At 68.4% G+C, this 57671-nt stretch carries 49 protein-coding genes, 1 tRNA gene, 1 rRNA gene and 1 pseudogene (1 of these 52 running past the window's edge); 40 read left to right on the forward strand and 12 right to left on the reverse strand.

Annotated features, from left to right (window positions below; genetic code table 11):
* The first annotated feature begins 257 nt into the window (after positions 1-257).
* Positions 258-374: ribosomal RNA gene (gene rrf / locus AC5RWG_RS00005) — 5S ribosomal RNA — on the forward strand.
* A 421-nt stretch (positions 375-795) separates the two neighbouring features.
* Here the strand turns inward: rrf and AC5RWG_RS00010 are convergent.
* On the reverse strand, positions 796-1560 hold the full coding sequence (locus tag AC5RWG_RS00010) for a hypothetical protein (protein WP_494166192.1): 765 nt from the start codon (positions 1558-1560) through the stop codon (positions 796-798).
* 162 nt (positions 1561-1722) lie between these two features.
* Here AC5RWG_RS00010 and AC5RWG_RS00015 point away from each other — a divergent pair, with 162 nt between their 5' ends.
* From AC5RWG_RS00015 to AC5RWG_RS00060, 10 genes are all read left to right on the forward strand, one after another.
* Positions 1723-2568, forward strand: coding sequence for a hypothetical protein (locus AC5RWG_RS00015; protein WP_494166193.1), 846 nt, complete (start codon positions 1723-1725; stop codon positions 2566-2568).
* Positions 2558-3538, forward strand: coding sequence for an HAD-IIA family hydrolase (locus tag AC5RWG_RS00020; RefSeq protein WP_494166194.1), 981 nt, complete (start codon positions 2558-2560; stop codon positions 3536-3538). The genes AC5RWG_RS00015 and AC5RWG_RS00020 overlap by 11 nt, the downstream gene beginning before the upstream one ends.
* Before the next feature lie 60 nt (positions 3539-3598).
* Positions 3599-3802, forward strand: coding sequence for a hypothetical protein (locus AC5RWG_RS00025; RefSeq protein ID WP_493999427.1), 204 nt, complete (start codon positions 3599-3601; stop codon positions 3800-3802).
* 5 nt (positions 3803-3807) lie between these two features.
* Positions 3808-4680 (forward strand): TlyA family RNA methyltransferase, encoded by an 873-nt coding sequence (locus AC5RWG_RS00030; protein WP_494166195.1) that lies wholly within the window; start codon positions 3808-3810, stop codon positions 4678-4680.
* The gene (locus AC5RWG_RS00035; RefSeq protein WP_493999429.1) at positions 4677-5672 is read left to right on the forward strand and encodes an NAD kinase; all 996 of its coding nucleotides are present in this window, start codon (positions 4677-4679) and stop codon (positions 5670-5672) included. Before AC5RWG_RS00030 ends, AC5RWG_RS00035 begins: the two co-directional genes overlap by 4 nt.
* Positions 5669-7381: a DNA repair protein RecN gene (gene recN, locus AC5RWG_RS00040; protein ID WP_494166196.1), complete on the forward strand. Its 1713-nt coding sequence runs from the start codon at positions 5669-5671 to the stop codon at positions 7379-7381. The genes AC5RWG_RS00035 and recN overlap by 4 nt, the downstream gene beginning before the upstream one ends.
* Before the next feature lie 118 nt (positions 7382-7499).
* Positions 7500-9221 carry a CTP synthase gene (gene pyrG / locus AC5RWG_RS00045; protein ID WP_494166197.1) on the forward strand — a complete coding sequence of 574 codons (1722 nt, stop codon included), beginning with the start codon at positions 7500-7502 and terminating at the stop codon, positions 9219-9221.
* Complete coding sequence (locus AC5RWG_RS00050; protein WP_494166198.1) at positions 9222-9899, forward strand: NUDIX domain-containing protein; 678 nt, start codon at positions 9222-9224, stop codon at positions 9897-9899.
* Between the two features lie 15 nt (positions 9900-9914).
* Positions 9915-10886, forward strand: coding sequence for a site-specific tyrosine recombinase XerD (xerD, locus tag AC5RWG_RS00055; protein WP_494166199.1), 972 nt, complete (start codon positions 9915-9917; stop codon positions 10884-10886).
* 130 nt (positions 10887-11016) lie between these two features.
* Positions 11017-11520 carry an 8-oxo-dGTP diphosphatase gene (locus AC5RWG_RS00060; protein WP_494128975.1) on the forward strand — a complete coding sequence of 168 codons (504 nt, stop codon included), beginning with the start codon at positions 11017-11019 and terminating at the stop codon, positions 11518-11520.
* Here the strand turns inward: AC5RWG_RS00060 and AC5RWG_RS00065 are convergent.
* The 4 genes from AC5RWG_RS00065 to AC5RWG_RS00080 are packed head-to-tail and all read right to left on the reverse strand — an operon-like array spanning position 11517 to position 15797.
* Positions 11517-12677, reverse strand: a complete 1161-nt coding sequence (locus AC5RWG_RS00065) for a bifunctional 2-methylcitrate synthase/citrate synthase (RefSeq protein ID WP_494013790.1) — start codon at positions 12675-12677, stop codon at positions 11517-11519. The two genes, AC5RWG_RS00060 and AC5RWG_RS00065, sit on opposite strands and share 4 nt — an antisense overlap.
* Positions 12678-12698: 21 nt before the next feature.
* Complete coding sequence (gene prpB, locus AC5RWG_RS00070; RefSeq protein ID WP_494128976.1) at positions 12699-13604, reverse strand: methylisocitrate lyase; 906 nt, start codon at positions 13602-13604, stop codon at positions 12699-12701.
* Entirely contained in the window at positions 13605-15125 is a 1521-nt protein-coding gene (locus AC5RWG_RS00075; RefSeq protein ID WP_494128977.1) for an MmgE/PrpD family protein, read from the reverse strand.
* Complete coding sequence (locus AC5RWG_RS00080) at positions 15126-15797, reverse strand: GntR family transcriptional regulator (RefSeq protein WP_494001237.1); 672 nt, start codon at positions 15795-15797, stop codon at positions 15126-15128.
* A 264-nt stretch (positions 15798-16061) separates the two neighbouring features.
* Here AC5RWG_RS00080 and AC5RWG_RS00085 point away from each other — a divergent pair, with 264 nt between their 5' ends.
* The 13 genes from AC5RWG_RS00085 (at position 16062) to AC5RWG_RS00145 (ending at position 26899) form a co-directional block, all read left to right on the forward strand.
* On the forward strand, positions 16062-16952 hold the full coding sequence (locus tag AC5RWG_RS00085; RefSeq protein WP_493999437.1) for a ParA family protein: 891 nt from the start codon (positions 16062-16064) through the stop codon (positions 16950-16952).
* Positions 16952-17890: a segregation and condensation protein A gene (locus AC5RWG_RS00090; protein WP_494166200.1), complete on the forward strand. Its 939-nt coding sequence runs from the start codon at positions 16952-16954 to the stop codon at positions 17888-17890. The genes AC5RWG_RS00085 and AC5RWG_RS00090 overlap by 1 nt, the downstream gene beginning before the upstream one ends.
* Entirely contained in the window at positions 17883-18515 is a 633-nt protein-coding gene (gene scpB, locus AC5RWG_RS00095) for an SMC-Scp complex subunit ScpB (RefSeq protein ID WP_493999439.1), read from the forward strand. Before AC5RWG_RS00090 ends, scpB begins: the two co-directional genes overlap by 8 nt.
* 59 nt (positions 18516-18574) lie before the next feature.
* Positions 18575-19831 (forward strand): pseudouridine synthase, encoded by a 1257-nt coding sequence (locus tag AC5RWG_RS00100; RefSeq protein WP_494166201.1) that lies wholly within the window; start codon positions 18575-18577, stop codon positions 19829-19831.
* Between the two features lie 54 nt (positions 19832-19885).
* Positions 19886-20953: a prephenate dehydrogenase gene (locus AC5RWG_RS00105; RefSeq protein ID WP_494167079.1), complete on the forward strand. Its 1068-nt coding sequence runs from the start codon at positions 19886-19888 to the stop codon at positions 20951-20953.
* The gene (gene cmk, locus AC5RWG_RS00110; RefSeq protein ID WP_493999441.1) at positions 20950-21654 is read left to right on the forward strand and encodes a (d)CMP kinase; all 705 of its coding nucleotides are present in this window, start codon (positions 20950-20952) and stop codon (positions 21652-21654) included. Before AC5RWG_RS00105 ends, cmk begins: the two co-directional genes overlap by 4 nt.
* Before the next feature lie 339 nt (positions 21655-21993).
* A complete protein-coding gene (gene der / locus AC5RWG_RS00115) occupies positions 21994-23547 on the forward strand; it encodes a ribosome biogenesis GTPase Der (protein ID WP_494023258.1) in 1554 nt (517 codons plus the stop codon).
* A 101-nt stretch (positions 23548-23648) separates the two neighbouring features.
* Positions 23649-23722: transfer RNA gene (locus AC5RWG_RS00120), tRNA-Pro, on the forward strand.
* A gap of 141 nt (positions 23723-23863) precedes the next feature.
* Positions 23864-24250 carry a glycine cleavage system protein GcvH gene (gene gcvH / locus AC5RWG_RS00125; RefSeq protein WP_493999443.1) on the forward strand — a complete coding sequence of 129 codons (387 nt, stop codon included), beginning with the start codon at positions 23864-23866 and terminating at the stop codon, positions 24248-24250.
* A gap of 75 nt (positions 24251-24325) precedes the next feature.
* Positions 24326-24805, forward strand: coding sequence for an FHA domain-containing protein (locus AC5RWG_RS00130; protein WP_493999444.1), 480 nt, complete (start codon positions 24326-24328; stop codon positions 24803-24805).
* A 3-nt stretch (positions 24806-24808) separates the two neighbouring features.
* The gene (gene ftsR / locus AC5RWG_RS00135; RefSeq protein WP_494166202.1) at positions 24809-25558 is read left to right on the forward strand and encodes a transcriptional regulator FtsR; all 750 of its coding nucleotides are present in this window, start codon (positions 24809-24811) and stop codon (positions 25556-25558) included.
* Positions 25559-25569: 11 nt separating this feature from the next.
* On the forward strand, positions 25570-26073 hold the full coding sequence (locus tag AC5RWG_RS00140) for a bifunctional nuclease family protein (RefSeq protein WP_493977982.1): 504 nt from the start codon (positions 25570-25572) through the stop codon (positions 26071-26073).
* 229 nt (positions 26074-26302) lie between these two features.
* On the forward strand, positions 26303-26899 hold the full coding sequence (locus AC5RWG_RS00145; protein ID WP_493999446.1) for a MerR family transcriptional regulator: 597 nt from the start codon (positions 26303-26305) through the stop codon (positions 26897-26899).
* 140 nt (positions 26900-27039) lie between these two features.
* On the opposite strand, the gene AC5RWG_RS00150 is transcribed toward AC5RWG_RS00145, so the two are convergent.
* Positions 27040-27879, reverse strand: a complete 840-nt coding sequence (locus AC5RWG_RS00150; protein ID WP_493999447.1) for a ParA family protein — start codon at positions 27877-27879, stop codon at positions 27040-27042.
* Positions 27880-28184: 305 nt separating this feature from the next.
* Between AC5RWG_RS00150 and AC5RWG_RS00155 the strand changes: the two genes are divergently transcribed.
* Positions 28185-31616, forward strand: a complete 3432-nt coding sequence (locus tag AC5RWG_RS00155; protein WP_494166203.1) for a pyruvate carboxylase — start codon at positions 28185-28187, stop codon at positions 31614-31616.
* Positions 31617-31690: 74 nt separating this feature from the next.
* On the opposite strand, the gene AC5RWG_RS00160 is transcribed toward AC5RWG_RS00155, so the two are convergent.
* Positions 31691-33499, reverse strand: coding sequence for an AMP-dependent synthetase/ligase (locus tag AC5RWG_RS00160; protein ID WP_493999449.1), 1809 nt, complete (start codon positions 33497-33499; stop codon positions 31691-31693).
* A 175-nt stretch (positions 33500-33674) separates the two neighbouring features.
* Here AC5RWG_RS00160 and AC5RWG_RS00165 point away from each other — a divergent pair, with 175 nt between their 5' ends.
* Positions 33675-34634, forward strand: a complete 960-nt coding sequence (locus tag AC5RWG_RS00165; RefSeq protein WP_494109141.1) for an ROK family glucokinase — start codon at positions 33675-33677, stop codon at positions 34632-34634.
* A gap of 14 nt (positions 34635-34648) precedes the next feature.
* Here the strand turns inward: AC5RWG_RS00165 and AC5RWG_RS00170 are convergent, their stop codons facing one another.
* Positions 34649-35119, reverse strand: a complete 471-nt coding sequence (locus AC5RWG_RS00170; protein WP_493999451.1) for a hypothetical protein — start codon at positions 35117-35119, stop codon at positions 34649-34651.
* Complete coding sequence (locus AC5RWG_RS00175) at positions 35106-35894, reverse strand: alpha/beta hydrolase (RefSeq protein WP_493999452.1); 789 nt, start codon at positions 35892-35894, stop codon at positions 35106-35108. The genes AC5RWG_RS00170 and AC5RWG_RS00175 overlap by 14 nt, the downstream gene beginning before the upstream one ends.
* 160 nt (positions 35895-36054) lie before the next feature.
* On the opposite strand from AC5RWG_RS00175, the pseudogene AC5RWG_RS00180 reads away from it, so the two are divergent.
* A pseudogene (locus AC5RWG_RS00180) lies at positions 36055-36741 on the forward strand (lysophospholipid acyltransferase family protein); the annotation flags it as partial.
* A 488-nt stretch (positions 36742-37229) separates the two neighbouring features.
* On the forward strand, positions 37230-38615 hold the full coding sequence (locus AC5RWG_RS00185; protein ID WP_493999453.1) for a class II 3-deoxy-7-phosphoheptulonate synthase: 1386 nt from the start codon (positions 37230-37232) through the stop codon (positions 38613-38615).
* A 155-nt stretch (positions 38616-38770) separates the two neighbouring features.
* On the opposite strand, the gene pknB is transcribed toward AC5RWG_RS00185, so the two are convergent.
* Entirely contained in the window at positions 38771-40753 is a 1983-nt protein-coding gene (gene pknB, locus AC5RWG_RS00190) for a Stk1 family PASTA domain-containing Ser/Thr kinase (protein ID WP_494166204.1), read from the reverse strand.
* 81 nt (positions 40754-40834) lie between these two features.
* The gene (locus AC5RWG_RS00195) at positions 40835-42604 is read right to left on the reverse strand and encodes a LysM peptidoglycan-binding domain-containing protein (protein ID WP_494155796.1); all 1770 of its coding nucleotides are present in this window, start codon (positions 42602-42604) and stop codon (positions 40835-40837) included.
* A 181-nt stretch (positions 42605-42785) separates the two neighbouring features.
* Here AC5RWG_RS00195 and AC5RWG_RS00200 point away from each other — a divergent pair, with 181 nt between their 5' ends.
* Positions 42786-43175: an Rv2175c family DNA-binding protein gene (locus tag AC5RWG_RS00200; RefSeq protein ID WP_494166205.1), complete on the forward strand. Its 390-nt coding sequence runs from the start codon at positions 42786-42788 to the stop codon at positions 43173-43175.
* 59 nt (positions 43176-43234) lie between these two features.
* Here AC5RWG_RS00200 and AC5RWG_RS00205 read toward each other — a convergent pair whose 3' ends face one another.
* A complete protein-coding gene (locus tag AC5RWG_RS00205) occupies positions 43235-44335 on the reverse strand; it encodes a polyprenyl synthetase family protein (RefSeq protein WP_493999457.1) in 1101 nt (366 codons plus the stop codon).
* A gap of 179 nt (positions 44336-44514) precedes the next feature.
* Here AC5RWG_RS00205 and dinB point away from each other — a divergent pair, with 179 nt between their 5' ends.
* From dinB to ftsW, 11 genes are all read left to right on the forward strand, one after another.
* Positions 44515-45759 (forward strand): DNA polymerase IV, encoded by a 1245-nt coding sequence (gene dinB, locus AC5RWG_RS00210; protein ID WP_494013800.1) that lies wholly within the window; start codon positions 44515-44517, stop codon positions 45757-45759.
* Positions 45760-45931: 172 nt separating this feature from the next.
* The gene (locus AC5RWG_RS00215) at positions 45932-46306 is read left to right on the forward strand and encodes an SCO2097 family morphological protein (RefSeq protein WP_493999458.1); all 375 of its coding nucleotides are present in this window, start codon (positions 45932-45934) and stop codon (positions 46304-46306) included.
* 414 nt (positions 46307-46720) lie between these two features.
* Positions 46721-47152, forward strand: a complete 432-nt coding sequence (mraZ, locus tag AC5RWG_RS00220; protein ID WP_493987551.1) for a division/cell wall cluster transcriptional repressor MraZ — start codon at positions 46721-46723, stop codon at positions 47150-47152.
* A 202-nt stretch (positions 47153-47354) separates the two neighbouring features.
* Positions 47355-48344 carry a 16S rRNA (cytosine(1402)-N(4))-methyltransferase RsmH gene (rsmH, locus tag AC5RWG_RS00225; RefSeq protein ID WP_493999459.1) on the forward strand — a complete coding sequence of 330 codons (990 nt, stop codon included), beginning with the start codon at positions 47355-47357 and terminating at the stop codon, positions 48342-48344.
* Positions 48341-49006 (forward strand): cell division protein FtsL, encoded by a 666-nt coding sequence (ftsL, locus tag AC5RWG_RS00230; protein WP_494013801.1) that lies wholly within the window; start codon positions 48341-48343, stop codon positions 49004-49006. Before rsmH ends, ftsL begins: the two co-directional genes overlap by 4 nt.
* Positions 49007-49033: 27 nt before the next feature.
* Positions 49034-50812: a peptidoglycan D,D-transpeptidase FtsI family protein gene (locus AC5RWG_RS00235; RefSeq protein ID WP_494013802.1), complete on the forward strand. Its 1779-nt coding sequence runs from the start codon at positions 49034-49036 to the stop codon at positions 50810-50812.
* Positions 50809-52467: a UDP-N-acetylmuramoyl-L-alanyl-D-glutamate--2,6-diaminopimelate ligase gene (locus tag AC5RWG_RS00240; protein ID WP_494166206.1), complete on the forward strand. Its 1659-nt coding sequence runs from the start codon at positions 50809-50811 to the stop codon at positions 52465-52467. The genes AC5RWG_RS00235 and AC5RWG_RS00240 overlap by 4 nt, the downstream gene beginning before the upstream one ends.
* A gap of 6 nt (positions 52468-52473) precedes the next feature.
* Positions 52474-53997, forward strand: a complete 1524-nt coding sequence (locus AC5RWG_RS00245; protein WP_494013804.1) for a UDP-N-acetylmuramoyl-tripeptide--D-alanyl-D-alanine ligase — start codon at positions 52474-52476, stop codon at positions 53995-53997.
* Entirely contained in the window at positions 53994-55106 is a 1113-nt protein-coding gene (mraY, locus tag AC5RWG_RS00250; protein ID WP_494013805.1) for a phospho-N-acetylmuramoyl-pentapeptide-transferase, read from the forward strand. The genes AC5RWG_RS00245 and mraY overlap by 4 nt, the downstream gene beginning before the upstream one ends.
* The gene (gene murD, locus AC5RWG_RS00255; protein WP_494013806.1) at positions 55088-56635 is read left to right on the forward strand and encodes a UDP-N-acetylmuramoyl-L-alanine--D-glutamate ligase; all 1548 of its coding nucleotides are present in this window, start codon (positions 55088-55090) and stop codon (positions 56633-56635) included. The genes mraY and murD overlap by 19 nt, the downstream gene beginning before the upstream one ends.
* Positions 56635-57671 carry the 5' portion of a putative lipid II flippase FtsW gene (gene ftsW, locus AC5RWG_RS00260; protein ID WP_494013807.1) on the forward strand. The gene runs 280 nt beyond the window's last position, so the window shows 1037 of its 1317 coding nt (coding positions 1-1037); its start codon is at positions 56635-56637; the stop codon falls past the right edge of the window. Before murD ends, ftsW begins: the two co-directional genes overlap by 1 nt.

A 57671-nucleotide genomic window follows, 5' to 3' on the forward strand; every position in this document is an offset into this window, starting at 1 on the left:
GACCACTGGGTTGATAGGCCGGATGTGGAAGCGAGGACGAAAGACTCGTGAAGCTGACCGGTACTAATAGTCCGACAACTTACACCACACCACCCCCTGGGGGTGGGTGATCAAAACATGCTACGCGTCCGCTATGTGGTTCCCAGACAACAACCGTTGTCGCACAGGGAACAAACAATTGAATACAGTTCCAAGCACAAGCTTGTAACCAACAGGTTTGCCGCCAACCCCCACCGGGGCGGGCGCGCACGAAGGGTTACGGCGGTCATAGCGTGGGGGAAACGCCCGGTCCCATTCCGAACCCGGAAGCTAAGGCCCACAGCGCCGATGGTACTGCACTCGGGAGGGTGTGGGAGAGTAGGTCGCCGCCGGACATTCTTTGAACACGGGAAGGCCCCGCCAACGATGGCGGGGCCTTCCCGCGTTTAACCACGATGCCGGTTCGTTAGTGGAGTCACAGTCCTACGGCGGTTGTCTGCAACTGGCAGAACAGTCGGCTGGACTAGAATGGATCGATGGTACGGGCGCGCCACAGATGATTGCGCCCACAACAAGACACGCATTTCATAGAGATTTTGACGGCTGTGGTTGGCTGGTTCGACCTTGGCCCGCACTGAGAGGAGTTCCGGCATGGCTGATTTCCGGGGTCGTGAAGGACGAGACGACAGGGGTGCAGGCAGAGGCAACTTTGGCAACCGGTCGGGAGCCGAGCGCTCCACCGAGGGCGGCGATAGAAAGCGCCCCGACAACCAGGACCGGCGCAGCGGCGGTTCCGGTGGCGCGGGTGGTTTCCGTTCACGCGAGGATCGGCCGCGTCAGGATCGTGGTGAGCGTCGGGACTTTGGTGATCGTCCTCGTCAGGATCGTGGCAGCGCGTCCGGCGGCGGTTTCCGTTCGCGGGATGATCGGCCGGGTCAGGATCGTGGTGAGCGTCGGGACTTTGGTGATCGGCCGCGTCAGGATCGTGGCAGCGCGTCCGGCGGTGGTTTCCGTTCGCGGGATGATCGGCCGGGTCAGGATCGTGGTGAGCGTCGGGACTTTGGTGATCGGCCGCGTCAGGATCGTGGCAGCGCGTCTGGTGGTGCGGGTGGTTTCCGTTCGCGGGATGACCGTCCTCGTCAGGATCGTGGCAGCGCGTCTGGTGGTGCGGGTGGTTTCCGTTCGCGGGATGATCGGCCGCGTCAGGATCGTGGTGAGCGTCGGGACTTTGGTGACCGTCCGCGTCAGGATCGTGGTGAGCGTCGGGACTTTGGTGATCGGCAGGGTCAGGATCGTGGCGGCAGCTCGTCCGGCGGCGGTTTCCGTTCGCGCGATGATCGTCCCCGCCAAGATCGTGAGCGTCGGGACTTTGGTGATCGTCCTCGTCAGGATCGTGGCAGCGCGTCTGGCGGTGCCGGTGGTTTCCGTTCGCGCGATGACAGGCCGCGTCAGGATCGTGGCAGCGCGTCTGGCGGTGCCGGTGGTTTCCGCTCGCGCGATGACCGGCCGCGTCAGGATCGTGGAGAGCGTCGGGACTTCGGAGACCGCCCCCGCCAGGACCGCGGCGACCGTCCCCGCCACGACGGCGGTGGCAGGTCGTTCGACCGCGCCGGCGGAGCACCTGATCACAATGCCGGAGACCTGCGCAGTTCCAACCGGGTCGACCGCCCGCGTTCACCCGAGATTGACCCCGACGTCACGGGTGCCGAGCTGGACCGCGTCACGCGCGCGCAGCTGCGGACCTTGGAATCCAAGAACGCTGAGTGGGTCGCCAAGCACCTGGTGATGGCCGGACGACTGCTGGACGAGGAACCGGAACTTGCCTTCCAGCACGCCCTGGCGGCCAGCCGCAGGGGCGGGCGCATGGCTCCGGTGCGAGAGGCCGTCGGCCTGACCGCATACGCGGCCGGTCACTACGGTGAAGCCCTCAGGGAGTTCCGCACCTTCCGTCGCATCAGCGGCTCCAATGAGCACCTGCCGATCATGGCCGACTGCGAACGTGGCCTCGGGCGGCCGGACAGGGCGCTGGAGCTGACGCGGTCAGAAGACGCCGCAACACTGGATACGGCGGGCAAGGTGGAACTGGCGATTGTGGCCTCCGGCGCCCGCTCCGACCTGGAGCAGTACGACGCGGCGGTTGCGGCCTTGGAGATTCCGCAACTGGACCGAAACAGGGCCTTCTCCTACAGCCCGCGGCTCTTCCGGGCGTACGCGGACGCCTTGGATGCCGCTAACCGCGGCGAGGAAGCACAGCAATGGAGGCGCCAGGCGATGGTGGCCGAAAACGCCCTGGGCGTGGGAGATTTTGCCGAGCCTGAGATTGTCGACTTGGTCGGCGATGAGATGGAACCGGATGACGGCCGCCGCGAAGCTGGCCCCGTTACCGATGTGCGGGGTCTCATCAACGACGCCGACACGGCCGGGCCGGGCGAATCTGAAGAGTCAGCGCCGGACGACGATGAAAGTGAACCTGCGGCTGACTCTCCGGCCGGCTCCGATGAAGCGGCTGCTCCAGCTGCGACGGAGGTCGAAGACACCGGCGCTCCCGGCACCGCGTCCGCCCAGGCCAGCAGGGACGATGACGGGTAAGCCCCTGATCTCCGGCTACGACGCCGTGCTGTCCGACCTGGACGGCGTCGTCTACGCCGGGCACCAGGCTATCCCCGGAGCCGTCGAGGCACTGAGGGGCCTCGCGGAGACCCGGACGGCGCTGGGCTACATCACCAACAATGCGTCGCGGTCAGCGGCGCAGGTGGCCGCTCATTTGCGCGAGCTCGGTGCCCCGGCCACCCCCGACCAGGTCTTCGGGTCGGCACGCGCCGGTGCGCTGATGCTTGCCCGACATGTTCCGGCGGGCTCAAAGGTCTTGGTCACGGGTAGCCGGACCCTGGCGGACGAAACAGCCGCCCAGGGCTTCGTACCGGTCCGTTCCGCCCTCGATGCCCCGGTCGCCGTGATCCAGGGGTTCGACCCGGAGCTGGGCTGGAAAGACCTGGCGGAGGCATCATTCGCCGTCGCCGCGGGCGCCCTCTGGATCGCCACCAACACCGACCTGACCATTCCCCGAGAGCGTGGCATCGCCCCCGGAAACGGGTCGTTGGTGGCGGCCGTACAGGCAGCCACCGGCGCGGTGCCCCTGGTTGCAGGAAAGCCGGAAGCGGGCATTTTTACGACGGCGGCTGCGGCGTTGGGGGCTCGCCGGCCGCTGGTAGTGGGGGACCGGCTCGATACGGACATCCTGGGCGGCAACAACGCGGGCATGGACACGGCAGTCGTCTTGACCGGCATCGACGGGGTCGAAACGATCCTCGCCGCGCGCACGGCGGAACGGCCACGGTATCTGCTGGGCAGCCTGACCGAACTGTACCGGCCCTATCCTGCCGTTACCCCTGACGGCTCGGGGTTCCGCTGCGGTGCTGCGGTGGCCGCCGTCGAAAACGGGAAGCTGAATGTCTCCGGCAGCCGGGAGGATGTGGACACCTGGCGCGCTGCCTGCGCGGCCTGGTGGGATGCCCATCCGCACCAGGCGTCCGCGGCCGCGCCTGACCTTGCCGGTTGAAGGCCGATATTAGACTGGCTCATGCGGTTGGGTACAGCCGCCGACGCGAGGGAGGATAGCTTGGACCTGCCAGAATCAGGGGAAAGCGGCGGCCGGATGCAGCCGCAGTGGCCGGTTCCCGGCGACTCCACGGCCGACGAGCCGGTCGACGCGATCATCTCCGGCCTCGCCGGGATTCCAAACCTTCCGGTACGCGGGCACCAACAGGTGTACCAGCAGATCCACGACGATTTGTTGGCCGAGCTGGAGACCGAGGCTGATTGAGCCCTATGCCCAGACTGGACCAGGAGCTCGTATCCCGCGGATTGGCACGGTCCCGTACCCACGCAGCCAAGCTCATAGCGGCCGGGCGGGTCAGCCGTGCCGGAACTGTTCTGACCAAGGCGGCGGCCGCCGTCGGCCCGGACGACCAGCTGGCCGTGGCCGCAGACGGAGGCCCCGACTACGTCAGCAGGGCCGGACACAAACTTGCCGGTGCACTGGCGGCCTTCCCCGCAGTCGATCCGGCGGGCCTGCGCTGCCTCGATGCCGGAGCTTCTACCGGCGGCTTCACCGATGTACTGCTGCGTGCCGGCGCGCAGGAGGTCGTCGCCGTGGACGTCGGACACGGCCAGCTCGTCGACGCGATTCGTACGGACAGCAGGGTCCGGGTATTCGAAGGCCTGAACGTCCGGTATCTCGACCCGGCAGCGATCGGCGGCCCGGTGGACCTGACCGTCGCGGATCTGTCGTTCATCTCCCTCACCCTGGTCATCGGACCGTTGGCCGATGCGACCCGTCCGGCCGGGAATCTGCTGCTGATGGTCAAGCCGCAGTTCGAGGTTGGCCGCGAGCGGCTGGCGCGCAGCGGCGTCGTCAGTTCCAACACCGAACGGTACCGGGCGGTTCGCAACGTTGTCGCCGCAGCGTTGGAACGGGGGCTGGACATCCGCGGATTGGCGGCCAGCCCGCTTCCCGGCCAGGACGGGAACGTCGAATATTTCCTGTGGATAAGTGTTCCCCCGGGGGCCACTGAGCGCAGAACGGGTAGTGTGCTGCAGGAGGCAGTGGACGCGGCCATGGCCGGTTTCCCGCCGGAGCGGGAAGCGAGGCCGGACCAGTTGGAAGAACCGAGAGGGCAGGAACCGGGAGTGGAGCGATGAGCCGGCGGATATTGGTGCTCGCGCACACCGGGCGCGCAGACGCCCTGGCGGCCGCCCAGGAAACCTGCGCCCAACTCCACTCGTCCGGCCTGGTGCCGGTCATGCGACGGGAAGAGGTCGGACACCTCCAGGAGACCTACGGCGAGCTGGCCGTTCCCACCGAAATACTGGACGAGGACATCGGCCTGGACGGCGTTGATCTGGGCATGGTCCTCGGCGGCGACGGCACCATCCTGCGCTCGGCTGAACTGGTCCGGGAATCGGACGTCCCCCTGCTGGGTGTCAACCTCGGACACGTCGGCTTTTTGGCCGAGAGCGAGCGGGCGGATCTGGCCCAGACGGTCCACTGGGTGGTAAACCGCGAATACACGGTCGAGGAGCGCCTGACCATTGACGTCCAGGTGTGGCTGGACAAGCGCAAGATCGGCCATACCTGGGCGCTGAACGAGGCGGCGGTGGAAAAAGGCGACCGGCAGCGGATGCTGGAAGTAGTGGTCGAGGTCGACGCCCTGCCCATCAGCTCGTTCGGCTGCGACGGCGTGGTCATGGCCACCCCCACGGGGTCCACTGCCTACGCCTTCTCCGCGGGCGGCCCGGTAGTTTGGCCCCAGGTGGAAGCCCTGCTGATGACCCCGATCAGCGCCCACGCGCTGTTCGCCAAACCGCTGGTGGTTGCCCCGGATTCGATCATGGCGGTGGAAGTGCTCAGCCGCAGCGACGCCAACGGCGTCCTGTGGTGCGACGGCCGCCGAAGCCTGGAGCTGCCGCCCGGTTCCCGGATCGAAGTGACGCGCTCCAACAAACCCGTGCGGCTGGCCCGGACCCGGAGGACGCCGTTCTCGGAGCGTTTGGTCCGCAAGTTCGAACTACCGACGTCGGGATGGCGCGGGCCCGTCAGCCCCTCGGAAGAACAGCCGCCGACTTCGTCCCTGCCTACGGTGCGGACAGTGGAACCTCGATACGCCCAGCCAAGCCAGGAGGCGCCGAAGTGATCGAAGAAATCCGGATCCGCAACCTCGGTGTGATCACCGAGGCTACGCTTCCGCTGGGGCCCGGCCTGTCGGTGGTGACGGGCGAGACCGGAGCCGGCAAGACCATGGTGGTCACCGCGCTCGGCCTGCTGCTGGGAGCCCGCGCGGACGCCGGGGCGGTGCGGACCGGGGCACGCAACGCCGTGACCGAGGCCGTGGTTCGGCTCGCCGCGGGAAGCCCTGCCCTGGCCCGCGCGGGCGAGGCGGGCGCTGACATCGACGAGTTCGACGGCGGAGCCGAACTCATGCTCGCCCGGACGGTGAACGCCGATGGCCGCAGCCGCGCGCACGTCGGCGGCCGGGGAGCGCCGGTGGGAACGCTGGCCGAGATCGGCGGCCACCTGGTGGCCGTCCACGGCCAAACAGACCAGCTGCGGCTCAAGAGCCAGCAGGCGCAGCGGGAAGCGCTGGACAAGTTTGCCGGTGAAGCCCTCACCACGGCGCTGTCCGGTTATGCAGCATCATTCGCGCGTTGGAAGGAAGCCAGCACCGAACTGGAGACCCTGCGTACCGAGGCCCGCGAACGCCTGCGCGAAGCCGAGGCGCTGCAGCAGGCCCTGGAGGAAATCGACGGGCTGGACCCCCAGCCCGGTGAAGACGACGCGTTGAAGGCCGAAGCCGTGAAGCTGGCCAACGTCGAGGAACTGCGCGCTGCTGCCACCTTGGCGCACCAGGCACTCGTGGCCGAGGAATACACCGACTCCCCGGACGCGACGGCCCTGGTCGACGCGGCGAAGCGGTCCCTGGAGCAGGTCCAGGACGAAGACGCCGAATTGGGCCGCGCCGCGGCCCGGCTGGCCGAGGTCGGCATCATCCTCGCCGACGTCGCCGCGGAGCTGGCGAGCTACGGCGCATCGCTGGACAGCGAGGGGCCGGGCCGGCTGGAGGAGGTCGAAGCGCGCCGGGCCGACCTGGCACGGCTCGTGCGCAAATACGCGCCGAGCATCGACGAAGTGCTCGAGTGGGCCGTTCAGGCCCGCACCCGCTTGGAAGACCTGACCGACGACTCCAGCCGGATCGAGCGGTTGGAGGCGGAAATCGCCGAACTGGACTCCGCCCTGGCCATCCAGTCAGCCGCGGTGACGGCGCTGCGGCGTGAAGCCGCAACCGAACTCGGCCGCCGGGTCGGCGCAGAACTGTCGGCGCTGGCCATGGCCGAGGCCGAACTGCTGATCGATATCGAACCGGCGCCCGCCCTGACGGTGCACGGCGCCGACGTCATCACGTTCTTGCTCAAGCCGCACCGGGGCGCCCCGCCGCGTCCGCTGGGCAAGGGAGCCTCCGGCGGTGAACTGTCCCGCGTGATGCTTGCCATCGAAGTGGTGCTGGCGGAAGTCGATCCCGTGCCCACCTTCGTCTTCGACGAGGTGGATGCCGGCGTCGGCGGCAAGGCGGCCGTCGAGATCGGCCGCCGCCTGGCCATGCTGGGCCGCTACGTGCAGGTCATAGTGGTGACCCACCTGCCGCAGGTGGCGGCCTTCGCGGACCAGCACATCCGGGTGATCAAGACGGCCGGCGGGGACGACGGCGGGATGACCGCCAGTGACGTCCGGTTGCTCGACGACGAAGAGCGGGTGACCGAACTGGCCCGCATGCTCGCCGGCCAGGAAGAATCCCATTCCGCCCGCGCCCACGCCCAGGAACTCATCGACGGAGCGAGGGCGCTGTAGCATCGGCTACAGGCACGACCAGCCCCGCCGCCGGCGGGGGAGCAGTTGACCGGCGGGTGTGTGTTCGCACACCCGGCAGCGGTCGGAACGGCCTTGAGATCCGAGGGCGTCCAGAAAGGTGATAGGCTCGAATTCCGTGGTGCAGCGAACTAATTCCCGGTTTTCCAAGTCGTCCAAGACGACCAAACATATCTTTGTCACCGGCGGCGTGGCGTCCTCGCTCGGGAAGGGACTGACGGCTTCAAGCCTCGGCCACCTGCTCCGTGCCCGCGGCCTCTCCGTGACGATGCAAAAGCTCGATCCCTACCTGAACGTGGATCCGGGCACGATGAATCCCTTCCAGCACGGTGAAGTCTTCGTCACGGACGACGGCGCTGAAACCGATCTGGATATCGGACACTACGAGCGGTTCCTGGACGAGAATCTGGACGGTTCGGCAAACGTGACCACCGGCCAGGTGTACTCCACCGTGATCGCGAAGGAACGCCGCGGCGAATACCTCGGCGACACCGTTCAGGTCATCCCGCACATCACCGACGAGATCAAGCGCCGCATGCGCCTGCCCGCCGAGCCTGTCGCGGGCAAGAAGGTTCCGGACGTGATCATCACCGAGATCGGCGGCACCGTCGGCGATATCGAATCGCAGCCGTTCCTCGAATCCGCCCGCCAGGTCCGGCAGGATGTCGGGCGCAACAACGTCTTCTTCCTGCATGTGTCGCTGGTGCCGTACATCGGCCCGTCCCATGAGCTGAAGACCAAACCGACACAGCATTCCGTCGCAGCGCTTCGCTCCATCGGCATCCAGCCGGACGCCATCGTGATCCGGTCCGACCGGGAAGTCCCTGCGGCGATGCGGGAAAAGATCGGCCGCATGTGCGATGTGGACATCGACGCGGTCATCGGCTGCCCGGATGCGCCGAGCATCTACGACATCCCCAAGACCCTGCACTCGCAGAACCTGGACGCGTACATCGTGCAGCACCTTGACCTGAAGTTCAAGGATGTCAATTGGACCAAGTGGGACCGGCTGCTGTCGGCGGTCCACAACCCGAAGCACCACGTCGAGGTGGCGCTGGTCGGCAAATACATCGACCTGCCCGACGCCTACCTGTCGGTGACCGAAGCGCTCCGCGCCGGCGGCTTCGCCAACCAGACCAAGGTCAAGATCCGTTGGGTTCCCTCCGACGACTGCGCCACCGAAGAAGGCGCAGCCGCCGCCCTCCACGGCGTGCACGCCATCTGCGTGCCCGGCGGCTTCGGCATCCGCGGCCTGGAGGGCAAACTCGGCGCACTCAGGTACGCCCGCGAACACAAGCTGCCCACCCTGGGCCTATGCCTCGGCCTGCAGTCGATGGTGATGGAGTACGCCCGCAACATCGTGGGACTGGAAGACGCTTCGTCCACCGAGTTTGATCCGGACACCAAGCACCCGGTGATCGCCACCATGGCCGAGCAGCTGGACATCGTCGACGGCAAGGGCGATCTGGGCGGCACCATGCGCCTTGGCCTGTACGAGGCAGCCCTGCAGTCCGGTTCCGTTGTCGCGGAGACCTACGGCAGCACCAAGGTCAGCGAACGTCACCGCCACCGTTACGAGGTCAACAACGAATACCGCGACCAGCTGGCCGCGGCGGGCCTGGTTTTCTCCGGCACCTCCCCGGACGGCAAGCTCGTGGAGTTCGTCGAACTGCCCCGCGACGTGCACCCGTACTACGTCTCCACCCAGGCGCATCCGGAACTCAGTTCGCGCCCCACACGGCCGCACCCGCTGTTCGCCGGCCTCGTCGCCGCCGCACTGGAGCATGGCAAGGCCAAGGCCACGGCAAAGTCCGGAGCCTGAGTGTCGGCGCACTCCGCGGCCTTTGCCGACATCCCCGACCCGCGTCCGCTGGTCGACAGGCGAACCGTTTACCGCGGACGCATTTGGGACGTGGTCAGCGACACCTTCACGCTGGGCCCGGACACGGGCGAGACGTTGGTGCGCGACTACATCGCACATCCGGGGGCGGTGGCCATCCTGGCGATGGACACAGAGGGCCGGGTCCTGCTGCTGAGGCAGTACCGGCAGCCCACCAGGATGTCGCTGTGGGAAATCCCGGCGGGCCTGCTGGACGTGGACGGCGAGGACTTCGTCGATGCCGCGGTGCGGGAACTGGCCGAGGAAGCCGACCTGGTGGCCGGGCGCTGGAACGTGCTGGTGGATTTTTTCAATTCGCCCGGCTCTTCCAGTGAGGCGATCCGGATCTACCTGGCCCGCGACCTCTCCGAGGTGCCTGAGGCGCAGCGGCACCAGCGCACCGACGAGGAGGCCGAAATCGAGCACCTCTGGGTAGATCTGGACGATGCGGTGGACGCGGTCATGGCCGGACGGCTGCACAATCCGTCGGCCGTGACCGGGGTGCTTGCCGCCGCACGCGCTGCCGCCACCGGCTTCGAGGACCTGCGACCGGCCGACGCGCCGTGGCCGGAGCATCCCAGCCAGCGCCCGGACGGTGCCGCCGGAACCGGCCGGGACTGATTCGTCATCGCGCCCGTGCAGGCCCCGTCCGCCAAAGGAGACGAGTTCACCGTCACGCCGCTGGGCCGCGCCGCGGGCGACTACCTGCAGCACATGGCGGTGGAACGCGGGCTGGCCGCCAACACCGTGGCGGCCTACCGCAGGGACCTGGGCCGCTACCTGCGGTTCCTGCAGGCGCGCGCGGTCGAGGAGCCGGCCGCGGTGACCCGGCACGATGTCACGGCCTTCGCCCAGGCCATCACCGAGGGGTCCGACGGCGCCGCCGCCCTGAGCGTCAGGTCCGCGGCGCGTACCATCGTGGCCGTTCGGGGGCTGCATAAGTTCTGGACGCTCGAAGGGGTCACGGAGACCGACCCCGCTACTGACGTGCACCCGCCGATGCCCGGCAAACGCCTGCCGAAAGCGATTTCCGTGGCCGCTGTGACGCGGATCCTGGAGTCTGCGGGGGCAGACACCCCCACCGGGCTGCGCGACCGGGCGCTCTTGGAGTTCCTGTATGCGACCGGCGCCCGGATCAGTGAAGCCGTCGGCCTGGACGTGGACGATGTCAGCGTCGAACCGCAGAGCGACGGCCCCGCCGTCGTCCGCCTGTTCGGCAAGGGATCCAAGGAGCGGCTGGTGCCGCTGGGCTCCTTCGCCGCGCAGGCGGCGGACGCGTACCTGGTCCGTGGACGTCCGGCTCTGGCCGCGAAGGGGCACGGCACACCGGCCTTGTTCCTGAACGTCCGCGGCGGCCGGCTGAGCCGCCAAAGCGCCTGGACTATTTTGAAGACCGCCGCGGAGAAGGCCGGGATCACCCAGCCCGTGTCCCCGCACACCCTGCGGCACTCCTTCGCCACCCACCTGCTGGAGGGCGGCGCGGACGTCCGGGTGGTGCAGGAGCTGCTGGGCCACGCGTCCGTCACCACGACGCAGATCTACACCCTGGTCACCGCCGATACCCTCCGCGAAGTTTACGCGGCGGCGCATCCGCGGGCCCGGGGCTGACGCGTCTCCCGGGGGCCCGGAGCTAAGGCGGCTCCGCGCGCGCCCGCGCCCGCCGGCGTCTCTCTCGGGCACCGGCCGGTTGCACCGGACCGCACCGTCGGCGCCGTCGCGCCGGGCTAGACTCGCTGCCATGACTGTCGCCGTTGCCCTGTGTTTCCTGCTCCGGGAGGAAGCCGGGCGCCGTTACGTCCTGCTCGGCCGGAAGAAGACCGGGTTCGGCACCGGAAAGGTCGTGGGGGTCGGCGGCAAAGTGGAGCCGGGGGAGGGCGACGACGACGCGGCCTGCCGTGAGATGCAGGAAGAGACCGGAGTCCGCGTGGGGCCGGAGGCGCTGGAGCAGGCCGGACGGATCTTCTTCGATTTTCCGGCCCTTCCCGCGTGGAACATGGACACCGCGCTCTTCGTGGCCCGGCGGTGGGAAGGCGTCCCGGTAGAGTCCGCGGAAATCGCGCCGGCCTGGTACCGGGTGGACCGGCTGCCGCTGGCGCAGATGTGGCAGGACGCCGGCCACTGGCTGCCGCTGGCGTTGTCGGGGCAGCGGCCGCGGCTGCGGGTGCTGATGCAGCCGGATAACGAAACGGTGGCCGGCGTCGAAAATCTCGACACCGGCCACCGCGTGGCCTGGCAGCTTTAGCGGCCCAGCTCCCGCTGGGCGGGCCCGTTGTATTCACTGAGCGGCCGGATCAGCGAGTTCGACTCCAACTGCTCCATGATGTGCGCGGTCCAGCCGGTGATGCGGCTGGCCACGAACAGCGGGGTGAACATCTCGGTGTCGAACCCCATCAGGTGGTAGGTGGGGCCGGCGGGGTAATCCAGGTTCGGCTTGATGTCCTTCGCCTCGGCCATCGCGTGCTCCAGGCCATCATAGAGGCCGAGTATTTCGGGCCGCCCATAGTGTTCGATCATCTTGTCCAGCGCGGCCTTCATGGTCGGCACCCGGGAGTCGCCGTGCTTGTAGACCCGGTGGCCGAAGCCCATCACCTTCTGCTTCCGGGCCAGCGCCTGTTCCATCCAGGTCCGGGCGCGTGCGGCGGCTTCCTCGCGGGGCTCGTCAGGGCGGATCCCGATCTGCTCGAAGGTGTGCATGACCGCCTCATTGGCTCCGCCGTGCAGCGGGCCCTTCAGGGCGCCGATCGCACCGGTCACGGCCGAGTGCAGGTCGGAGAGCGTGGAGGTGATCACCCGCGCCGCGAACGTGGACGCGTTGAACGAGTGCTCCGCGTACAGGATCATCGACACGTTGAAGGCGTCCACGACTTCCGGCGCGGCCTCTTCACCGAAGGACATCCACAGGAAGTTCGCCGCGTAGCCCAGGTCCGCGCGCGGTTCCACCAGGTCCTGGCCGCGGCGCCGGCGCTGGTCGTAGGCGACGACCGCCGGGAAGGCCGCCAGCAGCTCCACGGCCTTGGACATGTTCGCCGCCGGAGAGGAATCCCCGGCCAGCGGGTGCCGGGCCCCGATCACGCTGGCGGCGGTCCGGCAGACATCCATCGGGTGGGCCTCGGCCGGCAGGGCATCGATGACCGATTTCACCACCGGGTCCAGCGCGCGTCCGCCGCGTTCGGCCGCGGTGAACTCCCGCAACTGGTCGCCGTCCGGCAGCTCCGAGTTCCACAGCAGGTAGGCCACTTCTTCGAAGCTGCAGTGCGCGGCCAGATCCTGGACCGGGTAGCCGCGGTACAGCAGCGAGTTCGTCTCCGCGTTGACCTTGGAAATCTTCGTGGTGTCGACGACGACGCCGGCCAGCCCCTTGCGGATCTGCGGTGCTTCGGTTGATGCATCGGTGCTCATGGCGACTCCTATGTCTTGTGGTCAGTGCCGGCCGGGCACGTGGAAATTGAATACAGAGGTGTCGAATTGGTTATACGCCTCATAATCCACCAATTCGTACAAACGCGCACGGGTGAGCATGTCGCCTACCTGTGCCTGCTGGGTCCCGTCGGCCTTGATGGCGTCGAGGGTCCGTTCGGCCGCGCCCATCGCGCTGCGCAGCAGGGTCACCGGATAGATCACCATGTTCACACCCACGGAGGACAGTTGGTCCGCGGTGAACAGGTCGCTCTTGCCGAACTCGGTCATGTTGGCCAGCACCGGCACGTCGACGGCTTCGCGGATGGCGGCGAATTCTTCCAGGGTCCTCATGGCTTCGGGGAAGATGGCGTCCGCGCCGGCGTCGACCAGGGCGCGGGCACGGTCCTGGGCAGCGGCCAGGCCGTCCACGGCCCGAATGTCGGTGCGCGCCATGATCAGGAAGTTGGGGTCCCGGCGGGCGTCGGCGGCGGCGCGGATCCGCTTGCTGGCGGTCTCCAGGTCCACCACGTTTTTGCCGTCCAGGTGGCCGCAGCGCTTGGGGTTGAACTGGTCCTCGATGTGGCAGCCGGCCAGGCCGGCGTTCTCCAGTTCCTGCACCGTGCGGGCCACGTTCATCGGCTCGCCGAAGCCGGTGTCGGCGTCCACCAGGGCCGGCAGGTCGGTCATCCGCGCGACCTGCCCGGCCCGGGTGGCGACCTCGGTCAGCGTGGTCAGCCCGATGTCCGGCAGCCCCAGGTCGTTGGCCAGCACGGCGCCGGAGATGTACACGCCGTCGAACCCCTTCTCCTGGATCAGCCGGGCCGAGAGGGGATTGAACGCTCCGGGGAACTGCTGCAGCTTCCCGGAGGCCAGCCCCTCGCGCAGCGTGCGGCGCTTCTGCTCGGGTGTTGTCGCGGAGTAGAGCATTTAGAACAGCCCCTTCGGCCCGGCGGAGAGGTCGATGACGCCGTCGGCCGCCCGGAGGTTCAGCTGGTCCAGCTCGCCGGCGGCCAGTTCGGGCAACCGCTCGACGGCGGCCAGGAACCGGTCGATTTCGGCATCGTCGACGATGCCCTTGGCCAGGGTCCGCAGCTTGTTCACGTACTGCTCCCGGGCGAACGGGCGGGCGCCCAGCGGGTGGGCATCGGCCACGGCGATCTCGTCGGCGATGACCGTTCCGTCGGCCAGGGTGATCTCCACCGAGCCGCCGAACGCCTTCTCGGCGATGTCCAGCGAATGGTAGCGGCGGGTCCACTCCGGGTCTTCCTCGGTGCTGACCTTCTGCCACAGCGCCACGGTGTCCGGCCGGGCCGCCCGTTCGGGGGCGTACGAATCAACGTGGTGCCAGGCACCGTCCTGCAGGGCCACGGCGAAGATATACGGGATCGAGTGGTCCAGCGTCTCGCGGGACGCCGTGGGGCTGTACTTCTGCGGATCGTTCGCGCCGGAGCCGATCACGTAGTGCGTGTGGTGGCTGGTCCTGATCAGGACGGACTTCACGTTCTCCGCGTCGGTGGCTTCCGGATGCTCACGGTGCAGCTTGCGGGCCAGGTCGATCCAGGCCTGGGCCTGGTACTCGGCGGAGTGTTCCTTGGTGTAGGTGTCCAGGATGGCGCGCTTGGACTCGCCCGGGGCCGGCAGCGGCACGTCGTAGGAGGCGTCCGGCCCGTCCAGCAGCCAGGCGATGACGCCGTCCTCGCCCTCGTAGATCGGCACGGGTGAGGTCTGGCCGCGCATCGCCCGGTCCACTGCCTCCACCGCCATCTTGCCCGCGAAGGCCGGTGCGTGCGCCTTCCAGGTGGAGATCTCGCCCTTGCGCGACTGGCGCGTCGCCGTCGTCGTATGCAGCGCCTGGCCCACGGCCTGGAAGATGGTCTCCGTATCCAGGCCCAGCAGCGTGCCGATGCCCGCCGCGGCCGACGGGCCCAAATGGGCCACGTGATCGATCTTGTGCTTGTGCAGGCAGATGGCCTTGACCAGGTCCACCTGGATTTCGTAGCCGGTGGCGATGCCGCGGAGCAGGTCGCGGCCATTCGCGCCCACGTGCTGGGCCACCGCGAGGATGGGCGGGATGTTGTCGCCCGGGTGCGAGTAGTCGGCGGCCAGGAACGTGTCGTGGTAATCCAGTTCGCGCACTGCCACGCCGTTGGCCCAGGCCGCCCATTCCGGGGAGGTCTTCCCAGCGATGCCGAAGACCCCGGCACCGGCCCCGCCGCCGGAGACCGGGTGGCTTAGCGCCTGCGCACGCGCGGCGACAATGGGGGAGCGGTTCAGCGACGCAATGGCCACCGAAGCGTTGTCGATGATCCGGTTGATCACCATCTCGGCCACGTCGGCGGAAACCTCCACCGGGTCGGTGGCCACGCGGGCGATTTTGTAGGCGAGCTGGTCCTCGCGGGGCAGGTTCTCTTCGCTGCGGTAGACGCGCACATGATGGTTGACGGTCATTCAGAATGTCCTCTCGGCTGGCAGGTCGGTCCGGTGTTTCGGATCGGTGGTCTTGAAGTGTTCCAGGCTCTGGTGAAGATGGATGCGGGTGGCGGCGGCCGCCACCTGGCTGTCGCCGTCGGCGATGGCGCCGGCGATGTTGGCGTGTTCGGCCGCCGAGGCCAGCAGGCGGGCCGGGTTGTCCCGTGCTAGCCGCCGGATCCTCACCAAGTGGACGCGCAGGTTGGCCATCGCCTGGCGGAGGTAGGTGTTGGCGGCGGCGTGGTCCACCGCGGCGTCCAGCCGGCCGACCAGCCGGTAGTAGGCCTGCGGGTCCGGAACGGCGCCGCGCATGGCCTCGGCCGCCGCGAGGAATTCCTGCTGCAGCCGCCGGAATTCGGCCGGTTCCCCGCGCCTGGCGGCCAAGGCCGTCGCCTGGCACTCCAGTGCCGTGCGCAGTTCGAAGAGCTCGGTGACGTTCTCCAGTGAAACGTCGGCGACGACGACGCCGCGTCCGGTGTGGGGCGTGGCCAGCCCTTCGGCGGTCAGCCGGCCCAGCGCCTCGCGGAGCGGCGTGCGGGAGATGCCCAGCCGGGCGGCCTGCTCAACCTCGGCCAGGACCGTGCCCGGGGGCAACCGCCATTCCACAATGTCCTCGCGCAGCGTCCAGTACGCCCGTTCGCCGGCACGCAAGTTCTGCTTCATGGCGCTAGTGTATACACAGCTGCGGGAAAAGCAGCACACATCGCGGAAAATGCTCGCTTCTGTATACATGCCACTTCCTCGCCGCCGTCGGCCGTGCCCTTATTCCCCGACGGCGAAGGATGAACCTTAGACCTCTACTTGAAGCTAAAGGCTCGCCGATCATCAGCGGCCTGTCGATCGATAACGGGGCGGTCACTGTAACCTTGTCAGGAAGAAGAACGGCAGCGAAACGATGGAAGCTGGGTTAGATACGTGAGCAGCGAACAAGGTTCGACAACCACTCTGCGGCAAGCGGACGAGGATGTCCTGGGCCCGACCGGGCGGCCGCTGACCGAGTTCCCTGAACCGCCCGTCCTGACGTCCCACGGCCCCGCGCGCATCGTGGCAATGGTCAACCAAAAGGGCGGCGTCGGCAAGACCACGTCCACCATCAACCTCGGCGCCGCCTTGGCCGAGGTCGGCCGCAAGGTCCTGCTGGTCGACTTCGACCCGCAGGGCGCCCTGTCGGCCGGGCTTGGCACCAATCCGCATGAGCTGGACCTGACCGTCTACAACGTGCTGATGGACCGCAAGACCGACATCCGCGAGGCCATCCAGCCCACGGACGTGGAAAACATCGACCTGCTGCCGGCCAACATTGACCTCTCGGCCGCGGAAGTGCAGCTGGTCAACGAGGTGGCGCGCGAACAGGTCCTGGCCCACGCGCTGCGCAAGGTCGAGGACGACTACGACGTGATCCTGATTGACTGCCAGCCCTCGCTGGGCCTGCTGACCGTCAACGCGCTCACGGCGGCCCACGGCGTGATCATTCCCCTTATCTGCGAGTTCTTCGCGCTGCGCGCAGTGGCGCTGTTGGTGGAGACCATCGAGAAGGTCCAAGACCGGCTGAACCCGCGCCTGCAGATCGACGGCGTGTTGGCCACCATGTACGACGCCCGCACCCTGCACAGCCGCGAGGTCATCGGCCGGCTGCTGGAAGCCTTCGGCGACAAGGTCTTCGAAACCGTGATCAAGCGCACCATCAAGTTCGCCGACGCCACCGTCGCCGCGGAACCGATCACCAGCTACGCGGGCAACCACGCCGGCGCGACCGCCTACCGCGACCTGGCCAAGGAGCTCATCGCCCGCGGCGGCGCCCCCTGATGACGCCGGCGCCGGCGGGGACGGTGCCGGCAGGCGGCCTCCCGGCAGGGCAGGACACCGTGCCCGACGTCCCGGACCAGGAGGGCGACCGGAAGCCGGCAGGCTTCGCCGTCACGCTGGACAACTTCAGCGGACCTTTTGATTTGTTGCTGGGACTGATTTCCAAGCACGAACTGGACATCACCGAAGTGGCGCTTGCCCGCGTCACGGACGAGTTCATCTCCTACATCCGCCGCCTCCAGGCCGACGGCAACGACAAGGCCCTGGACGAAGCCAGCGAGTTCCTCGTCATCGCGGCGACCCTGCTGGACCTCAAGGCCGCCCGGCTGCTGCCCACCGGCGAGGTGGAGGACGACGAGGACATCGCCCTGCTCGAGGCCCGGGACCTGCTCTTCGCCCGGCTGCTGCAGTACAAGGCCTTCAAGGAAATCGCGGCCCTGCTCGGCCAGCGCCTGGCCCGGGAGGCCGAACGATTCCCGCGGCAGGTCGCGCTGGAGCCGCAGTTCGCCGCGCTGCTGCCCGAGCTTGTCTGGCGCACGCCCCTGGCAAACTTTGCCGCCCTTGCGGCCAAAGCCCTGGAGCCCAAGGAGCCCGCGCCGACCCGGGTCGGGCTCTCGCACCTGCACGCGCCGCCGGTCAGCGTGAAGGAGCAGGCGGCGATCCTTGGTGCGCGACTGCAGGCGGGCCCGCCCCTGACGTTCCGGGCGCTCACCGACGACGCGGACGGCGCGCTGGTGGTGGTTGCCCGCTTCCTGGCGCTGTTGGAGATGTTCCGCGACGGCGTCATCGCCTTCGACCAGGTTGCGCCGCTCGGCGAGTTGACGGTCCATTGGACCGGGCCGGACGCGGAATGGACCGGCGCCAACCTCAGCGAGGAATATGACAACGCCCCGGCCGCCGACACGGCCGCGGACACAACGGAGGGACGCGATGACTGATCCGCAGGAGGAGACGGCGGGGCCCGAGGTCGATGTGGAACGGTTGCCGGGCGGTGCCCGGGCCGCGTTGGAAGCGGTCCTGATGGTTATCGACGAACCGGCCACCGATGTGGAATTGGCCACAGCGCTGGCCCTTCCGGTGGGCACCGTCCAGGCGCTGCTGCTGGATCTGCAGCGCGATTACGACGGCGGAGTCCCCTCCGAAGGGCGGCCCGCCGCGGAGCCGCGGGGCTTTGAGTTGCGCCACATCGCCGGCGGCTGGCGGATCTTCTCGCGCAGCGATTTCGCGCCGCTGGTGTCCCGTTTCGTGCTGGAAGGCCAGACGGCCCGGTTGACCCAGGCCGCATTGGAGACGCTGGCCGTCATCGCCTACCGGCAGCCGGTCTCGCGGGCCCGGGTTTCGGCGATCCGAGGGGTCAATGTTGATTCCGTGGTGCGCACGCTCACCCAGCGCGGCCTCATCGAGGATTCCGGCACCGATCCGGAGACCGGAGCCGTCCTGTACCGGACCACCTCTTATTTTCTGGAAAGATTGGGGATAGGAAGCATCGGCGAACTGCCGGAGATCGCCCCGCATCTGCCGGGACTGGAAAACCTGTCCGAGTACGACGACGCTTCGCTCTAGGCTGCCGGCCTCCGGCAGCAGCAGACCATTGCAGTAGTTTCCACGGGTAAGGATCCACCATGACACAACCGCCTCGTTCCGGCTCCGGACGGAACAACCCCCGCGGCGGAAAACGTCCCGGCGACGGCCGCCGTCCGGACGATGCCGAGCGCCGTCCCCAGGGCGGTTCCGCCCAGGGACGTGGCCGGCCCGGTCAGGGGACCGGCGGCGCCGGCCGGACCGGTGCCGGCAAGCCGGGCGGCGGCCGCTCCGGGGCGGCCGGACGGGACCAGGGCCGCAACGAGTTCGGCACGGGTCAGCCCGGTGCCCGCCGCGGCCCGGCCGAGCCCGGTGCGGCCAAGCACGGGAGCCGCAAGCCGTCGACGGCCGGCCCGGGCCAAGGAAAGCCGGCCAAACCGGCCGGCGGCAAGACCGGCGGCAAGGCTGCGGGCAAGGCCGGTGCCGGCAAGTCACGCGGCGGGCAGCCGCAGCGTCCCGCCGGGCCGCGGCCCTTCGGACGGGAGCGGTTCGGCCAGAACCTCGGACCGGTCAGGCGCCCGGACCGTCCCTCGCGGGCGGGAGCGGGGGCGGCCTCCGAGCTGCACGATCCCGAGGGCGTGCGCCTGCAGAAGGTGCTCGCCGGCGCGGGCGTGGCCTCCCGGCGGGTGTGCGAGGAATTGATCCAGGCCGGCCGGGTCGAGGTGGACGGCGTGATCGTGCGCGAACTTGGCGTGCGCGTCGACCCGTCCCGCGCGGTCATCCATGTGGACGGCATCCGCGTCCAGATGGATGAAACGCTGACGTACCTGGTCTTCAACAAGCCAAAGGGTGTTGTCTCCACCATGGAGGATCCGGAGGGACGCCCCTGCATCAGCGACTACCTCAAGCCGCAGCAGGGCCAGCGGCTGTTCCATGTGGGGCGGCTGGATCAGGCCACCGAAGGCCTGCTGCTGTTGACCAACGACGGCGAACTCGCCAACCGCCTCACCCATCCGTCCTACGAGGTCCCCAAGACGTATCTGGTGCAGGTCCGCGGGCCGATGCCGCACGGCGTCGGGGCGCGGATGAAATCCGGGATCGAACTGGAAGACGGCGTGTCCTCGGTCGATTCGTTCAAGCTGGTCGACTCGACGCCGGGACACGTCCTGGTGGAAGTCGTGCTGCATTCGGGCAAGAACCGCGTTGTGCGGCGGTTGTTTGACGCCGTCGGCCACCCCGTGGAACGGCTCGTCCGGGTCCAGTTCGGCCCCATCCGGCTGGGCGACCAGCGACAGGGCAGCATCCGCGCCCTCGGCCGCCAGGAAGCAGGGCACCTGCTGGCCCTGGTGGGGATGTAGCCGGTGAACCCGGCACACGCGCAGGCAACCCACCTGTCCGGACCGGTCCTGGTGATGGGAACCGGGCTGCTCGGAGCCAGCATCGGGCTCGGCCTGCGTGCCCGCGGCATCGACGTGCTGCTCTCGGACCCCTCGCCGTCGGCGCAGGCCGTGGCGCAGGATATCGGTGCCGGCCGGATCCTGCCTGCCGGCGAGAGGGTGGAGCCCCAGTTGGTCGTCGTCGCGGCGCCCCCGGACGTCACCGCCGCCGTCGTGTCGCGCGCGCTGCGCGACTACCCGGACGCCGTCGTCGTGGATATCGCGAGCGTCAAGACGGCCGTCTTCGAGGCGCTGGCCAAGGACCCGGACCTGGCGGAGGCGGACCTGGGCCGCTACGTGGGTACCCACCCGATGGCTGGGCGGGAAAAATCCGGCCCCGTCGCCGCCCGCGGCGAGCTCTTCACGTCGATGCCGTGGGTCCTGTGCCCGTCGGAGTTGTCCTCGCCGGGGGCGGTGAAGACGGCGCACGCGCTGGCGATCGACCTGGGCGCGGTGGTCTCCCACATGTCGGCCGACGAACATGATGCCGCCGTGGCGTTGATCTCGCACCTGCCGCAAGTGATGTCCTCGCTGCTGGCCAGCCGGCTGCAGGACACCCCGGCGCATGCCTTGTCCCTTTCCGGCCAGGGCCTGCGCGACGTCACCCGGATTGCGGCCAGCGACCCGGCGTTGTGGGTGCAGATCCTCGGCGCGAACGCGTCCCGGCTCGTGGACATCCTGTATGGCGTCCGCGAAGACCTGGAACGGCTGATCAGGACGCTTGAGCACCCCGAGGCCGACGGCGCCCGGTTGGACATGGCCAAGCTGATCAGCGAAGGCAACGCCGGCCAGGCGCGGATTCCCGGCAAGCACGGCGCTCCGCCGCAGGCGTTCGCGTGGCTGACCGTCCTGGTCGACGACACTCCGGGCCAAATCGCCCGCCTGCTGACCGAGATCGGCGAGGTGGGCATCAACCTGGAAGACCTGCGCCTAGAGCACTCGGCGGGCCAGCCGGTGGGGCTGGCGGAGCTTGCCGTGCTGCCCAGCAAGCGGCACGAATTAATTGATTACTTGACCTCACGTGGATGGAAGGTTGTGCAATGAGCGCGGCGGAAGTGGATATGGCTCGTTACCGGCAGGGCAAGGCGCTGGTGGTTGCCATCGACGGGCCGTCCGGCTCCGGCAAGTCGTCCGTCAGCAAGGAAACCGCACGGCGGCTGCACGCGTCCTACCTCGACACCGGCGCCATGTACCGTGCCGTGACCTGGTACTGCGTCAACACCGGTGTGGACCTGGCGGATGCGGCGGCCGTCGAACAGGCCAGCAAGGACGTCGACCTGCAGATCAGCACCCACCCGGACGACGAATACGTGCGCATCGGCTCCACGGACATCACCGACGAAATCCGCAAGCCGTCAATCTCCGCCTCCGTGAGCGCCGTGGCCACGACGCTGGGGGCACGGGCCGAGCTGGTCCGGCGCCAGCAGCAGATCATCGCCGACTCCGGCCGCCGGATCGTTGCCGAGGGCCGCGACATCACCACGGTCGTCGCTCCCGACGCCGAGGTGCGGCTGCTGCTGACCGCCAGCGAAGAAGCGAGGCTGCGCCGGCGCGGCCTCCAGCTGGGCGGAACGCAGAGCGACGCCGACCTGCACGAGCAGGTGCTGGCCCGCGACGCCAAGGACTCGACCGTGGTGAACTTTTCCGAGGCCGCCGACGGCGTCTTCACGGTGGATTCGTCCGATCTGGATTTCGAACAAACCGTCGAAGCGGTGCTCGCCGTCGTCCGGCATGCCGCACACTGAACCCGCCGCCGCCGTCAGCCCGGGGGTGGCCTGGCTGGCGTTGAACAGCGGTGCCCCCGTGGTGCCGGTGGCCGTCCTCGGCGCCAGGATCACCGGCGAGCAGCGGGATGCCATCCTTCGCCCCGGCCGCGTTTTCCACGCGGCATTCGGCTCCCCGCAGACCTGCCGGAGGCGGTCCTCGGCGTCCGGGCGTGTTTCAATTGACACTGCAGCCGAAGAGATCCGCCGGCAGTTGTCCGGCTATGTCCGGCACAGCGTGGCGAACACCGGGCAGCCGCTTCCGGCCAACCACGCCCCCCGACGACAACCGGCTTGCTGCCTACCCAGAAGGAACAGACGATGAGTGACACCCAGCCCGGATCCTCCCCGGCGGATCGGCCGGCCGACGAGGAATACCGTCCGGCGGGCGAGGACCAGATCGCCGAGCACATGCTTGAGCTCGATGACGACGAAGCCGAGTTGCGCGCCGCGTCGCTGCGCGCCGGCCTGGCCGATTACGACCTTGACGACGAGGACGCCGCGCTGCTGGCGGCTGCAGGAGAACCCGTCCCCGACGACGAACCGCTCCGGGTGGCCCCGGTGCTGGCCATCGTCGGCCGGCCCAATGTGGGCAAGTCGACGCTGGTGAACAGGATCATTGGCCGGCGCGAGGCAGTCGTCGAAGACACCCCCGGCGTCACCCGCGACCGGGTCTCCTACTCGGCCCACTGGAACGGGCGCCCGTTCACCTTGGTGGACACCGGCGGCTGGGAGCATGACGCCCGCGGCATCCACGCCCGCGTCGCCGACCAGGCCGAAATCGCGGTGGACATGGCCGACGCCGTCCTGCTGGTCGTCGACGCCAACGTCGGGGCCACGGCCACGGATGAGGCCGTGGTAAAGATGCTGCGCCGCAAGAAGAAACCGGTCATCCTGGTGGCCAACAAGGTGGACGACCTGGCCCAGGAAGCCGAAGCCGCGGCCCTGTGGGGCCTCGGCTTCGGCGAGCCCTATCCCGTGTCGGCACTGCACGGCCGGGGAACGGCCGACATGCTCGATGCGGCCCTGGAGGTGCTGCCCGAATTCTCTGCCTACGGGGGACTCGAGCGCACGGGAGGCCCGCGGCGGGTAGCCCTGATCGGCCGCCCGAACGTGGGCAAATCGTCGCTGCTGAACAAGCTGGCCGGGAGCGAGCGGGTAGTGGTCGACACGATCGCCGGCACCACCCGCGATCCGGTCGACGAAATGATCGAACTGGGCGGACGGACGTGGCGCTTCGTTGACACGGCCGGGATCCGCCGCCGCGTGCACATGCAGCAAGGCGCGGACTTCTATGCTTCGCTCCGCACGCAGGCCGCGCTCGAAAAGGCGGAGGTCGCCGTCGTGCTGCTGGCCGTGGACGAGGTGCTCAGCGAGCAGGACGTGCGCATCCTGCAGCTGGCCATCGATTCCGGCCGGGCCCTGGTGCTTGCCTTCAACAAGTGGGACCTGCTGGACGACGACCGCCGCCGGTACCTCGAACGCGAGATCGAGCAGGACCTGGCCCACGTGGACTGGGCGCCCCGGGTGAACATCTCGGCCAAGACCGGCTGGCACAAGGACAGGCTGGTCCCGGCGCTGGACCGTGCCCTCGAGTCGTGGGACAAACGCATCCCCACCGGCCGCCTGAACGCCTTCCTGGGCGAACTGGTCGCGGCCCACCCGCACCCGGTACGCGGCGGCAAGCAGCCGCGCATTCTGTTCGGCACGCAGGCTTCCTCACGGCCGCCGAAGTTCGTGCTGTTCACCACCGGTTTCCTGGACCCCGGCTACCGCCGCTTCATTGCCCGCCGGCTGCGTGAAACATTCGGCTTTGAAGGCACCCCGATCGAGGTCAGCATGCGGGTGCGCGAGAAGCGGTCCCGCAAGCACTGACCCGGCCCCGCCGCCCGCGGTGGCGCCCGGTGGTCATGACGCAGGGAAAAATGCTGTACAGTATTTGAGGTGGTTCCGCCGGTTGCATGAAGGCGGAACTTCGGGTTGTGGCGCAGCTTGGTAGCGCACTTGACTGGGGGTCAAGGGGTCGCAGGTTCAAATCCTGTCAACCCGACAGCAAGGGATCCGGTCCGCGAGGACCGGGTCCCTTTTCCATTGGCTTGTGCAAGGCCCTGTATGCCTATACTTTCAGCGATGGCGGGGAACGGATCCTTGCCGGAGCAACTGGCCGTCCATGGTGCGAGAAAGGCAACCGATGAGCAATATTCCTGCCGACCTGAAGTACACAGCCGAGCATGAGTGGGTGGCTGCCGCCGAGGCCGAAGGCACGGTGCGCCTGGGTATCACCGACTTTGCGCAGGACGCCCTCGGCGATGTGGTCTACGTGCAGATGCCGGAAGCCGGCTCCTCCATCACCGCCAACGAGGTCATCGGCGAGGTGGAATCGACCAAGAGCGTCAGCGACATCTACGCTCCCGTCAGCGGTGAGGTCGCGGCCGTCAACGACGCCCTGGAAACCGACCCGGCCCTGATCAACTCCGATCCGTACGGGGAGGGGTGGCTGCTGGAGGTCAAGCTGTCGGATCCGGCGGCGCTGGAGACCTTGCTCAGTGCCCCGGAGTATGAACAGCAGGTAGGCTAGGAGCTACCGGAGCCACTCGACGGCCAACCGGTCCTGAACCGGTTGGCCGCTACATTTTTACGGGAGGAACTATTGATGGTGGGCGAAGCTCGCAACGCCACGGATAACGGGAACGGCGACAGCCGGAACCCGGAGGCGCACGCGGAAACCACATCCATCTTTTTGCCGCCGCAGACCCTGGCCCACGTCGCCAAACCGAGGCTCTCCCGCGAAGAGGAAGCATCGGTGATCGCGCTGCCGGCCGGGTCGGCGCTGCTGATAGCCCACGACGGCCCGAACGCCGGGGCCCGGTTCCTGCTGGACCAGGACGTCACCACCGCCGGCCGGCACCCGGAAGCGGACATCTTCCTTGACGACGTCACGGTGTCGCGGAAGCACGCGGAATTCCGCCGCTCCGGCGACGGCTTCATGGTGGTGGACTCCGGCAGCCTCAACGGCACCTACGTGAACAACGACCGTGTGGACAGCCTGCAGCTGCGGACAGGCAATGAGGTGCAGATTGGCAAGTTCCGCCTCACCTACTACGCAGGCACGGCGGCAAAGGGGCAGGGCTAACCCGTGCCCGGGTCCCAGCCAGCGCGGCGCACCCTCGGGCCGTCCCGGGAGGGGTACCGCAGCAGCGTCCTCAATATCGGCGAGGTGCTGCAACAGCTGACGGAGGATTTCCCGCAGATCACGGCCTCCAAGATCCGGTTTCTGGAGGAAAAGGGGCTGATCAGCCCCCAGCGCACGCCGGCCGGCTACCGGAAGTACACCGGCCAGGACGTAGAACGCCTCCGTTTCGTGCTGGCCCTGCAACGCGACCAGTACCTGCCGCTCAAGGTCATCAAGGATTATCTGGACGCGATCGATCGCGGTGAGCGGCCGGAGGCCCTGCCCGGCGGTATGACCTTGGCCCCCCGGATGGTCTCGGAGCCGCTGGCGGCAGAACTAAATGGACGCGGCCGGGCGCTCACCCGGGCCGAGCTCCTGCAGGCCAGCGGAGCGTCCACGGAACTCGTGGACGACCTTCTGGCCTACGGCCTGATCCACGCCCAGGACGCCTGTTTCGACGAACACGCACTCAAGGTCGTGCGCGCCTGCAGGCAGCTGGGCAGCCATGGCATCGAACCTCGGCACCTCCGCCCGTTCCGGGCCGCCGCAGACCGCGAGGTCGGGCTGGTGGAGCGTGCGGTGGCCCCGCTGGCGTCCCGGCGCGACGTCGCCTCCCGGGCCCGCGCCGCGGAGGCGGCCAAGGAAATCAGCGATCTGTGCCTGAACCTGCATACGGCGCTGGTTCACGGGCACCTGGCCCAGATGGACCGCTGAACGGAGAAGCCATGCTCGAACTCGAGGTTGTCGGAGTCCGCATTGAACTCCCGTCGAACCAGCCGCTGGTGCTGCTCAAGGAAACCGACGGCGAACGGCACATACCCATCTGGATCGGCGCGCCGGAAGCCAGCGCGATTGCGTTCGCCCAGCAGGGCATCAAACCGCCGCGCCCCATGACCCACGACCTGCTCCGCGACGTCGTGGACGTGCTCGGCCGGCGGATCACCGAAGTCCGCCTGGTGACGGTCCAGGACACCGTCTTCTTTGCCGAGCTGGTGTTTGACGGCGGGGTGACAGTCAGCTCCCGCGCCTCGGACGCCATCGCGGTGGCACTGCGCGTGCCCTGCCCGATCTATTGTGCGGACGAAGTAATGGACGAGGCCGGGGTCAAGATCGCCGAAGCGGCCGACGACGAGGAATCCGACGGCCCGGCGCAGGAGAACGCGGAAAGCCAGTTGCGCGAGTTCAGGGAATTCCTCGCCGACGTGGAGCCCGAGGACTTCGAGAAATAGCCGTCGCCGGCATCTGGTTCCGGCACCCGAAACGCCCGGCCCGGCTCCGGGGCATCCGACACGCCGCAGCAAAAAGGCCAGCGTCTTTGACCGGCGGCCCCCGCCGTTCTAACGTCGAAGCATACAGTTCCCATTGCACCGCAGGCCATCTCAAGGCAGACTTAGACCAGACCTCTGGGCTGACTGCGAAGCTCATTCCCCACAGGGAACTTCGACAAGGAGGGTTCACGTGAGTCCTAAAGGTGATGCAGGCGAGATGCCGCACGCTCTGCAGACCGGCGCTGCCATACCCGCAAGTGCCCAGGGCTTGCTGTTCACCGAAGACCTGCCCGTGCTGGACGAGGACGCCGGTTACCGCGGTCCCACAGCATGCAAGGCAGCCGGCATCACCTACCGGCAGTTGGACTACTGGGCACGCACCGGACTGGTGGAACCTGCCGTCCGCGGCGCGTCCGGCTCCGGCTCGCAGCGCCTCTACAGCTTCCGCGACATCCTGGTCCTGAAGGTGGTCAAGCGACTGCTCGACACCGGCGTCTCGCTGCAGCAGATCCGCTCCGCCGTTGGCCACCTGCGTGAACGCGGCGTGGAAGATCTGGCCCAGATTACCCTCATGAGCGACGGCGCCAGCGTGTACGAGTGCACCTCCGCCGACGAAGTCATCGACCTGGTCCAGGGCGGACAGGGAGTCTTCGGCATCGCCGTCGGCCGGGTGTGGCGAGAGGTCGAAGGCAGCCTCGCGGAGCTCCCCAGCGAACATGCCGCAGAGGAACAGGATTTTCCCGACGACGAGCTGAGCCGCCGGCGCGCCGCGCGCAAGATCAGCTGACCGCACACAGGACATAACAGCGGGAGGGGCTCCGGGAAACCGGGGCCCCTCCCGCTGATTAAAGGCGCGAACCCGTGTATCGCGATCCCGTGTGTAAGGTGCGGCCCGGGCGGACCCGCCGCCCGGTCCGGGACCTGTTGTCAGATGGGCTGGCGGCGGAGCGCACGGCTGCGCATCCGGCCGGAATCGGTCAAGTTCTTGAGCAGCTCGTCGAAAAGCGCGGCCGCCTGCCGTGCCGATTCACCCGGCCACTGGTGGACGGAATGCGCTGCCCCCTGGATCTGCTGCCAGTTCGCCTGCTCGGCGATGGTGGGGGAGAGCAGCAGGTCGCCGAACATGGTTTTCATTTCGGCCAGCCGGTAACCGTGTTCGTTGGAGCTGGGCCGGACACGGTTGGCCACCACCCCGGCCGTCTTCAGGTCCGGGGCGAATTCCTCCCGGAACAAATCGATGGCGCGCATGGTGCGTTCGGTGCCCGCCACCGAGAAGAGGCTCGGCTCGGCCACGAGCAGCACCCGCGTGCTCGCCGTCCACGCCATGCGCGTCAGCCCGTTGAGCGACGGCGGGCAGTCGATGAGCACCAGCGAGTAGTCATTCACGCGGGAGAGCACGGTCGAAAGCCTGCGCAGGTCCCGGCGGCTCAAATCGGGCCGGTCGTAGATGCCGGAGTAGGCGGAGCCGATGGCGACATCGAGAACCTTCCGGCCGGAAGCCGGCGCGCTGCCGGGATCCGCCGAGGCCACCCAGCCGCTCGGGGCGACGTTGGCCCGCAGGTCGGCCTTGCGCGCGTTCTTGAGGAGCCGGCCGACGTCGGTCTGGCGGGACGGCTTGACGCCTAATCCCGTGGTCGCGTCAGCATGCGGATCCAAGTCGATGACCAGGGTGGGGATTCCCGCTGCCAGCGCCGCAGAGGCCAGGCCCAGCGTGACCGAGGTCTTGCCGACCCCGCCCTTGAGGCTGCTGATGCTCACTACTTGCACGTAAAAACCAAAACCTAACGTATCGAGTCGTGGGGCTTCTGCGCCGGATAAGTCTTCACGGCACCCTATTCATCATAAGTGGAGCGCCGCAGCACACCGTGCCACCCGCGCCGCCGGGGCGTTTCGCAGCTTGCGCCGTAACATGCGGCCCGTGAGGACCGCCGCGGCGCGTGATCTGTGCAACACTGGCTTGCCAGCCCGGCTCGCAGTCCGTGAGACTTGGCTCACTGAGTCCGCCGGCGCCGGCGCCGGACGGTCGGTGCTTCGCCCCCAAAGTCCGGACCCGGCAACGATGCAGGAGTGAAATGTTCGAAAAGATCTTGGTAGCCAACCGTGGCGAAATCGCCATCAGGGCGTTCCGCGCGGCCTACGAACTGGGCGCCAAAACGGTGGCTGTCTTCCCGTATGAAGACCGCAACTCGATCCACCGGCTGAAGGCCGACGAAGCGTATCTGATCGGCGAGCAGGGGCATCCCGTCCGGGCTTACCTCGACGTCAACGAAATCATTCGGGTCGCCAAGGAGTCGGGCGCGGACGCCATCTACCCGGGTTACGGATTCCTGTCCGAGAATCCCGAGCTGGCCCGCGCCGCTGCCGGTGCCGGCATCGCCTTCGTCGGCCCCAAGGCCGATGTGCTGGAGCTCGCGGGTCATAAGGTCCATGCCCTGCAGGCGGCCCGCCGGGCCGGGATCCCGGTGCTGAAGTCCACCGAGCCCAGTGCCGATCCGGAGAAGTTGCTGGCCGAAGCCGAGGAGATAGGCTTCCCGATCTTCGTCAAGGCGGTTGCCGGCGGTGGCGGGCGCGGCATGCGCCGGGTCGACAACCGCAAGGATCTCCCGGACGCCCTCGCGGCTGCCATGCGGGAAGCCGACACGGCCTTCGGCGATCCGACCGTTTTCCTTGAACAGGCCGTATTGCGGCCGCGCCACATCGAGGTGCAGATCCTGGCCGACGGGCAGGGCAACGTCATGCACCTCTTCGAACGCGACTGCTCGCTCCAGCGCCGGCACCAGAAGGTCATCGAAATCGCCCCCGCACCCAACCTGGACGAGGGCATCCGGCAGGCACTGTACCGGGACGCGGTCACGTTCGCACAGGCGCTCGGATACACCAATGCCGGCACGGTCGAGTTCCTGGTAGACACGGTCGGTGAACGGGCCGGGCAGCATGTCTTCATTGAGATGAACCCGCGCATCCAGGTGGAGCATACGGTGACCGAGGAGATCACCGACGTCGACCTGGTACAGTCCCAGCTGCGCATCGCCGCGGGCGAGACCCTGGCCGACCTGGGCCTGTCCCAGCAGGCCGTGTCCGTCAACGGCACGGCCATGCAGTCCCGTATTACCACCGAGGACCCGGCCAACGGCTTCCGTCCCGACGTCGGCAAGGTCACCGCCTACCGGTCGGCCGGCGGCGCCGGTGTCCGGCTGGACGGCGGCACCATCTACACCGGGGCCGAAATCAGCCCGCACTTTGACTCGATGCTGGTCAAGCTCACCTGCCGCGGCCGCGACTTCGCGACGGCGGCCGCCCGCGCCCGGCGTGCGCTGGCCGAGTTCCGCATCCGCGGCGTCTCCACAAACATCGCGTTCCTGCAGGCGGTGCTGGAGGACCCGGACTTCCTGGCCGGCAACGTCGCCACCTCATTCATCGACGAGCGGCCGGAACTGCTCAAGGCCCGGGTCTCGGCGGACCGCGGGACCAAGCTGTTGACCTGGCTGGCGGACGTCACCGTCAACAAACCGCACGGCGAGCTGCCAGTGTCCACGGCACCGGTGGAGAAGCTGCCCGAACCCGCCAGGCAGGCGCTGGAGGCCACCGGTGCCCTGACGGCCGTTCCGGCGTCCGGCTCCCGGCAGCGGCTGCAGCAACTGGGCCCGGAGAAGTTTGCGGCCGAGCTGCGGGCCCAGACAGCCGTGGCGGTCACGGACACGACCTTCCGTGACGCCCACCAGTCGCTGCTGGCCACCCGGGTACGCACCAAGGACCTGCTCAACGCCGCACCCGCCGTTTCGGCCCTCACCCCGCAGCTGCTCTCGGTCGAGGCGTGGGGCGGCGCAACCTACGATGTCGCGCTGCGGTTCCTGGGCGAGGACCCGTGGGAGCGCCTGGCGGCGCTGCGCCAGGCGATGCCGAACATCTGCCTGCAAATGCTGCTGCGCGGGCGGAACACCGTCGGCTATACCCCGTACCCGGAGGAAGTCACCACGGCGTTCGTCCGGGAAGCTGCCGCCACCGGCATCGACATCTTCAGGATCTTCGATGCGCTCAACGACGTCTCCCAGATGGAGCCGGCAATCCGGGCGGTGCGGGAGACGGGAACCGCCGTGGCCGAAGTAGCGCTCTGCTACACCGGAGACCTGCTGGATCCGACGGAGGACCTGTACACGCTGGACTACTACCTGGAGCTGGCCGGGCGGATCGTCGAGGCAGGGGCGCATATCCTGGCAATCAAGGACATGGCCGGCCTGTTGCGTCCGGCGGCCGCGGCGAAGCTGGTCACGGCGCTGCGCGAGCGCTTCGATCTGCCGGTGCACGTGCATACCCACGACACGGCCGGGGGCCAGCTGGCGACGCTGCTGGCCGCCGTGGATGCCGGTGCAGACGCGGTGGACGTCGCCAGCGCGGCCATGGCCGGCACCACCAGCCAGCCGCCCATGTCGGCGCTCGTCGCGGCGCTGGCGCACACCGAACGCGACACCGGCCTGGACCTGGCCGCCGTCGGCTCGCTGGAGCCCTACTGGGAGGCGGTCCGCCGCGTCTACGCCCCGTTCGAGTCGGGGCTGCCGGGGCCGACCGGCCGCGTGTACGCGCACGAGATTCCGGGCGGCCAGCTCTCCAACCTGAGGCAGCAGGCCATCGCGCTGGGACTCGGGGAGAGGTTCGAGGCGATCGAGGACATGTACACCGCCGCGGACAAGATCCTGGGCCGCTTGGTGAAGGTGACCCCGTCGTCCAAGGTGGTGGGCGACCTGGCCCTCCAGCTGGTCGGCGCAAACGTTGATCCGGAGGAGTTCGCGTCCGATCCCGGGAAGTACGATATCCCCGATTCCGTCATTGGCTTCCTCTCCGGCGAGCTGGGCGATCCTCCCGGCGGCTGGCCCGAGCCGTTCCGCACCAAGGCCCTGGCTGGCCGCACCATCAAGCGGCGCGACGAGGAGCTGACGGCCGAGGACTCGGCGGCGCTGGCCGCGGATTCGGCGACCCGGCGCGCGGCCCTGAACCGGCTGCTGTTTGCCGGCCCGGCCAAGGAGTTTGAGAAGATCCGGGACATGTACGGCGACGTGTCCGTGCTGGACACGCTGGACTACCTGTACGGGCTGCAGCCGGGAACCGAACACGTGATCGAGCTTGAGAAGGGCGTCCGCCTGATCGCCATGCTCGGGGCCATCTCCGAGCCGGACGAGAAGGGCATGCGCACCGTGCACTGCACGCTCAACGGTCAGCAGCGCAATGTGATGGTGCGCGACGCCAGCGTGGAATCCGAAGTCAAGGTCGCCGAGAAGGCCGATCCCGCGCAGCCGGGGCACGTGGCGGCTCCGTTCGCCGGCGCCGTCACCGTCCTCGCCAAGGTCGGCGACACCATTAAGGCGGGCGACACGGTGGCCACCATCGAGGCCATGAAGATGGAAGCCGGCATCACCGCTCCCGCCGGAGGCACCGTCACGCGGCTGGCGGTCTCCGCCGTCGAACAGGTCCAGGGCGGGGACCTGCTCCTGGTCATCGACCCGGCGTAGGCCCGAGGCAACCTTCGGGGGGAAACAGGCAGGGCCGCGGCGTGGAAGCCGCGGCCCTGCCTGTTTCGTCGAAGCTACTGACGCACGCCGGCGTAAATCTGCTCCACGTAGTCGTCGAAATCGGCCAGCACCTGCGCCCGCTTGATCTTCAGCGACGGGGTCAGGTGCCCCGATGCTTCCGTGAAGTCGGACGGGATGATCCGGAAGGACTTAATCCCTTCCGCCTGGGAGACGGTCTGGTTGGCGCGGTCGATGAGCGACTGGACCGCCTCCTTCACCACTTCGTGGTCGGCTGCCTGGTCCATGGTGGTGTCGGCCGGCAGGTTGTGGCGGTCCAGCCAGCCGGGCAGGGCCTCCTCGTCCAACGTGATGAGCGCGGAGATAAACGGCCGGTTGTCGCCGATCACCACGCACTGGGAGACCAGCGCATCGGCGCGGATCTGGTCTTCAAGCAGGGCCGGGACGACGTTCTTGCCGCTGGCGGTGACGATGATTTCCTTCTTCCGGCCGGTGATGCGCAGGAAACCGTCAGCGTCCAGTTCGCCGATGTCTCCGGTGCGGAACCAGCCGTCTTCGAAGGCCTCGGAGGTGAGGTCGGGACGGTTGTAGTAGCCGCGCAGCACGCAGACGCCCTTGGCGAGGATCTCGCCGTCGTCGGCGATCTTGACCGCGTTTCCGGGCAGCGGAGCCCCGACCGAACCGATCTTGACCAGTTTGGGGGTGTTGACGGACACCGGGGCCGTGGTTTCGGTCAGGCCGTAGCCCTCCAGCACCAGAAGGCCGATGCCGTGGAAGAAATGCCCCAGCCGTTCGCCCAGCGGGCCGCCGCCGGAGACCGCGTGCTCGACCCGACCGCCCATCGCTTCGCGGATCTTGTGGTAAACGAGCTTGTCGAAGAGCTTGTGCTTGAGCTTGAGCATCAGCGGCACCTTGCCGGCCTCGTCGGCCCGGGACCAGGCGACGGCCGTGTCCGCGGCGGCGTGGAAGATCTTGCCCTTGCCGGCATCCTCCGCCTTGAGCATGGAGTTGTTGTAGACCTTTTCGAACACCCGCGGGACAGCCAGGATGAACGTCGGGCGGTAGCTTTGCAGATCCGGCAGCAGGTTCTTGATGTCCGGCGTATGCGCCACGGTGGCACCCGCGGCGACGCACAGGACGGAGATAAACCGGGCGAAGACGTGGGCCAGCGGCAGGAACATGATGGTCTGCGCGCCCTCGTGGGCGACGTCCGGCAGCGCCGCCGCGGCGTTCTTGGACAGCTCCACGAAATTTCCGTGGGTGAGTTCGCAGCCCTTGGGTCGGCCGGTGGTGCCGGAGGTGTAGATGATCGTGGCCAGATCGTCCAGATTCGCCGCCGTGCGGCGTTCCTCCACCGTGGCGTCGGGCACCTCCCGGCCCGCGGCGCGGAGCGCGTCCAGCGACTCCTCGCCCAATTGCCACACGTGTTTCAGGTCCTCCAAGCCTTCGTTGAGGGCGGCCTGGCGGACCTTCGCCTCATGGGAGGCGCTTTCCGCGAAGACTGCCACAGCCCCGGAGTCGCCGAGGATCCAGGCGATCTGGCTGGGGGAGGAGGTCTCATAAATCGGCACCGACACGGCGCCGGCGAACCAGATGGCGAAGTCCACCAGGGACCATTCGTAGCGGGTGCGGGCCATGATGCCCACCCGGTCGCCCGGCTGAACACCGCTGGAGACCAGCCCCTTGGCCAGCCGGGTCACATCCGCGAGGAACTCAGTGGCACGGATGTCCTGCCACGTCCCGGACGGGTCCTTGCGGGAAAACAGGGCCGGATTCGATGCCTTCTGCGCCTGTTCAACCACCAGACCGGCGATATTGGCCTCCCGCGGAACGTCAACCAGGACGGGCACGCTGTATTCGCGCACGATAGCTCCTCACTTCCTCAGCTGTGGCCAGCTCTGTATAGCCTCCCTGACGGAGGGTGCTTTTAGCCTATAACCTAAATCACAACGGATACCGGCAGGTAACCTACGAAACGGTAACGGTCGGGCCTTCCCTGGCCCGGCAGGCCCGCCGCGAGCGGCTGCCTAAGATGGTGGGGTGGAGAACAGCGCCCTGGCGGTGGGCATAGACATCGGCGGCACCAAGGTGGCCGCCGGGGCCGTCGACCGGACCGGGCGCGTAGTGGCGGAGCTGGTCCGTCCCACGCCGGGACACGATCCGCGGCACGTGGAACACCTTATCTCGGCGATGGTGCGGGAGTTGGCTTCCGAGCACGACGTTGCCGCAGTGGGCGTCGGAGCGGCGGGGTGGATGGACCTTGCCGGGGGAACGGTTCTGTTCAGCCCGCACCTGGCGTGGCGGAATGAACCGCTGCGGGACAACCTGGAGCGGCTGCTGGCCCGGCCCGTCAAAGTGGTCAACGACGCCGACGCCGCCGCCTGGGGGGAGTTCCGCTTTGGCGCCGGGACGGGAGAGCGGCGCCTGGTCTGCATCACCTTGGGCACCGGCATCGGCGGGGCGATGGTGATGGATGGCCGGCTGGAGCGGGGCCGGTGGGGTGTTGCCGGGGAATTCGGGCACCAGGTCATTATGCCCGGCGGGCACCGCTGCGCGTGTGGAAACCGCGGCTGCTGGGAGCAGTACGCCTCGGGCAACGCCCTGGGCAGGGAGGCCCGGGAGTTGGCCGCGGCGAACTCGCCCGTGGCGCAGCGTTGGCTGGAGGCCGTCGGCGGAACGGTGGCAGACATCACCGGCGCGGTGGTCACGGATCAGGCGAAACGCGCCGACCCCGCCAGCGTCCGGCTGCTGGAAGAGGCCGGCGAGTGGCTGGGGCTGGGGCTGGCCAATCTTGCCGCGGCGCTGGATCCCGGGCTGTTCGTGATCGGCGGCGGGCTGTGCGAAGCCGGTGACCTGCTGTTGGAGCCGGCCCGCCATGCGCTGCAGCGGAACCTGACCGGTCGCGGGTTCCGGCCGGTGGCTGAGGTTCGAGCGGCCGGCCTGGGACCGAAGGCGGGGATGATCGGCGCCGCGGACCTCGCCCGCGGGGCCTCCGTCTGATTCCACGGCCGGCGCTAGACGCGCGCCCCGTCGTCGTGCCCGTCGCGTTCCGTGGGCAGGCGGAAGAGCAGGTAAGCCGCAGAGGCCACGAAGAGGGCCACCAGCGCCAGCACCGCGGTGAAGGGGGCGCCCGGCCAGAACATGGCGGTCAGCAGCAGGCCCAGCGGGGCCCCCACGGCACCGATCCAGGCCAGCACCAGCAGCGGCTCGCCGGCGCCCAGCGGGGCAGGTTCCGGCGGGACGTAGCCCTCGTCGTCGTCCGGTTCCGCGACGGTGTAATCCCGCGGCCCGGGCGGCGCTTCATCCGCCGGGACCTCCGGCAGGCGGTTCTCGAAGATCTCGCGCAGGCGCTGGGCATCGCCGCCGTTGCCGGCCGCGGGCCGCTCCGGGGGCATGCCGTCCGCGTTGCCGGAGTCTGTCTCTTCCAGCCGGGCGACCAGATCCTGCCAGGCGGCGTCGTCCCGGTCCTGGTCATGCCCGGGCATGGGTTGCTCCCGTCTGCCCCGGAGACGCGGCCGCAGTGGCGTGAATGAATTCGGCGGACCGGCGGTAGATCAGCTCGGCGTCGTGGTCCATGGTGGCCACGTGATAGCTGTCCGCCAGCGGCACCACCTCCAGCCGGTCCGTGCCAATCCGCCGCCGGAGCACATCCATGGAAGATTCCGGGACTATGTGGTCCACCGCGGAGCGGAAGACGAGCGTAGGAGCAGTGACGCGTGGCAGGTCGGCCACGACAGTCTTGAAGAGCTGGCCCAGCTGGTGCGCGGCGGCCACCGGGGTGCGTTCATAGGCACCCTCATCCATGCCCGGCTTGTTGATGTCGTTGCCAATGGCCGGCACCGACCGCAGGACATACTTCAACAGGCCCGACAGCGGAGCGCGCCGGTCCGCGATGGTCAGACCCGGGTTGACCAGCAGCACGCCGGAGACCGGACGGTGCGCGGCCAGCCGCAACGCCAACGCTCCGCCCATGGACAGACCGGCCACGAAGACGTGGCTGCGCTCGCGGGCGAGCTCCGAAAAGGCCTGCTCGGCCGCCCCGTACCAGCTTTGCCAACGGGATGTGGCCAAGTCCTGCCACGTGGTGCCGTGACCGGGCAGCAGCGGCAACCGTACTCCGAAGCCGGCATCGGCCAGGCTTTCCGCCCACCCCCGCATACTGCGCGGGGAACCGGTGAAACCATGCAGCAGGACGACGCCGACGCGGGAATTCGGGCCGTGCCCGGGGCTGGAAAAGACGCCGTCGGCAACAGAAGTCATGGCACTATCGTGTCATTACGGGAGCCGTTCGGCCATCAATAGCCGACCGGTTCCTTTCTCCGGCACCCCCATCCCGCGCAGCCACGCAAAGCCAAAGCTGGAGTAGAGTCTCAAGCGGTATTGGTAAAGCGGCCGGCGGCGGCGGAACGGAAAGGCACACGTGTTCTACTGGTTCATGAAGACCATCGTCGTAGGACCGGTGGTCCGGCTACTCTTCCGGCCATGGGTCAAGGGGCTGGACAACATTCCCGACAGCGGCCCCGCGGTGCTGGCCAGCAACCACCTTTCCTTCTCCGATTCGATTTTCCTGCCCCTCGCGGTGCCCCGGCCCGTGGTGTTCCTGGCCAAGAGCGAGTACTTCACCGGCAAAGGCGCCAAGGGCAAGCTCACCGCGGCTTTCTTCAGGATGACCAACCAGCTTCCGATGGACCGATCCGGCGGAGCGGCCTCGGCCACGTCCTTGCTGGCGGGACGGGACGCGCTGCAGGACGGCGGCCTGCTGGGCATCTACCCGGAGGGCACCCGGTCACCGGACGGAAAGCTGTACCGCGGCAAGACCGGCGTGGCCAAGTTGGTGCTGCACACCGGCGTGCCGGTGATCCCGGTGGCGATGATCGGCACGGACAAGGTTCAGCCCATCGGCCGGCGCATCCCCAACATCCGCCGGGTGGGCATCATCATCGGCAAGCCGTTGGACTTCTCCCGCTACAAGGGGCTGGAAGACGACCGGTTCATCCAGCGTTCGGTCACCGACGAGATCATGTACGAGATCATGCGGCTCTCCGGCCAGGAATACGTCGATTCGTACGCCAGCACGGTCAAGGCCAAGCTGACCGCCCGCAAACCGGCCAAGGCCGAAAACCAGCGCCACGCCGCCGTCGGCCTGCCGCCGGAGCAACCGGAACCTCCGAAGGCCAAAGCGCCCGGCGCCATCACGGTCATCGGCGGAGCGGACCCCGCCGCGGGACGGGAGCCTGCCGCCGCCGCAGGGCCTGAGCCTGCCGCCGCCGGGTTGGGGCAGGAACAGCCCGAGGCGGACGGGCAGGCCGCCGGCCACGCCGCAGCGGCCACGCCCTCCGGCGCCCTGCCCGGCAGCGCGTCCGGCAGCGCGTCCGACAGCACCGCCGGGCACAGCGGCGGAGCGGGCGCGGCCGCGGCGGAAGGACCGGACGCCGGCGGCCTCCCGGACGCCGGGGGCCTCCCGGACGCCGGGGGAGCAGTCCCGCGATCCGGCCGGAAGGGCCGGCGCTGACGCCCGTCGGAATGTGACGCCCGTGTGGCGGCCCGTGACCCCTGCACGTGAAGCCAGCGAAGCCGCAGGTCTACGATTGAAGGGTGACCGATACAACCTTCATTTCTTCCGTTCCCGACCAGCTGCCGACGGCAGCGGACTATCCCGGTCTGGATGACTGGCGAGAGCTGCCGGTGGTGCAGCAGCCCACCTGGCACGATCCCTCGGTCTACGCGTCCTCCGTTGCCGAGCTAAACTCCCTGCCGCCGCTGGTCTTTGCCGGGGAAGTCGACGTCCTGCGGGAGCGTCTGGCCCTGGCCGCCGACGGCAAGGCGTTCCTGCTCCAGGGCGGGGACTGCGCCGAAACCTTCGGCGCGGCCACCGCCGACAAGATCAGTGCCCGCGTCAAGACCATCCTGCAGATGGCCGTGGTGCTCACCTACGGCGCCTCGCTGCCCGTGATCAAGATGGGCCGGATGGCCGGGCAGTTCGCGAAGCCCCGCTCGTCCAACGACGAAACCCGTGAAGGCGTGACCCTGCCGGCCTACCGCGGCGACATGGTCAACGGCTTCGAATTCACCCCCGAGTCCCGGGCCCACGATGCCAGCCGGATGGTGCAGGCGTACCACACGTCCGCTTCCACCCTGAACCTGATTCGGGCTTTCACCCAGGGCGGTTTCGCCGACCTGCGCCTGGTGCACCACTGGAACAAGGGCTTCACGGCCAACCCGGCGCATTCGCGCTACGAGTCACTGGCACGCGAAATCGACCGCGCCGTGAAGTTCATGGATGCCTGCGGCGCCGACTTCGACGCCCTCAAGCGGGTCGAGTTCTTCGCCAGCCACGAGGCGCTGGTGCTGGACTACGAGCGCGCGCTGACCCGCATCGATTCGCGGACGGGCCTGCCCTACAACACCTCGGGGCATTTCCTCTGGATCGGTGAACGCACCCGCCAGCTGGACGGCGCCCACGTGGACTTCCTGTCCCGGGTGCGGAACCCCATCGGCGTCAAGCTGGGCCCGACCACGTCCGCCGACGACGCCCTGCGGCTGATCGACAAACTGGATCCCGAGCGCGAGCCGGGCAGGCTGACCTTCATCACGCGGATGGGTGCCGGCAACATCCGCCACAAGCTGCCGGAGCTCGTAAAGCGGGTCACCGAGAGCGGCGCCAAGGTGCTCTGGGTGACCGACCCCATGCACGGCAACACGGTCACCTCGCCCAACGGCTACAAGACCCGGAACTTCGACGACGTCATCGAGGAGGTGCGCGGCTTCTTCGACGTGCACCACGAACTGGGCACCTTCCCGGGCGGCCTGCACGTGGAAATGACCGGCGACGACGTGGCGGAGTGCCTGGGCGGCGCCGATCCCATCGATCAGAACGCTTTCCTGGACCGCTACGAGTCCGTCTGCGACCCGCGGCTGAACCACATGCAGTCCCTGGAGATGGCGTTCCTGGTGGCGGGGGCGCTCTCCCGCCAGCGGTAGCCGGCCGCACGCCCGCCGTCCCGCGCTGCTCAGGACGGGGGCACGGAAGGCCCGGAACCAGGTGAACAAGGTTCCGGGCCTTCCGGCTTCACGGGATGCGGTCGGCGTGGGCGTCCGTCCGCCGGCTCAGGCTCTTGCTCGCGCCCGGGACGGCGTCACACCACGGTCAGGGTGATGACCGATCCCTCCGGCAGCGATCCGCTGTCCGGGTCCTGCGTCCGCACGGTGCCGAAGAAGCCGCCGAGGAACTCCTTGACCTTCACCTCGAAGCCCAGGTCCTCCAGCGCACGCTTCGCGTCGTCGACCTGCCGGCCCACGGTGTCCGGAACTTCGACCATCCGCGGGCCCTTGGAAAGCGTCAGCGTCACGGTGTCACCGCGAATGACCTGGCCTTCGGCCGGCGTCTGCGCCGCGACCGAGCCGGCCGGGACGTTGCGGTCGAACACGGCCTCCGGGGCCACCTCCACCTTCAGGCCGGCGCCCTCCAGGGCTGCGGCGGCCTCGGTCTGCGGCTGGCCCACCACCTGCGGCACGCTAAAGGGCTTCGGCCCCTTGGAGACCGTGAGCCCGACGGCGGTGCCTCGCCGCAGTTGTTCGCCCTCGCCGGGTTTGTGGCCGAGGACGGTACCCGCCGCTGCTTCTTCGTCGTACTTCTCCTTGACATCGCCGGCGGTCAGCCCTGCCTCCTTCAGCGCGGCGGTGGCCTCCTCCACGCTCAGGCCCGCCAACGGGGGCACGCCGAAGAGTTCCGGGCCCTTCGAGACCACGAGGGCCACCTGCTCGAAGCGACGGACTTCGACGGGCGCATCGGGTTCCGTGCCGACGGCTACCCCCGCGGCCAACTTCTCGTCGAAGACTTCCTCGAGCGTGTACTCCAGCCCCTGTTCCCGGAGCATGCCTTCGGCTTCGGCCACCGGCTTGCCGGCAACGTCGGGCACGGAAACAATGGCGCCGGGCCCCATGCCGAAGAACCACCCTGCGGCTGCGACCAAGGCGGCCAGGATGGCCAGCACGACAATCCAGATGATGCCCCGGCGCCGGGGATTTCCGCGGCGCAGGTTTTGTTCGGGACGCCGCGATTGGCGGGCGAGTTCCCGCTGGCGCTTCTTGGATTCGCGGGCGGAGAGCGGGCGCTGCTGGGCGGCCGGTGCCGCCGCGGCGGCCTCGCCGGCGCTGAAAACCTGCGTGTGGTTTGCGGAGCGGGAGATGACGGTGGTGCGGTGCGGATCGGACGGGATGACCTGGGTGGATGATGTTCCCGCCGGCTCGGCCCGGGGAGGCCGTGCATCCAGCTGGGCGTCGCTGAGGGATTTGTGCACGTGCCGCAGTTCACCCAGCAGCGCGGCGGCGTCCACCGGCCGCTGGTCCGGATCGGACCCGGTGCACCAGAGCACCAGTTCGTCGAGGTCGGGAGCCAGTCCGGGAACCAGGGTCGACGGCGCAGGGACGGTGGAATTGACGTGCTGGAATGCCACCTGGATCGGCACGTCGCCGGTGAACGGCTGACGCCCGGTCAGCATCTCGAACAGCATGATGCCCACCGAGTAGACATCGCTGCGTTCGTCGGACGCGGTTCCGGTCACCAATTCGGGCGGCAGGTACGCCACCGTCCCGATCAGGGACCCGGTGTTGGTGCTGGTGGTCACGGCGCGTGCCAGGCCGAAGTCTCCGAGCTTGACCCGCCCGTCGTCGGACATCAGCACGTTCTCCGGCTTGATGTCCCGGTGCACCAGACCGGCGGCGTGCGCTGCGGCGAGCCCCTCGATCACAGGATCAAGGACAGCCAGCGCATGCCGCGGCGTCAGCGGAGCGGACTCGTCGAGCAGGTCCCGCAGCGTGTGTCCGGGCACGTATTCCATCGCGAGGTAGGCGACGTTGCCGTCGATGCCCTGGTCGTAGACGCCCACCACATGGGGGTGTGAGAGCCGGGCCGCGGACTTGGCCTCGCGTTCAAACCGCTCCAGGAAGCCGGCGTCTTCCGCCAGGTAGGGATAGAGGACCTTGAGCGCCACATTGCGGTCCAGCCGGGTGTCGGACGCCAGGTAAACGGTGGACATCCCGCCGCGCGCCAGGCGCGAGGCAACCCGGTAGCGCCCGTCGATCAGGGCGCCGACCAGTGAATCAGTTGCCGGTTGCACTCTATGATCCTAAGTCCGATGAGCGAAAGGACCCGAATCAACACTGCGATTCGGGTCCTTTTGCCACGGGGGCGGTGGCCGCTAGAACTTCTTCATGTGCGATTTCACCGCGGCCACGTAGGCCTTCGTATCCTTGTACATGCCGTACGTCATCACGCCATACTGGCCCTGGTAGTAGGACGCAATGGCGATGTCCAGGGACGGGCTGGTGCTCACCAGGGACCGGATGATCGCTACGCCGGCGGTTGCGTTGTCGTACGGATCCAGCAGGTTGAGCTTGCGGCCCACCAGGGTCGAGGCCCACTCGCCCGAGGACGGAATGACCTGCATGGCGCCGATCGCGTTGGCCGGGGACACGGCGTCCTGCTGGAAGCCGGATTCCTGGTAGGCGTGCGCCAGGGCGAGCCGCGGGTCCACCCCCATCTTGACGGCCGTCTCGGCGATGATGTCCTTCATCTGCGCCTGGGTGGGCTGCGGGGTGGAGAGCAGCAGGCGCTTGTTCTCGTTCGCCTTGCCCACCACCGCGGCCGGGTAGGTGTAGTGCAGGAAGGTACTGGGAACCAGCGGCTGGGCCGACGCGGTGCCCACACTCGACGTCGTGGTTTGCGCACCGCCGGGGACGGTGATCTTCTGGCCCGGGTGGATGATCGACGTCGACTTCAGGCCGCTGGACTGCAGCAGGCTGGACAGGGTCACGTTCAGCTTGCCGGCAATGCCGGACAGCGTATCGCCGGACTTGACCGTATAGCTGCCCCCGCCGGTGGCTGCGGCGCTGTTGGCCGGTGCCTTGGACGACGCCGACGCGCTGGTGACCGACGAACCGCTCACCTTGATCTTCTGTCCAGGGTAAATGACCGAGGTGACCTTGAGGTTGTTGGCGGAGAGGACGGAGCCCAGGCTCATGCCGTGGCGGGCGGCAATCCCGGAGAGGGTATCGCCCGGCCTGACCGTGTAGCTGCCGGTGCCGGAGGGCGCGACCGCCTTGGTGGAAGGTTTCGCCTGCGCGGCCGGGGCGGAGGCGCTGGAGGCCTTGGCCGCGCCGTTGACCGAGATCTTCTGGCCCGGGTAGATGATCGAGCTGATCTTGAGGTTGTTGGCGGAGAGGAGGGCGCCCAAACCCATGCCGTGCTTGGCGGCAATCCCGGAGAGGGTATCGCCCGACTTGACCGTGTAGCTGCCGGTACCGGCGACGGTTTTGGTGGAAGGTTTCGCACGGGTAACGGTTGAGGCGGCCGAGACCTGGGCGGCGCCGCCGTTGACCGAGATCTTCTGGCCCGGGTAGATGATCGAGCTGATCTTGAGGTTGTTGGCCGAGAGCACGGCGCCCAGGCTCATGCCGTGCTTGGCGGCGATGCCCGAGAGGGTATCGCCGGACCTGACGGTGTAGCTGCCGGAACCCGACGAGGACTGCTTCGCGGCGTTGCCGGAGGACTTGGCGGCCGAGCCGCCCAGCTTGATCTTCTGCCCCGGGTGAATGATGGTGCTGGCACTGAGGCCGTTCAGCGACAGTACCTTCTGCGTGGAGAGGCCGTACCGGGCCGCGATGCCGCTGATCGTCTCGCCGGCCCTCACCGTATGGACGGCGGGAGTGTTCTGCGCCCGCAGGGAAGCGGGCAATCGGGCGGCAACCTGGGAAGCGGGAATGAAAGCGGTCGCCGGAACCGTAACGCCCGGAATCGCCGCCTTGGGCTGCAGCGCAGAGCGCGGCGGCAGCTCGGCTGCCTGGGCGGGCATGGCCAAGGCAGCGGAGGACAGCACGACGGCGGGAATCGCCGCGGTTGCTGCCGCGGACAGTAGTACCCGGCGGGGCTGGCTGCGGTCGTTGCGCGTGATCGGGCGCTGATCGGTCATTGGTGTCCCTCATCCTTGTTCTGCGGCCTGGCGAGCGTCCCCCAACGGGCCGCACAGTGGTACTGGTGTGCCGTTTGTTATCGATGTGAAAGCTGTTACTCAAGTGAATTTACACTATTGACGCATAACACAAAAGCCACCGGCGGAGAATGAAGAATGAAGGCGGCGTGTCGAAAAGGAAATGGCTCCGCGGGGGCTGCCGTGGCACCCTTATACGGTGAGTGAACTTGAAGAATTGATTACCGACTGGCTGCCCCTTCCCGACGTCGCCGAACAACTGGACGTCTCCATTAAAAAGGTGCACGCCCTGCTCGAAGAACGCGCCTTGGTGGAGGCGCGCGTGGGGGAGCGCAGGATCCGCTCGGTGCCGGCGGCGTTCCTGGTCGGCGGGACCGTGCTCGAAAGCCTCAAGGGGACCCTGGCGGTGCTGTCCGACGCCGGCTACAGCGATGAGGAAGCCCTGGTCTGGCTCTTCACCGCCGATGACTCGCTACCCGGCCGGCCCATCGACGCGCTGCGCGAGGGCCGCAAAACCGAGATCCGCCGCCGCGCCCAGGCGCTCGGCTGGTAGGGGCCCGGTAGCCGGCGGCAATTGCCCAACCCGCGGGGGCCGGGCCCCGGGCTGCCGGCTCAGGCGCTGCGGCGCACCGCTGCGTCGGCCAGCATGCCCAGGGCCTGGCGCACACCGTCGGCCACCGGCAGGGCCGCCAGGGCCGCCTCGACCGCGGCGGTCCGGTCGGCAATCATCTGCTCGGCGGCAGCCAAGGCGCCGCTGCCGGTGATCAGGTCCCGCAGTTCTTCCACCGCCGCGTCCGAGAGTTCCGGTGAACCCAGCCGGGTCTCCAGCAGGGCGCGTTCGGCCGGCGTGCAGTGGTTGAGCGTGTGCGCAATCAGGACCGTGCGTTTGCCTTCCCGCAGGTCGTCCCCGGCCGGCTTGCCGGTGGTGGCCGGATCGCCGAACACGCCCAGCACGTCGTCGCGGATTTGGAAGGCCTCGCCCAAGGGCAGCGAGAATGCCTCGTAGGCCTCCAGCAAGCCGGTAGAAGCGCCGGCCAGCGCACCGCCCACGCTCAGGGGATGCACGGTGGAGTACTTGGCCGACTTGTAGCGGAGGATCTGCAGCGCGCGGTCCACGGCGGCTTCGGCCGGGCGCCCCGGTCCGGCAGCTTCCTCCAGCAGGTCCAGATACTGCCCGGCCATGACCTCCGCGCGCATGCGGTTGAAAATCGCGCGGGCCGGCGTTCCTGACGCGGACTCCGCCCCGATGCCGGCAAAGACTTCTTCGCTGAGGGACAGGCAGAGGTCGCCGGCCAGCAGGGCGGCGGCCTGCCCGTAGCGCTCGGCGTCCAGCGCCCAGCCGTTGAGCCGGTGCTGCTGCTCGAACCGCCGGTGCACGCTCGGGCTGCCCCGCCGGGTGTCCGAGCGGTCGATGATGTCGTCGTGGATCAGTGCCGCGGCCTGGAAGAGCTCCAGCGCGACTCCCGCCTGAACGGCCTGGCCGGCGAGCACGGACCCCCCTGCCCCGCGCCAGCCCCAGTAGGCCAACAGCGCCCGGAGGCGCTTGCCGCCCGCGGTGAGGTCGGTGATGGCCTCCACCAGCGGTGCCGCGTCCGGAGCCGCATCCTGCAGCAGGTCCTTCTGTCCGGCCAGGAACTCCCGGAGCAATCCGGCCACGGCCTGCCGGAAGTCTTCCTGTTCCGCCGCGCTCGTTGTGGTCGCAGAGGGTTCCATGCCGTTACCTCCGGTCTGCCCGTGCGGGGAGGGATTCGTCAGGGCGGTACAGCATGCGGCGGAGCTCCTCGCGGTGGTACTGATGTCTGCAGCCAGTCTAGACAATCCGGCCGGGCCGCCGGGCCGCCCGCCCGCAGCTTCGGCGGCACCGCAGGCGGCAGCCAGCCTACGATAGTGCTGTGACCTCCCCGGACCAGCACAACTGCACCATTCTCCACGTGGACATGGACGCCTTTTTCGTGGGTGTGGAGTTGCTGGAGCGGCCGGAGCTGGTCGGGAAGCCGGTCATCGTGGGATCCGCCTCGGGCCGGGCGGTGGTGCTCTCGGCGTCGTACGAGGCCCGCAAATACGGTGTCCGCTCGGCGATGCCGATGGCACGGGCCCGCATGCTGTGCCCGCAGGCGCTCATCATTGAACCCAGCCACGGCAAGTACCAGCAGGCCTCGACCCGGATCATGGCGATCTTCCGGGAAATCACGCCGTACGTGGAACCGCTCAGCGTCGACGAAGCCTTCCTCGATGTGGCCGGTGCCCGCCGGCGGCTGGGCGAACCGCTGGAGATCGGCGCGCTGATCCGCCGTAGGATCTCGGCCGAGCTGGGACTGACCGCGACGGTGGGCATCGCCACGACCAAGTTCGTGGCCAAGATAGCCTCCACGCACGCCAAGCCGGACGGCCTGCTGCTCATACCCGAGGCCGAGACGGTCGACTTCCTGCATTCCCTGCCGGTGGGCGCCCTGTGGGGAGTCGGCGCCAAGACGCGGGAGGTCCTGGCCCGCCTTGGCATCCGTACCGTTGCCGATGTGGCACACACGCCGCCCGCGGCGCTGCACCGCGTCCTGGGAGCCACCGGCGACCACGTCCATCGGCTGGCCTGGGGAATGGACGACCGGGCGGTCACCCCTGAACGGGTGGAGAAAAGCATAGGTGCCGAAGAAACCTTCGAAAAGGACGTCGACGACGACGAGGTGCTCGAGCGCGAGCTCCTGCGGCTGGCCTACCGGACGGCCGCCAGGCTCCGCGCCGGGAACATGCGCGCCGGAACCATAGCGTTGAAACTCAGGTATTCCGACTTCACCACCTTGAACCGGTCACGGAAGCTGCCGGCGCCCTCGAACAGCGCCCAGCAGTTGCAGGCCGCCGCTGCGGCGCTTTTGTCGGCCCTCGGCGAGCGGCCGCAGGCGGTCCGGCTCATCGGGTTGCGGGCGGAGCAGTTGGAGGACGCCGGCCGGGGCGGCCAGCAGTTGAGCTTCGACGGCCACGAAGACACGTGGCACAGCGCCGAACAGGCCCTGGACGAGGTGAACCGGAAGTTCGGCGGCGCGGGGATTGTGCCTGCCTCGCTGCTGAAGTCCGGGCCCCGCAAGCCGGCGGAGCAGGGCCCGGAATCCCGCCGCCGGCCGGGCCGGGGCCAGGGTGCGTGAAATCGGGGCGGGTGGGATCACAGGTGGGTCATCGTGGCTTTTGATTGCAGGCTTTGCGCTCTATTCTTAGTAGCAGAGGTCAATTCGGTTCCGGTTGGTTTCAGGAACTCTTGTCCCGCGGAGTTCGTTGTACGCTATGCACCCTTGGGGGACTGGAACAAAGGAGGCTCAGATGCCACTCTCAGAGCATGAACAGCGGCTGCTGGAACAACTGGAGCAGCAGTTGCATGCTGATGACCCGAAGTTTGCCAGCCACATGGAATCGGCCAGCGGCCGATCGTTGTCGACGCGCCACATCGTCGTGGGCTCACTCGTCGCGATTGCCGGAATCCTGGTCCTGCTCACCGGCATCCTCAGCCAGATCATCGCCGTCGGAGTCCTGGGATTCGTCATCATGGGTGCCGGCGTCTACTGGGCCACCACGCGTCGCGCCGGGGCAGGGTCGCCGCGGGCGACCGGCACCAGGCAGACTTCCTCATCGAAGGGCGGCTTCATGGCCAGCCTCGAGGAGCGGTGGGACGAGCGGCATCACGGCGAAGACCGCTGACATAAGACCCGGCCGCCGGAGCAGCCGTTGAGGCTCCTCCACTTCGCCCCACCCGGCGGCTAGCGGCCGAAAGGCACGAAGGCAAGACCCGTCAAACGTCGGGTCTTTTCGTGTTTAAAGACCCCGTGTGGGCCGGATCCGGCCCGTTTCCCGGCGCAACGGCCGCATCGGCCGGCCTGGACGCGATCCAACAGGAAACTTCTACTGCCGGGCTTCCCCAGGCCCTCCACTTTCCCTCCACTCTGCTCCACCCGCCTGCTTCCGCGCCCCCACGCGGAGGGCGCCGAACATTTCCAGCTACAAAAGGGGCCGGAAGTAGTTGACTGTGGCGTGATGTGGAGTAAAGTGGAGGACATAAGAGGGTAGTGGTGACGCAGGGGGCGACGGTCTCCTCCAATCGGCAGGGCGGTGGCGATGTTCCTCGGGACACACTCGCCGCGGCTCGACGAGAAGGGGCGCCTGATACTTCCCGCAAAGTTCCGCGAGGAGCTTGCCGATGGACTCGTCCTGACGAGAGGCCAGGAGCGTTGCATCTACGTCTTCAGCCAGAAGGAATTCGAGCGGGTTCACGAGGAGATGCGGAAGGCTCCGATATCTTCCCGCCACGCCCGTGACTACATTCGCGTCTTTCTGTCAGGAGCCTCTGACGAAGTTCCGGATAAGCAGGGCCGGGTCACCATCCCGCCGGCACTGCGGACCTATGCAGGGCTGGACCGGGAGCTGGCGGTCATCGGTGCGGGAACCCGCGCTGAGATCTGGGATGCCCGGGCCTGGGACGACTACCTCCAGGAGCAGGAAACCGCCTTCTCCGAAACAGACGAAGACGTATTGCCCGGAGTCTTTTGACCCCGGGACGACAAACAGCACACGCGGCACGAACGTTCTTGGATGAGATCTCCAGCCGCCCGGCAGGTCCAACCTGGCTCACCTTCCCCGGAGCCAGGCGGGACAGGCCAGGCGCGGATGGGGATCTGGTTCAAGGACTTTCGGACTTAAAGACTCCAGCGACCAACCGGTCCCGGGCACCAGCAGGAAAGAAGGCTTCAGGATGAACAGCGAGCGGCCGGCAGGGGAGCGCCACATTCCGGTGCTCCGCGACCGCTGCATCAACCTGCTCGCCCCGGCCGTCGAACGTGCGGTGGCCGAACGCGGCCGCGCCGTCGTCGTCGATGCGACGCTCGGCATGGGCGGGCATTCGGAGGCCTTGCTGCAGCGTTTTCCGCAGCTGCATCTGATCGGGATCGACCGGGACGAACAGGCGCTGGCGTTGGCCGGAGAGCGGCTGCGCCGCTTCGCGGAGCGCACCGATCTGGTTCACGCGGTGTACGACGAGATCGCCGACGCGGTTGACGACCTCGGCGTCGGCCAGATCGACGGCGCGCTGTTCGACCTGGGCGTCTCCTCGCTCCAGCTGGACGAGCGGGACCGCGGCTTCGCCTATTCCTACGACGCGCCCCTGGACATGCGGATGGACACCAGCCGGGGCATGACTGCCGCGGACATTGTCAACACGTATGCCGAGGCGGACCTGGTGCGCATCATCCGGCGCTGGGGCGAAGAGAAGTTCGCCGGACGCATCGCCTCCAGCATTGTGGCAGCCCGCGACGAGGCCCCGCTGACCACCACGGGCCAACTCGTGGACGCGATCCGCAAGGTCGTGCCGGCTGCTGCGGCGCGGACCGGCGGCCATCCGGCGAAACGCACCTTCCAGGCACTGCGGATCGAGGTCAACGAGGAGCTGGACGTGCTCGAGCGGGCCTTGCCGGCCGCCATCGACGTGCTGGCGCTGGGCGGCCGGATCGTCGTGATGTCCTACCACTCGCTGGAGGACAAGATCACCAAGGCCGTTTTCGGACAGCTCTCGAAGTCATCCGCACCCCGCGGGTTCCCCGTCGAGCTGGAAGAACACAAGCCGCAGCTGAAGACCCTGACCAAGGGCACCGAAGTGCCGACGGCGGCAGAGATTGCAGAAAACCCGCGGGCGGCGTCGGCCAAGCTGCGGGCGGTAGAACGGATCCGGAACAGGAGCGCAAAATGAGTGCCAGTGCCCACGCGGCCCGTCCCGACCAGCATCAGTACGTGCACGGCAGTGCCGTGCCGGTCCGAGGTCCCGCAGCGGCGCCCCGGCAGGCCCCCCGCCGCACCCCGCTCTCCGTCGTACCCAACAGCCCGACGCGCAAGCGCGTGCCGTTCGCCCTGTTCTGCTTCACGGTTCTGGTGCTCGCGCTCGGCAGCGTCCTGATGCTGAACATCTCGGTCTCCAGCGGGCAGTACAAACTGGTGGAGCTGCGCAACGAGCAGGTCTCCCTGGCCCAGGCGAACGAAAAACTGACACAGCAACTCGAAAACCACCAGGCTCCCCAGAATCTTGCCGCGAAGGCGGCAGAATTGGGGATGGTAACGTCTCCGTCGGTCGGCTCCATCAATCTGGAGAGCCAGAAGGTCACCGGGAAGCCGAAGGCGGCGGAACCAGGCGCAGCCCCGGAGCTGTTGGTGGCCCAGCCGGAAAATCCGGTCCAGAAGCCGGCCGCGAAGGATGAAGCCGGTCAGAAGGACGGCGCCCCCGCGGCGGCGAAGGAACCGGCGAAACCTGCTGCCGCTGCTGAAGCCGGTGCAGAAGAAGGCGCGGCACCGAAACCCGCCGAAAAGCAGCTGAACGGCGGCAGCATCCCGGCGCCGAAGCAACAGACAGGCCAGTAATCGCCCGGCAACGCAAACGAGGTACCTGTGGCAGCACCAACAGCCGACCGGCAGCACCCCAACCGCACGGCGAGGGCTACCAGGAGGCTCCGGGCCGGGCTGGCGATGGTGCTGATCCTGCTGGTCATTCTCGGGGCCCGTCTGTTCCAGCTGCAGGGGCTGGACACCGCCGGCATGGCCCAGGCGGCGGTGGACAAGCGCCTGCGCACCGTCGACCTGCCCGCGCTCCGCGGCGAGATCCTGGACGCCAACAACAACGTGCTCGCCCGCAGCGTGCAGCGGTTCGACGTGGTGGTGGACCAGCGGCTGGTCGAGGACTACACCCGGTTCGATCCGATCAGCCAAAAGTCCGAGGACGTCAAGATCGCCGACGCCATCGCCGAGCTGGCCGGCATCCTGGGCCAGGACGTGGAGACCGTCACCAAAGCGGTCACCGGCGACAAGCCCTTTAATTACGTGGCCAAGTCGGTCACCCCGGAAGTCCAGCAGAAGATCGAGGAGCTGGCCTTTCCCGGGCTGTCCGCGCGCGCGACCACCATCCGCAACTACCCGGCAGGGGCGGTGGCCGGCTCGGTGGTCGGATTCATGCGGTCGGATGGCGTGCCGCTCGAAGGCATCGAGGCCTCGCAGAACGACGTCCTCTCCGGGACGCCGGGCACGAAGACCTACGAAATCGGCGCCGACGGCATCCGCATACCGGTCGGCACCTACGAAGAAGTCCCGGCCGTGGATGGCCAAAGCGTGCGACTGACCCTCAATACCGACATCCAGTGGTACGCCCAGGAAGTCATCGCCGAGACCGTGCGGGATTACGGCGCCGACTACGGTACCGTCGTCGTCCTCAATGCCAAGACCGGCGACCTGATTGCGCTGGCGGACTCCACGACGGTGGACCCCAATGACCCGGGCGCCACTCCGGATAGCGAACGGCAGTCGATGGCTGTGACACGCGCCTTCGAGCCGGGGTCCACTACCAAGATGATCACCATGGCAGCCGCGATCGAAGAGGGCATCACGACCCCGGCGTCGCGATACACCATCCCGCCCAAGTACACGGTCAACGGCCAGACGTTCCAGGACGCGACACCGCACGGCACCCTGACGCGCACCACGGCCGGCATCTTCGCGCAGTCGCTCAATACCGGCACCACCATGATCGGGCAGCAGTTGACGCGGCAGCAGCGCTACGACTACTTGCGGAAGTTCGGCATCGGCCAGCGCTTCGACATCGGCATCAACGGCGCCACCGCCGGCCTGCTGGCCGAGCCGGAGACGTGGGACGGGCGGCAGGAGTTCACCGTCCTCTTCGGCCAGGGCCTCGCTCAGACGGCCCTCCACACCGCCGTGGCCTTCGGGACCATCGCCAACAACGGCGTGCTGATGCAGCCGCGGCTGATCGACGCATATATCGATCCGAACGGCACCGAGCACGAGGTGCCGGTCGAGAAGGGCAGCCGGGCGGTTTCCAAGAAGACCGCCAACCTGGTGCAGGACATGCTGGAAACCAACTCGAAGTACCACAGCGGCAAGCCCGGTAACATTAAGGAGTATCGGATCGGGGTCAAGACCGGTACAGCCGAAGCACCGGCCGCCGACGGGGGATTCAGCGGCTACACCATTTCGATGGCCGGCATCGCCCCGATGGAGGATCCGCAGTTCGTCGTCGTGGCGACCATTCAGCGGCCGCAGGGCGGGGTGCTGACGCTGTCGGCCGGACCGACGTTCAAGAAGGTCATGACGCAGGTCCTCAACGCCTACGACGTGCCGCCGTCCACCAGCAAACGGGTCGACCTGCCGCTGGAATGAGCCAACCTGGAGAATATGTGAGTTCCACTGCCGAGCAGCCCCACCGGTCCGCCTCGCCCTTGCGGCCCCCAACGGTCAGGCCGGTCCGGCTGGCGGCGCTGAGCGGCATGCTGCAGCACCGCGGGCTTCCCGTACCCGAGGGCGGCCCGGGGTCGGAGGACCTGACCTTTACCGGCATCACCATAGATTCGCGTTCCGTCGAGCCGGGGGACCTGTATGTCGGCCTGCCCGGAGCCCGCCGGCACGGCGCCGACTTCGCCGCCCAGGCCGAAGCGGCCGGAGCGGCGGCCATCCTGACCGACGACGACGGCGCCCGGCGGGCAGCCGGCCTGGCTCCGGGCCTGCCCGTGCTGCGGTCGCGGGACCTGCGCGCACTCGTGGGGCCGCTGGCGGCCGCCGTCTACCGCAGCCAGCCGGCTGGCGGACAGGCGCCGGCGCTGTTTGGCGTCACCGGAACCAACGGCAAGACCACCACCACCTACTTCATCAAGTCCCTGCTGGAGGCGCTGGGCCTCAGCACCGGACTGATCGGAACCATCGAGATCACGGCCGGTTCCGAACCGATTCCCAGCGCCCTGACCACGCCGGAATCGCCCGAGGTGCACGGGTTGCTGGCCCTGATGCGCGAACGCGGGCTGGACGCGGCGGCCATGGAGGTCTCCTCGCATGCCATTTCCTTCCGGCGGGTCGATGCCGTCCGGTTCGACGTGGCCGGCTTCACCAATCTCACCCAGGACCACCTGGACCTGCACGGGAGCATGGACGAGTACTTCGAGACCAAGGCCCGCCTGTTCAGCCCGGAGCGGTCCGGCCACGCCGTCGTCTGCGTCGACGACGACTGGGGCCGCCGGCTCGCCGGCCAGGCCCGGTCCGCCGGAGTCCCGGTGGCCACCCTGGCCACCCAGGGCGGCAGCGCCGACTGGTCCGTCCGCAACCCGGTCCGTGAGGGCCTGGGGCACCGGTTTGAACTGCACGGGCCCGACGGCGTGGTGCTGCGGCTGCACACCGGGTTGCCCGGCTCGTTCAACATCTCCAACGCCGCGCTGGCCGTGGTGATGGTGGCGGCCTCCGGCACGCCTCCGGTGCGGCTCCAGCAGGCGCTCGACAGGGCGGATCCGCTGACCGTGGAGGTTCCCGGCCGGATGCAGGTGCTCAGCGGCAACCCGGCGGCGATCGTTGACTTCGCTCACAATCCCGACGCGCTCGAGCGGACTCTGGCCTCGGTGCGCCGTCCCGACCCCGGGTCACGCGTGATCGTGGTGTTCGGAGCCACCGGGGAACGCGATCAAACCAAGCGCCCGCTGATGGGGGCGATCGCCGCCCGGCTCGCCGACGTCGTCATCGTCAGCGACGACGACCCGCACGGCGAGGACGCCGCCCGCATCCGCGCGGATGTGCTGTCCGGCGCACGCGCCGCGGTCGAACGGGAGCAACTCCCGGCCGACATTATCGAAGTCTTCCCCCGTGCGGAGGCCATCGAGCGGGCCGTGGCCCTGGCGGCGCCCCGTGACACGGTCCTCGTCGCCGGCCGCGGCCATGAGGTCTGGCAGGAGGTCAACGGCCAGAACCTGGCCCTCGACGACCGGGAGGAACTGCGCGCGGCCCTGCACCGGCACGGATTCGAAGTGCTCTCCCCGAACGCGGTAGAGTCCTAGATCGTCATGATTGAACTAACTGCAGCCGATATAGCGGCGATTACCGGCGGACGGATCGTTGGGGAACCCGTCGGTGCCACGGGGGACACCGGCGGCATCACCGTGAGTTCCGCCACCACAGACTCCCGCGAAATTGAGCCCGGCGGCCTGTTCGTGGCCAAGCCGGGCGAGACCGCAGACGGGCATTTCTACGTCGCCGCGGCCTTCGAAGCCGGTGCCGTGCTGGCGCTGACCGAACGCGAGGTCTCCGACCCGACCGGCCGCCTCCTGCCGCAGATCGTGGTGGCGGACGCCGTGCTGGCCATGGGCGCCGTCGCCGCGGCCATCGTGGCACGGCTGCGCGCCGCCGCGGGACTCGAGGTCGTGGGCATCACCGGCAGCGCCGGCAAGACCACCACCAAGGACCTGCTCGCGGGGATCCTGCGCCGAACCGCGCCCACCGTGGCCCCGATCGGCTCCTACAACGGCGAGGTCGGCGTCCCGCTGACGGTGTTCGCCGCGGACTTCGACACCCGCTATCTGGTCGTGGAAATGGGCGCCACCGGCATTGGCCACATCCGGTACCTGACGGACATGGTCAACCCCGGCGTCGGCGTGGTGCTGGGAGTCGGGACCGCCCACGCAGGGGAATTCGGCGGCGTGGACAACATCGCGATCGCGAAGGGCGAGCTGGCCGAGGCCGTGCCGGCCGGCGGTACCGTGGTGCTCAATGCCGACGATCCCCGCGTCCGGGCCATGTCGGCGCGCACCCGGGCCCGCATTCTGTACTTCAGCTCCGACGACGACTTCACCCTGCCCGACGGGAGTACCGCGCCGTTGCTGCGGGCCCGCGGCGCCCGCGTCAACGACGACGGGCACCCCGAATTCACGCTCCGCTTCCCGGACGGCTCCGAGCACCCGGTAACCTCCGGGCTGATCGGCATCCACCACGTGACCAACCTGCTGGCCGCCGCCGGCGCCGCCTGGGCGCTGGGCGTGCCGGCGGAAACCATCACCGCCGGCCTGAACGGGGCCGGCCCCGCCAGCCGCTGGCGGATGGAACGCACCGAGCGCGCCGACGGCGTCACGGTGATCAACGACGCCTACAACGCCAACCCCGAATCCATGCGGGCAGCGCTGCGCACGCTGGCCGAACTCGGCCGCGGCCGCCGCACTTGGGCGGTGCTGGGCGAAATGCTGGAACTGGGCGAAGACTCCGTGCAGGCCCACGACGCGATCGGGCGGATTGTGGTCCGGCTGAACATCTCCCACCTGATCGTGGTGGGAGAGGGAGCCAAGGCCATGCACAACGCCGCCGTGCTGGAAGGCTCCTGGGGCGACGAATCGCTCTGGGTCGCCACGCCCGAGGAGGCCCGCCGGGTGCTCGAGGAGAAACTGGAACCGGGCGACCTGGTGCTGTTCAAGTCCTCCAACTCGTCCGGGCTGCGGTTCCTGGGCGACCGGATAGCATTAGGAAATCCGTCGACGGACGGCCCCGCGGCGGCTGCAGCGCGCAGACCCGAAACCCAACAGGAAGGCCAGGCGCAGTGATAGCCCTGCTGATCGGCTCTGCCCTGGCGCTGGTCCTGTCCCTGCTCGGCACGCCCTTGTTCATCAAGCTCTTGGTGCGGAGAGGCTACGGCCAGTTCATCCGCGACGACGGCCCGACGGCGCACCACACCAAGCGCGGAACGCCCACCATGGGCGGCGTGGTCATCGTGGCCGCGGTGATGCTCTCCTACTTTGCCACGCACCTGATGATGTGGATGATGAACGGGGAAGCGCATTCCGGGCCCACCGTCTCCGCCGCCGTCCTCATGCTGCTGATGGCCGGCATGGGGCTGGTCGGTTTCTTGGACGACTTCATCAAGATCTCCAAGCAGCGCAGCCTCGGGCTGCGGGCCTGGGCCAAGATCGTGCTGCAGGGCATCGTCGGCATCCTCTTTGCCGTCCTGGCCCTGAACTTCCCGGACAATATGGGCCGCACCCCGGCGTCGATGAACATCTCCTTCGCCCGTGACATCCCGTGGCTGGACCTCGCCTTCGGCGGCACCGTACTCGGCACTATCCTGTTCATCATCTGGTCGAACGTCATTGTCACCGCAGCCACCAACGGCGTGAACCTGACCGACGGGCTGGACGGGCTCGCGGCGGGCGCATCGGTGATGGTCTGCGGCGCCTACATGCTGATGGGGATCTGGCAGTTCAACCAGAGCTGCGGCTCGGTCAAGGTCCCCGGAGAGGTCTGCTACGAGGTACGCGACCCGCTGGACCTGGCGCTGCTGGCAGGAACCATGGCCGGCGCGCTGATCGGGTTCCTGTGGTGGAACACCGCGCCCGCCAAGATCTTCATGGGCGACACCGGATCGCTGGCGATCGGCGGCGCCATCGCCGGATTCGCCATCCTGTCCCGCAGCCAGCTGCTGCTGGTGGTCATGGCGGGCCTGTTCGTGATCATCTCGCTGTCCGTGATCATCCAAGTGGTCTACTTCAAGCTCAGCGGCGGCAAACGCGTCTTCAAGATGGCCCCGCTGCAGCACCACTTCGAGCTCAAGGGGTGGGCCGAAGTCACCGTCGTCGTGCGCTTCTGGATCATCGCCGGGCTGTGCGTGGCGGCCGCGCTGGGCATCTTCTACGCCGAATGGGTGCTGGGCTCATGAGCCGGCTGGACGCACTCACCTCCTGGGACGCGGATTGGTCCGGGCTGCGCGTGGTGGTCGCCGGGATCGGGCTGTCGGGATTCTCCGCGGCCGACACGCTGATCGAACTGGGCGCCGCCGTCGTCGTCGTGGACGGCAGGGACACGGCGGAAAACCGGGCCAAGGCCGATACGTTGAAGATCGTCGGGGCCCGGCAGGTCCTGCTGGGTGAAGAGCACACCGGCGCACTGCCCGACGTCGGCGGGGAGCCGGCCGAACTGGTGGTCACCTCGCCGGGCTGGCAGCCGCGGACACCGCTGCTGGCCGCCGCGGCGGACGCGGGGATTCCCATCTGGGGCGACGTTGAACTGGCGTGGCGGGTGCGCGAACGCGCAGGCCGGCGCACCGCCGAATGGCTGGCCATCACCGGTACGAACGGCAAGACCACGACGGTGGGGATGGCCGAATCCATGCTGCAGGCGGCCGGGCTGCGCGCCATCGCCGCCGGCAACGTCGGCACGCCCATCCTGGACGCGGTGCGTGATCCCATCGGCTACGACGTCATCGCCGTCGAGCTGTCGAGCTTCCAGCTGCACTGGACCCACACCATGTCCCCGCTGGCCTCCGTGGTACTCAACGTGGCCGAAGACCACGTGGACTGGCACGGGACCTATGAGGCATACCTGGCCGACAAGGCCAGGATTTACGAGCGGACCAGGATCGCGTGCGTCTACAACGCCGAGCAGCGCGAGACCGAGGAGATGGTCGAGGAGGCCGACGTCGTCGAGGGCTGCCGGGCAATCGGCTTCACGACCGGAATGCCGGCGGTCAGCATGGTCGGCGTCGTGGAGAACCTGCTCGTGGACCGGGCCTACATCGAAGAACGCCGGGACTCCGCAACCGAACTGGCCGGCCTCGGCGACCTGGGTGACCCGGCGCCCCGGCACCAGGTGGCCAACGCCCTGGCCGCCGCCGCCCTGGTCCGGGCGTACGGCGTGGAACCGGCCGCGGTCCGCGAAGGACTGCGGCGGTTCGATCCCGGGGCACACCGGATCCAAAAGGTGCTGGAGCACGCCGGCGTGCTCTGGGTCAATGACTCCAAGGCGACGAACCCGCACGCGGCTTCGGCCTCGCTGGCGTCGTTCTCCTCGGTAGTGTGGATCGCCGGGGGGCTGTCCAAGGGCGTCAGCTACGACGAGCTGATCGCCGACCACGCGCGCAGGCTGAAAGCGGTGGTGCTGATCGGCAGGGACAACACCGCCCTCCTGGCCTCGCTGCAGCGACACGCACCGGATGTTCCGGTCGTCCACGCGCACCCGGGAGACACTGGAAACAGCGCCCCGGAGGCGGAGGACACAGACGGCGAAACCGTGATGGCGGCGGCCGTGGAAGCGGCAGCGGGCATCGCCGCCGGCGGGGACACCGTGCTGATGGCGCCGGCAGCCGCCTCGATGGACCGGTTCACGTCCTACGCCCACCGGGGCAATGCGTACATGGAAGCAGTCCGCCGGTACGGAGAGGGACAGGCACCGTCGACTAAGGAGCAGTAATGGCCACCACCCGCAGCGGAAGCCGGACACCGGCCCACGCCGCTGCCCGCGGACACGCCGCTCCCGGCACGAAGCCCGCCCCCGAAGGCCGGTTGCGCGAGCTCCGGCAGCGAGGCACCGACCTGCTGGACCGCATCCAGGGCACCGGCACGCGGTCCAGCGGGGCCAGCTACTACCTGATCCTGGGCTCCGCGCTGGCCCTGACGGCCATCGGCCTGCTGATGGTGCTGTCGTCGTCCGCGGTGGAATCGATCGCCGATGAAACCTCGCCGTTCAGCTTGTTCATCCGGCAGGCCGTGTTCGCCGGCCTGGGGGTCACCGCGATGCTGGTCCTCTCGCGGTGGAAGGTCTCCACCTACCGGAAGCTCGCCTGGCCCGGCCTCGCGGTGTCGGTGCTCCTGCTGCTGCTGGTGTTTACCCCGCTGGGCGAATCCGTCGGCGGCAACCGCAACTGGATCCATTTCCCCGGCAACGTTTCCCTGCAGCCGTCGGAAGTGGCCAAGCTGGGCATGTCCCTGTGGATGGCAACGGTGCTGGCGGCCAAGGAGCGGCTGCTGGGCCAATGGAAGCACCTGCTGATCCCGGTGGTCGTGCCCGGTGCCCTCCTCGTGGTCGGCCCGGTGCTGCTCGGCAACGACCTGGGCACCGCGATGATCCTGATGCTCATCATCGCCGGCGGACTGTTTTTCGCCGGCGCACCGCTGAAGCTGTTCGGCGTGGCCGGACTGGGGGCCGGCGCGCTGGTGCTGCTGCTCGTGGTGGTCAGCCCCAACCGCATGGGCCGCATCCTCATGTGGACGGACCAGAGCTGTGAAGCGACGACCGGGCTGAACATGCAGTCATGCAACGGGCTCTTCGCACTCGCCTCCGGCGGCTGGTGGGGCGTGGGACTGGGACAGAGCCGGCAAAAATACAACTGGATTCCGGAAGCCCACAACGACTACATTTTCGCCATCATCGGCGAAGAGCTGGGCCTGCTCGGCACTACCGTCATCCTGGCGCTGTTCGGCGTCCTGGCCATTGCCCTGGTGCGCAC

The organism is Arthrobacter sp. Y3221160 (assembly GCF_059092585.1).

Excerpts from the sequence above, each read along its gene's own strand:
- AC5RWG_RS00020 (WP_494166194.1), top strand. The coding sequence starts at position 2,558 with ATGACGGGTAAGCCCCTGATCTCCGGCTACGACGCCGTGCTGTCCGAC.
- AC5RWG_RS00030 (WP_494166195.1), top strand. The coding sequence starts at position 3,808 with ATGCCCAGACTGGACCAGGAGCTCGTATCCCGCGGATTGGCACGGTCC.
- AC5RWG_RS00035 (WP_493999429.1), top strand. The coding sequence starts at position 4,677 with ATGAGCCGGCGGATATTGGTGCTCGCGCACACCGGGCGCGCAGACGCC.
- AC5RWG_RS00060 (WP_494128975.1), top strand. The coding sequence starts at position 11,017 with ATGACTGTCGCCGTTGCCCTGTGTTTCCTGCTCCGGGAGGAAGCCGGG.
- AC5RWG_RS00065 (WP_494013790.1), bottom strand. The coding sequence starts at position 12,677 with ATGAGCACCGATGCATCAACCGAAGCACCGCAGATCCGCAAGGGGCTG.
- prpB (WP_494128976.1), bottom strand. The coding sequence starts at position 13,604 with ATGCTCTACTCCGCGACAACACCCGAGCAGAAGCGCCGCACGCTGCGC.
- AC5RWG_RS00075 (WP_494128977.1), bottom strand. The coding sequence starts at position 15,125 with ATGACCGTCAACCATCATGTGCGCGTCTACCGCAGCGAAGAGAACCTG.
- AC5RWG_RS00090 (WP_494166200.1), top strand. The coding sequence starts at position 16,952 with ATGACGCCGGCGCCGGCGGGGACGGTGCCGGCAGGCGGCCTCCCGGCA.
- scpB (WP_493999439.1), top strand. The coding sequence starts at position 17,883 with ATGACTGATCCGCAGGAGGAGACGGCGGGGCCCGAGGTCGATGTGGAA.
- AC5RWG_RS00100 (WP_494166201.1), top strand. The coding sequence starts at position 18,575 with ATGACACAACCGCCTCGTTCCGGCTCCGGACGGAACAACCCCCGCGGC.
- AC5RWG_RS00105 (WP_494167079.1), top strand. The coding sequence starts at position 19,886 with ATGGGAACCGGGCTGCTCGGAGCCAGCATCGGGCTCGGCCTGCGTGCC.
- cmk (WP_493999441.1), top strand. The coding sequence starts at position 20,950 with ATGAGCGCGGCGGAAGTGGATATGGCTCGTTACCGGCAGGGCAAGGCG.
- der (WP_494023258.1), top strand. The coding sequence starts at position 21,994 with ATGAGTGACACCCAGCCCGGATCCTCCCCGGCGGATCGGCCGGCCGAC.
- gcvH (WP_493999443.1), top strand. The coding sequence starts at position 23,864 with ATGAGCAATATTCCTGCCGACCTGAAGTACACAGCCGAGCATGAGTGG.
- AC5RWG_RS00130 (WP_493999444.1), top strand. The coding sequence starts at position 24,326 with ATGGTGGGCGAAGCTCGCAACGCCACGGATAACGGGAACGGCGACAGC.
- AC5RWG_RS00140 (WP_493977982.1), top strand. The coding sequence starts at position 25,570 with ATGCTCGAACTCGAGGTTGTCGGAGTCCGCATTGAACTCCCGTCGAAC.
- AC5RWG_RS00155 (WP_494166203.1), top strand. The coding sequence starts at position 28,185 with ATGTTCGAAAAGATCTTGGTAGCCAACCGTGGCGAAATCGCCATCAGG.
- AC5RWG_RS00170 (WP_493999451.1), bottom strand. The coding sequence starts at position 35,119 with ATGCCCGGGCATGACCAGGACCGGGACGACGCCGCCTGGCAGGATCTG.
- AC5RWG_RS00175 (WP_493999452.1), bottom strand. The coding sequence starts at position 35,894 with ATGACTTCTGTTGCCGACGGCGTCTTTTCCAGCCCCGGGCACGGCCCG.
- AC5RWG_RS00195 (WP_494155796.1), bottom strand. The coding sequence starts at position 42,604 with ATGACCGATCAGCGCCCGATCACGCGCAACGACCGCAGCCAGCCCCGC.
- AC5RWG_RS00200 (WP_494166205.1), top strand. The coding sequence starts at position 42,786 with ATGGCTCCGCGGGGGCTGCCGTGGCACCCTTATACGGTGAGTGAACTT.
- AC5RWG_RS00205 (WP_493999457.1), bottom strand. The coding sequence starts at position 44,335 with ATGGAACCCTCTGCGACCACAACGAGCGCGGCGGAACAGGAAGACTTC.
- AC5RWG_RS00215 (WP_493999458.1), top strand. The coding sequence starts at position 45,932 with ATGCCACTCTCAGAGCATGAACAGCGGCTGCTGGAACAACTGGAGCAG.
- mraZ (WP_493987551.1), top strand. The coding sequence starts at position 46,721 with ATGTTCCTCGGGACACACTCGCCGCGGCTCGACGAGAAGGGGCGCCTG.
- rsmH (WP_493999459.1), top strand. The coding sequence starts at position 47,355 with ATGAACAGCGAGCGGCCGGCAGGGGAGCGCCACATTCCGGTGCTCCGC.
- ftsL (WP_494013801.1), top strand. The coding sequence starts at position 48,341 with ATGAGTGCCAGTGCCCACGCGGCCCGTCCCGACCAGCATCAGTACGTG.
- AC5RWG_RS00240 (WP_494166206.1), top strand. The coding sequence starts at position 50,809 with ATGAGCCAACCTGGAGAATATGTGAGTTCCACTGCCGAGCAGCCCCAC.
- AC5RWG_RS00245 (WP_494013804.1), top strand. The coding sequence starts at position 52,474 with ATGATTGAACTAACTGCAGCCGATATAGCGGCGATTACCGGCGGACGG.
- murD (WP_494013806.1), top strand. The coding sequence starts at position 55,088 with ATGGGTGCTGGGCTCATGAGCCGGCTGGACGCACTCACCTCCTGGGAC.